Here is a 57,671-nt window from a genome sequence, read left to right as displayed (position 1 = left end):
GACTCGATGCGGGCGCAGGCGTCGTCGTGGGGCGCGTTGTTCATCACCATGGAGTTGAACAGCTGGCCCGCGTTGCCCGGTTCGGCGCCGGGCCAGGCCAGCGGGACCGTGCCGCGCGACTTGAGCTTGTCGCAGAGGTCGAGGTAGCCGTCCCAGTCCTGCGGCGGGTCGGCGTAGCCGGCCTTCTCCAGCAGGTCGCCGTTGGCCAGCGGCATGAGAAACACCAGCTGGTACGGGAGGCCGAACAGCCGCCCGGCGGCGTCCCGTCCGCCGCGGCTGTGCCGGGGCATGTAGTGGTCGGCGAACGTCTGCGCCGACAGCTCGGTGAACAGCCCGGCCTTCAGCATGTCGGCGAACTGCGCGCCGCGGAACGCCGTCAGCACATCGCCGACGGCGCCGCTCTTGAGCCGCTGCAACGCGTTGGCCTGGTAGTCCTGCGCCGGGGAGATGTCCTGCTGTACGCCGCTGCCGCGGTGGCGCGCGGTGAAGTCGCCGATGAGCTCGGCGAGTACCTTCTTGTCCTCCGCCCGCCAGTGCGCGAACGATATCCGTGCGTCCGCCCTGCCGCTGACCGGCTTCGGCACGTCGGACGGCGCACCCGCGCCCGACCGGCCGCCTCGGGTGGTGCCCGGACCGGCGCAGGCCGCGGCGGTGGCGACGGTCCCGCCCACGGCGGCCGCGCGGAGCAGTCCGCGGCGGCTGAGCCCGTACGGCCGTGAGTGTTCGGTCATGCTTCCTCATCCCTCCTCGTGCAGCTGACGGGAGTGCAGCTGATGGACGCCGTCACCACTCGGTGACGGGGATGCCGAGCAGGTCGGCGGCGGTGCGCAGGGCGGGCCGTACATCGGTCCAGGCGAGCACCGTGTGGTGCGGAAAGCCACCCGTGACCAGGGACTGGACAAGATCGTCGGCGGGCGGGCCGACGCGTACCTCGGCGGTGTTGCCCTGGAAGCGGTTCGGGGCGGGCAGCGACTCGCCCGCGGAGACCAGCAGCCGCAGCCGCCCGCGCCGCGCGGGGTCCTCGGTCAGCCGCGCGATCATCACGGGCCCGGTGCGCAGCGGGAAGTCCCCGGCGACGCCCAGCTTGCGGTTGCAGTGCACGGACTGGGTGGCCCGCGCCGGGTCGGCGGCGAGCGCCGTGGCGGCGGCGCCGCAGTGCCACAGCCGCAGCACGTTGCGGTCCCGGTCCACGTCGACGGTGTCCACGAGGTACGTGGGGCCCGCGCCGAGCGCCTCGAGCAGCAGCATGGTCACGGCCCCGTACACATCGCGCTCGCAGGCCGTCGGGGTGCCCTCGTCCGCGAGCCGGGACAGCGACGAGCAGGGGCAGGCGCCGAGCCGGGTCGGGAACTCCGGCCAGCAACGGACCGCCGCGGCGGCCAGCCCCCGGTCCTCGGTCCACGCACGCAGCGAGGTGGTGACGGCGGCGGCGAGCCCGGCCTGCTCCGGGTCCACGCCGGCCAGGCTGGGCTGGGCGGCGGTGGCGGACGCGTACTCCGCGTCCCGTACGGCGGGCTCGACCCGCCGGGCCGCGTCGATGGCGTCGTCCACGGTGAGGGTCTCGACGGAGATCCCGAACAGCTCACGCACGAGCTCCGCGTCGTACTCGCTGGGCGTGAATCCGGGCGGCGCGTCCCCTACCAGGCCGAGGCGGCGCCCGTGCAGCCGCTCCAGCCCGGCCCGTACGGGCTCGGGCGCGGCCCGTTCGCCGCGTACGGCGGGCAGCGCGGGCGGCGCGGGCAGCTCGCCGGCCAGCGCGCGGGCGAGGGCCTCGCGTACGGCGGGCTCGTCCGGGTCGCCGTGGATCAGGTGTACGGCGCCGCCGCCGCGCACGACGGCGTGGGCGAAGAGGTTGGCGCCGCAGAGGGAGTTGAGCCACAGCCGGTCGCCGGTCTCGCCCGGCTCGCGGAACGCCCACAGCAGCAGCGGCCGGTCCAGCCCGGCGTAGAGCCGCTGCGCGGGGGTGGCGTCGGAGAACGAGGCGCAGACGTTGACCACCAGGTCGGCGCCGTCCAGCGCGGGGGCCGCCGCCTCGACGTCCTCGGGCGTCATGACGAGTCCGGCGGGCCCGGCGACGTCCGCGCCGAGCTCGGCCAGCAGCGCGCGGGCGGCGTCGGCCCGCACCTGTGCCTGGTCGGTGGCGAAGGTGGGCCTGGCCGTGGGGATGAGTGCGACACGCGGCATTGCGGGCCTTCCTGACGTACGGAGCGGGTCCGGTGGCGGGACAACCGGAGAACCGGAGAACCGGAGACCGGAGACCGGAGAAACGGAGCCCAGGGGTGGGGAGTGGCTGTCTCACCGGCCGTCTGTTAGAAATGCAACATAAGATGTTGGGACTGTAACGCTGACTGTGGCGATGTCAAGAGCTTCATCAGGGAGAAACCACAGCGATACGGCGCGTGAGTAAGGTGGCGATGTACGTGTCGCGACAACGCGCCGTGGGCACCGAACCGAGGAGGGCGCATGAACGACGCCATGCCGCGCTACGACACCGCCGCGGGGCGCCGGGACGCGATTCTCAGCCGGCTCCAGGCCAGCGGCTTCCTGTCGATCAGCGATCTCGCGGCCGACCTGCAGGTATCCGACATGACCGTACGGCGCGACCTGCGGCTGCTGGAACGGGACGGGCTCGTACGGGTCGTACGCGGCGGGGTCAGCCTGCCGGTGGGCAGCCAGGTGCCGGCCTTCTCCGGCCGTGCCGACGCGCATCACGACGCCAAGGTACGCATCGGCGCCCGCGCGGCGGAGCTGGTGGGCTCCGCCGACGCGATCGCCATCGACGCCGGGACCACGCCGTGCGAGCTGGCGGCGGCGCTGCCGCAGCCGTTCACCGGGTCGGTGGTGACGCACTCGGTGCCCGTGCTCCAGCAGATGCTGGGCCGGCCGCCGACCCGCGTCGTCGGACTCGGCGGCGACCTCAACCCGGAGAGCCGGGCCTTCGTCGGGCCCATGACGGTGGAGGGCGTGGCCCGGCTGCGGGTGCGGCTGTTCTTCCTGGGCGCGGCGGCCGTGGACGAGCGCGGCATCTACGTCAGCACGGACCTGGAGCGGCCCACGAAGCAGGCGCTGATGGGCATAGCCGACGAGGTCGTGCTGATGGTGGACCACTCCAAGGTCGAGGCGTCCGCGCCGGTGCTGCTCTGCCCGCTGGACGCGGTGGGCACGGTGGTCACGGACCGGCAGCCGGCCGCCGGCCTGGCGGCGGCGCTGGCCGCGGCGGGCGTACGGGTGTGCGTGGCGGAGGGCGTGCCGGCACCCTCGGGCGCGAGCGACTGACGAGCGGGGCGTAAGGGAGGGCCGCGGACAGACGACCTGTCCGCGGCCCTTCGCGATGCCGATGATGGTTTCTCAACACTTGATGTTGACAATAGAACATCCCCTTGTGAGACTCCCTTCATGACTCTTGTGGATTCGGACAGGCGGTGACCATGACACGTGTCGTCTTCGTCGGTGTCGCCACCGCCGACGTCATCGCGGTGGTCGACCACCACCCCTCGGCCGACGAGCGGATCGTCGCCGACGACCTGGTGCACGCCGGCGGCGGCCCCGCCGCAACCGCCGCGGTGACCGCGGCACGGCTGGGCCTGCGGCCCGAACTGGTCTGCACCGTCGGGGACGACGCCCAGGGCCGTACCGTCGCGGCGGACCTCGCGGCCGAGGGCGTGGACCTGCGCCACCTCCACATCGACCCCGGCGTACGGACGCCCGCCAGCGTCGTGATCTCCAGCCGCCGCGAGACGGCACGCGCCATCTGCACCCTCCCCGTACCCGCGCTGGAGCTCGGGCCCGGGGCGCGCGACGCCGTACGGAACGCCGACTGGGTGCACGCCGACCACCTCGGCTGGCCCGCCGTCGCCGCGCTCCTCGCCGACGTGCCGCCGGAACGGCGCCCCCGGCTCTCCGTCGACGAGGGCAACCCCGTCGCCGGGCCGCTCTGCGACCCCGCCGACGTACAGCTCTACGTGCCGACCCTCGCCCGCCTCACCGCCCGCCACCCCGACGCCGCCGGATCGGAGCCCGCGCTGCTCGCCGCGCCCGGCGCCGAGCAGGTCGTCGCCACCGACGGGGCGCGCGGCGCCCTCGGCCGCGACGCCGGCGGCGCCGTCCACCGCGTCCCCGCCCCGCCCGTCGAGGTGGTCAGCACCCTCGGCGCCGGCGACGTGTTCCACGGCGCGCTGCTCACCGGCGTCGTACGCGGCCTGCCGCTGCCCGAGGCGATGGCGTACGCCGGTGAGGTCGCCGCCCTGTCCTGCCGCGCGGTCGACGGTCGCTCCGCGATCCCCGGCCGCCACGAGGTCACCGCACCGTCCGGTGACGTGAAGGAGTCCGAGTGAATCTCCCCGCCTACGACCTGTCGGCGCTCGCCCGCCCCTCCGGCGCGCTGGCCATGCTCGCCGTCGACCAGCGCGAGGCCATGCGGCTGATGTTCGCCGGCGACGCCGCCCCCGAGCCGGACGGCTCGGTGCCCGCGCGGGTGCTGGAGTCGGTGCCGGACGGGACGCTGACGGCGTTCAAGACGGCGGCGGCCCGCACCCTCACGCCGTACGCCTCCGGGGTGCTGGCCGACCGGCAGTTCTGCCTCGACGCGCTGGTACGGGAGGGGGCCGTGGCCCCCGGCTGCGGGCTGATCGCCGCGGCCGACCGCTTCGTACCGGGGCACGGCGAGGTCGTCACGGACGCGGTGATCGACGAGGACGTGGACCCGCACGCCGTACGCGCACAGGGCGCCGTCGCCATGAAGCTGCTGGTCATCTGGCGCCCGGACGGCTCCCCCGGGCAACGCACGGACATGGTGCGGCGCTTCGTGCGGCGCTGCCGTGACGCCGGGCTGGCGAGCATCATCGAGCCGGTGTCCCGCGCCCCGCGCTCCGGCGCCGCCTGGGACCACACCGCCGGAGTGCTCGCCGCCGCCCGTGAGCTCGGCGACCTGGGCGCCGACCTGTACAAGGGAGAGGTCCCGCTCGGCGGCCGCGGCAGCGACGCGGAGGTACGCGAGCGGTGCGCCGAACTCGGCGCCGCGCTCGCCTCCCCGTGGGTGGTGCTCTCCTCCGGGGTGCCCGCCGACGAGTTCCCGCGCGCCGTACGGCTGGCCTGCGAGGCCGGCGCGTCGGGCTTCCTCGCCGGGCGCGCCGTGTGGCGGGACTGCATAGGGGCACCGGACGCCGGGCGCGCGCTGCGCGACGACGCGGTGCCGCGGCTGCGGCGCCTGGTGGACGTGGTGGACGAGACGGTCGCCGCGAAGGCCGGCTGAACCGCCGTGACATCCGTGACGTCCGTGACCGCCGTGACGTCCGTGCGGACAGCCGTGACGACCGCGACGACCGCGACGACCGCGACGACCGCGACGACCGCGTGGGAACGAAGGAGAGATCGCCGATGAGCACGCCGAACAGCACACCGCACGGCACGCCGTACAGCGCGCCCACCGTCCTGATCGACGGGGCGTGGCACAGCAGGGACGAGCGGCTGGCCGTACACGCCCCGGGCACCGGGGCCCTGGTGGGCCACGTCGGCTTCCCGGACGCCGGCCAGGCCGTACGGGACGCCTCCGCCGCGTGCGACGCGGCCGCCCGCGCGTTCGCCGGCTGGTCGGAGACCACCGCCCGGTACCGGGCCGACATCCTGCTGGAGGCCGCCCGGCTGATCCGGCAGCGGTCCGGCGAACTCGCCCCGCTGCTCGCCGCCGAGGCGGGCAAGCGGCTGCCGGAGGCGCAGGGGGAGATCGCGTTCTCCGCCGAGTACCTGCGCTGGTTCGCCGAGGAGGCGCGGCGTACGGACGGCACCGTGCCGCCGCACGAGGCCGCGGGCCGCCGGCACGTGGTGCTGCGCCGCCCTGCGGGCGTCGTCGCGAGCCTCACCCCGTGGAACTTCCCCTGCTCCATCCAGGCCCGCAAGCTCGCGCCCGCGCTCGCCGCGGGCTGCACCGTGGTGGCGCGGGTCTCGGAGAAGGCGCCGCTGGCCGTGACCGAGCTCATCCGCTGCCTGACGGACGCGGGGCTGCCCGACGGCGTGCTCAACCTGGTGCACGGCCCCGCCGCGCCCGTCACCGAGACCGTCCTGGACCATCCCGCCGTACGCGTCGCCAGCTTCACCGGGTCCACCCCCGTAGGGAAGCTGATCATGGAGCAGTGCGCGCGCCGCGTCGTACGGCCGCTGCTCGAACTCGGCGGCGACGCCCCCTTCGTGGTGCTCGGCGACGCGGACGTCGGTGCCGCGGTGGAGGGCGCGCTGCTCGCCAAGTTCCGCAACACCGGGCAGTCCTGCATCGCCGCCAACCGCTTCCTCGTACACGCGGACGTCTACGACGAGTTCACGGAGGAGTTCGCGCGCCGGGCCGGTGAGCTGACCGTCGGCGACGGCCTCGCCGAACCCTGCCCCGACCTCGGGCCGCTGATGGACCCCGCGCGCGTGGCCGCCGTACGCGGCCTGGTCGACGCGGCGCGCGCCGAGGGCGCCACCCTGCTCACCGCCGAACGGCCGGTGCCCGACGACGGCTGCTTCCTGGCGCCCGCCCTGCTCGCCGACGTACCGCCCACCGCGGCGCTCGCGTCCGCCGAGGTGTTCGGCCCGGCCGCCGCCGTGTTCCGGGTGGCGGACGACGCCGAGGCGCTGCGGCTGGCCAACGCCACCGAGATGGGGCTCGCGGCGTACGTCTACGCACGCGACCTCGGCCGCGCCTGGACCTTCGCCGAACGGCTGGAGGCGGGCGTCGTCGGCGTCAACGAGGCGCTGCCCAGCGTGGCGTTCGCGCCGATGGGCGGCAACAAGCAGTCCGGGCTGGGGCGGGAGGGCGCGGCGGACGGGCTGGCCGAGTTCACCGAGCCGCGGTACCTCTCGCTGGGGCTCTAGCGGTGGGTTCCCTCGTACTGCCGGCACTGGCCGGCGTCGGAGTGCTGGCCGGGGCCGCCACGCAACGGGCCACGGGCCTGGGCTTCGCCCTGGTGGCCGCCCCGTTCCTGGTGCTGGTGCTGGGCGCGAAGACCGGCGTCGGGCTGGCCAACCTGCTGTCCGCCGTGCTGTGCGCGCTCGTACTTCTGCGCACCTGGCGCGCGCTGGACTGGCGGCGGCTGGCCTGGCTGTCCGTACCGGGCCTGGCTGCGGTGCCCGCCGGCGCCGCCGTGGTCGCCGCGCTGCCGGAACCGGTGCTGCTGGTGGGGGTCGGCTCGCTGGCGGTGGCCGCGATGGTGCTCGTGCGGTTCAGCACGCGGGCCACTGCGCTGCGCGGCCGCTCGGGTGCGGTGGCGGCCGGGGCGATGTCCGGCTTCATGAACGTCACCGCCGGGCTCGGCGGGCCGATGATCACCGTGCACGCGCTGGCGGAGGGCTGGGACATGCGCCGGTTCGTCGCGACCGCGCAGGGCTACCTGCTGCTCGTCAACGTCGTCTCCGTCGCCGCCAAGGGCCCGCCCGACATCGGCCCCGCCGGGCTGACGGCCGCGACCGTGCTGGTGCTGGCTGGCGCGGTCGCCGGCGAGTGGCTGGCCGCCCGCGTCGACCCGGCGCTCGTACGGCGGCTCATGATCGCCGTCGCCATCCTGGGCGGGCTGGCCGCCGTCCTGCGCGGCGCCCTGATGTGGTGACCGGCCCAACTCCGGCCCGCCCGGCACCTCCAGCCCGCCCGGCACCTCCAGCCCGTCCGGCGTTTGAGGACGGCCCGGAGCGGCCACGGCCCGGCGCCGGGCCGCACAGCGGCGTGGCCACCACGCAGGCCGGTCGTGGCCGGGGGCCGTCCTCGAACGCCGGACGGGCTTGGTGGGGGCGGAGGCCGTGCCACCATGAGCGCCATGGACGACGAACCCCGTAGCCTCCTCGCGGACAAGACGCCCTTCCCCGACGACCTCGACGCACGACTGCGCGCCCAGTTCACCTTCCTCGTGGAGGTGGACCGGCTGAAGACCGTCCTCCGCCAGTCGCCGCTCGCCGCGGCGGACCGCCGCGAGAACGACGCGGAGCACTCGTGGCACCTGGCGATGATGGTCGCGGTCCTCGCCGAGCACGCCGACGAGCCCGTCGACGTGGGCCACACCGTTCAACTGGTGCTGCTGCACGACCTCGTGGAGATCTACGCGGGCGACACCCCGCTGTACGACGGTGCCGCGGGCCTCGACCAGGAGGAGCGGGGGGCCGCCGCGGCCGACGAGCTGTTCGCGCTGCTCCCGGCGGACCAGACGCGGCGCATGCGGGCGCTCTGGGACGAGTTCGAGGAGCGCCGCACGCCGGAGGCCAGGTTCGCCAAGGCCATGGACCGGCTGCAGCCGCTGCTGCTCAACTGGATGGCGCGCGGCGGCACCTGGCGTACGCCGGGCGTCACCGCGGACGACGTCCGCGCCCGCAAGGCGCTCATCGGGGACGCGTCCGGCCCGCTGTGGGCGGCCGCGCGGCGCCTCATCGACGAGGGCGAGGCACGGGGCTGGTCGAGGAGCGCCGCGCCCGGAGACTGACGGGCCGCGGCGGACGTACGGACACGGACGACGGTGGTCTCCCGGCTGCGGGCCGGGAGACCACCGTCATGGGGGGCTGCGCCAGGGTCGGCGCGGTTACACGTGCAGGCTGACCTCCGGTGCGTCCGCCTCCTCCACCTGCGGCTTGGAGTTGCGTACGAGCAGCGCCAGCAGGCCCGCGACGACCGCCAGCCCGGCGGACACGGTGAACACCATGTGCATGCCGTCGACGAACGTCTGGTGCGCGACCCGGGTCACGGAGTCGACGAACTCGTTGGCCTGGTCGGCCCGCATGCCGCCCGCGGTCAGGTCCTCCGCGATGGCGTCCTGCGCCGAGGGCGGGAAGCCCAGGGCGACGCTCTCGTGGACGCCGTGGTTCTCGGCGACCACGTCGACCGCGGAGGCGGCCTGGCCGGCGGACTCCTCGCGCAGCTCGTCGGGGAACTTGGAGCTCACCGACGAGGCCAGCAGACTGCCGAAGACGGCGATGCCGAGCGTGCCGCCGAGCTGCTGCATGGACTGCTGCATGCCGGAGGCGACACCCGCCTTCTCCACCGGGGCGTTGCCGACGATGGCTTGGATGGCGGCCACCATCATGAAGCCCGCGCCGAAGCCCGAGAGCACCAGCGGCGGTGCGAGCTCCCAGCCGGAGGTGTCGACCTCCATCGGGCGGAACAGCATCAGGGCCGCGAAGAGCAGCGCCGCGCCGAGCACGAGGGTGCCCTTGACGCCGAGTTTCCCGGTCGCCCAGCCCGCCAGCGGCGAGGCGACGGTGAACACGGCGGTCAGCGGCAGCAGGGCGACCGAGGCCATCACGGCGCTCTTCCCCTGCACACCCTGGAGGTAGAACATCAGGTAGAAGACGATCGCGAAGAACGCCAGCATCGTCACGATCATCAGCAGCAGACCGACCGAGACCGAGCGGTCCTTGAACAGGCTGAGCTCGATCATGGGCTTCCGGCTCTTGGCCTCGATCAGGACGAACACGCCGAGCAGCACGACGCCGAGCGCGACGAAGCCGAGGGTCTTGCCGGAGGCCCAGCCGTCGTCCTGGGCGCCGGTGATGCCCCACACCGCGCTGACCATCGCCGCGGTGAGGGTGACCGCACCGGGGATGTCGAGCGGGTCGGACCCGCGCTGCGCGGACTCCTTGATGACGGTCAGGCCGACGAGCACGCCGATGATGCCGAACGGCAGGTTGATGTAGAAGACCCAGGGCCAGCTCGCGTACTCCACGAGCACGCCGCCGAGCATCGGCCCGCCGGCCATCGCGATGGCGGTGACCGCCCCGAAGATGCCGAGCGCGGCGGGGAGTTTGGCCGGCGGGAAGGACGCCTTCAGCACCGCGAGCCCGGCGGGCCCGAGCAGCGAGGCGAAGACCGCCTGCACGACGCGGGCGGCGATCAGCATCTCGATGTTGCCGGCCATCCCGCACAGCAGTGAGGCCAGCGAGAAGCCGCCGACCCCGATGAGGAACGCCTTCTTGCGGCCGATCTTGTCGGCGATCGTGCCGGCCGGAATGAGCAGACCCGACAGAACGAGCAGATATCCGGTGGTGACCCACTGGATCTGGCCGGGAGTGGCCTCGAGATCAGTCGCGATCATGGGGTTGGCGGCGGCCACGACGGTGCCGTCGATCTGGACCACCATGATTCCCAGTGCCACGGCCACCAGGCTGAGCCACGCGCCTACGGGAGCCTTCGCTTTCTCCGAATCCGCGGCGTTGGGTGGGGGGTCGGAATTTTCCAACGTCGAGTCACTCATCACAATCTCCTTGGATAACCTGCGGGGTCGAGTGGCCGGTGGCGTCAAGTGGCGAAGGTCCGGCACCGTGGGCCTGGTGTCGCAGCCCCGGACACCGTCCGTATGGGAGGTGTCCGGGGCTGCCACGCGGCCCGGCTCGTAGCCGAGCCGCGCGCGACCCTGCGGATGAACGACGGGGGGCGATCATCCGCTGGGCCGTGGCTCGACCCACGGCGCCATGATGGCACAACGATGGCTCCACCGGAAGTCGGATCCGGCCAAGCTCACCGCCAGATCCGGCGGCGCCGTTCGCGGAGCCGGAAACGCCGCAGGTCAAACGCGGCGCGCAGCTCTCACGGCAGTGCGGAGCGGCGGACGACGATGTCGCCGGAGACGGAGCGCGCCCGTACGCGTACGGCATCGGCGGCGGCTCCGGCGGTCGCCTGGAACGTGTCGAGGGAGCGGTAGACGGTGCCGCGCTCGGAGGTGGCGTCGAGATGGGACGGCGCGCCCTCCGCGATGCCGATGTCGACCTCGCCGGAGGCGGTGTCCACCAGGACGGGCCCGCGTACGGCCTCCTGGATGCGGATGTCGCCGCGGCCGGTTCGCGCCTCGACGGCGGCGTGCGCGCGGCCCACCGAGACCGGCCCGTCGGACGCCTGCACGCAGAGCTCCCCGGTGATCTCGCCGATCCAGGTGCTCCCCCTGGTCCGCCTGACCACGGCGTCGCCGTCGATCTCGCGTACGCACAGCTCGCCGGAGTGCGCGGCGATGTCGACCGGGCCCCGGGCGCGTTCCACCGTGACATCGCCGAAGTCCGCGGTGAGCCGGAGAGCGTCGGTGCTGTCGAGCCGTATGTGCCCGTAGTCGCTGGTGAGGCGGCAGTCGCCGAGCCGGCCCTCGCACCGGAAGTCGGCCGCCGCCGCGTGCCCGTGCAGGCTCGACCCGGCGGGCAGCTCGATGACCGCGGTCACCGCGCCGCCGGTGCCGATGGAGCCGCTGGGGCGGGGCGACATGACGAGCAGCCGGCCGTGCGCGTACTCGACGCGGGTGCGTTCGGCGGTGGTCACGTCCCGGGGGTCGCACGGGTCGCTGGGATGCACGCCGACGTGGGTGTGGTCGCGCTCGCCGGCGATGATCCAGGCGTCGCCGAGGCCGATCTCCAGCACGGCACGGATCGGGGCGGGCGTGTCGAAGATGTGCATGGCGCGGGTCTCCTGGGGTGTCCTGCCGACAGGGGCGTCATGGCGCGGCGGCGTACCGCCCGCCCGGGCGCCGGTCGGCGGATCGGAGCCAGGGCTCGGTCCGGCGGAGGCATGGATGTCGTGGAGACCGGTCGTGACGGCACAAGCGAGAGGCGGCATAACGCCACTGTGGCGCTACTGTGACGCCATAACAAGGTGACAACCGGCCTACGCTGGCGCACTGGAGGCTGATCCCAGCCCTTCCGGTCGCCCCCGCGCCCCCTTTCGCGCCGGTTCCCGCGCATGCGCCGTCGGTTTTCGGCCGCCGCCTCACGCGATTTCCCGGCGCGGCCCGAACTTCTCGCCCAGCGGTCCGGCCCCGGATACCATCGGAGAACCGCCGCCGACCCTGCACATCTCTTTTCGGGGCGACTTCTGCAGCTTTCCGACGGAGAATCTGGAGTTGCTTGTGAGTACAAATCCATTCGACGACGAGAACGGCCGCTTCTTCGTGCTCGTGAACGAGGAGGAGCAGCACTCGCTGTGGCCCGCCTTCGCCGATGTACCCGCCGGCTGGGACGTCGCCTTCGGCGAGGGCAGCCGGCAGGAGTGCCTGGACTACGTCGAGGCCCACTGGACCGACCTGCGGCCCAGGAGCCTGCGTGAGGCCATGGCCGCGGCGGCCGCGGGCTGACGCCCGCACGCGCAGACGAGCGGGGCCGGTACTGGTGGCAGTACCGGCCCCGTTCGTGTGTCTCCGGTGTGTCATCCGACCCCGACCGGGCGGCGCAGGACGATCGACTCGGCGATCTCACCGCTGCGTACGGCGATGTTCGACAGCAGCGACGAGGTCAGCCCGTGCGTGTGCTCGGTGCCGCCCTGGAGGTAGATGCCGCACCGCAGTTCGGGGGTGGTGGTGATGCGGTAGTCGCGCTCCATGCGGTAGCGGCCGGCGTCGTCCCGCAGGCAGTGCCGGTCGAGCTCTCCCAGCAGGCCCGTCGGCTCCATGCCGTCGTAGCCCGTGGCGCAGACCAGCGCGTCGACGTCGAGTTCGCTCGGCCGCCCGCCGACGTGCGAGTGCAGCGAGATACGAGTCTCGGCGCCCTCCCGCTTCACGCCGCTCACCCGCGTCAGGTTGAGGAACCGCAGCCGTGACGTGCCCCGCACCTGCTCGTCGTAGGAGCGGCGGTACAGCGCGCGGATCACGTCGTCGTCGACCACCGAGTAGTTGGTGTTCTGGTGGTAGCGCCAGAACGCCTCGCGGGTCTGGTCGGTGCCGAAGTAGTAGTCGTCGACGGCCTCGGAGTCGAAGACCTGGTTGGCGAACGGGGTGTCGTCGGCGATGGAGTAGCCGTACGAGGGGACGATCGCGTGCACGTCGGCGTGCGGCAGCTCGTCGTACAGGAACCGGGTGATCTCCGCGGCGCTCTGGCCGGCGCCGACCACCGCGACGCTGCGCAGCTCGCCGGGGTCCATGCGGCGGTACCGGTCGAGGAACTCCGAGCTGTGCCAGACCCGTTCGTCGCGCGCGACGCCGGACGGCATGTGCGGCACCAGGCCGGTGGAGATCACCACGTTGCGGGCGCGGAGCTGGGTCACGTCGCCGAGCGCGTCCCGTACGTCGAGCAGCAGGTGCTCGGTGGGGCCGGTGCCGTCGCCGGGCGCCTCGCGTACCGAGACGACCTCGGAGCCGTACGAGACGTCGTCCGCGAAGCGTGCCGCGGCCCACTCCAGGTACTGGTGGAACTCGTGCCTGGTCGGGAAGAAGTCCTGGTTGTTGACGAACTGCGGCAGCCGTCCCGAGGAGTGCAGAAACGAGACGAAGCTGAAGTCGGACGTCGGGTTCCGGAACGTCGCGAGGTCCTTGAGGAAGGACACCTGCATCGTCGTCGACGGCAGCAGCATGTTGCGATGCCATCCGAAGGCCGGTTGTCGTTCGAAGAATGCGGCGCTGACCCCCTCACCGGACGCGCCGCGCGCCGTTGTGCGGTCAGGGTGTTCTCGGAGCGCGATGGCGAGCGACAGGTTGGAGGGACCGAACCCTATACCGGCGACGTCATACGTCTCGGATCCACGAGTTACCATAGAGAATTCTCCCGCTGGCGTAGCTGTGATCTCACTTTGCTGTGACTCTGGGAATCGGCTCGGAGATTCGAGGGCGCGCCTTCCGGCGGTGCTGCTCTCGCACGGCGGCGGATAAAACTCCGTCCGGACAACGTAGACCGCCTTATCGATCGGTTCAAGAGCTGGCGGGCCCGCCGCCGAATTCCGGCGGGCCGCCGGAAAGAAGCCTTGCACCGAGGGCCGCGGGCGCCGAATCATGTCCCGGCGACAGGACATCAAGTCGCTACCCGTGGAAAGGACTTGAGCAGCCATGTTCGTCCCTGACCAGTACCGTGAACCGGACACCGCGTGGATGGTCGACATTATCCGGCGCTTTCCGCTGGCGACGTTCGTCACCAACGGAACTGCCGCGGCCGGCCCGTTCGCGACGCATTTGCCCGTCATCCCCGATCCGGCGATGACACACGATTGGACCGAGAACCTGGCGGGTGCCACGCTGCTCGGCCACATGAACAGAAAGAACCGGCACTGGAGCGCACTGGAATCCGGCAGTGTGATTCTCGCGACGTTTACGGGACCGCACGCCTACGTGTCCCCGACGGTGTACGCGAAATCGCCTGCGGCACCGACGTGGAATTTCACGTCGGTGCATGTGCACGGAGTGGCCGAGAAGATCGATTCACTGGAGGAGACGCTGGAGGTGGTACGCGCCACCGTGCGCGCCTACGAGCGGGACCACGGCACCGACTGGGACATGTCCGAATCGGTGGACTATTTCCGCTCGATGGTGCCCGGCGTCGGCGCGTTCCGCATCCGGGTCACCGGGGCCGAGGGCATGTTCAAGCTCAGCCAGGAGCAGGCGCCCGAGGTACGCGACCGGGTGCGGCGCTCGTTCGCGGAGCGGCCGTGCGGCAGGCACCGTGAGACCGCGCAGCTGATGGAGCGGCTGCCCTGACCGGCGGCGGGCCCGCCTTCGCGCGGGCCCGCCGGCCGGCCGCTACGGGCTCACCGGTGCGACCGCGGTGGCCAGTTCGGCGATGGTCTGCCGGCGGAAGACGTCCTTGGCCGAAATCGACAGGCCCGCCTTCCGCGCCCGCGCGACCACCTTGACGCCCAGGATGGAGTCGCCGCCGAGCTGGTAGAAGTTGTCGTTCACGCCGACCCGCTCGACCCCCAGCACCTCGGCCCAGATCGCGGCCAGCGCGCGCTCCGCGTCCGTACGCGGCTCCGCACCGGCGCCGTCCGTCGTGCCGCCGCTCTCCGGCACCGGCAGCGCGGCGCGGTCGACCTTGCCGCTCGGCGTCAGCGGGAACTCCGTGAGCACGACCACGGCGGCCGGCACCATGAAGTCCGGCAGCCGCTCCCCGACGAAGCCGCACAGCCCGTCCGGGTCCGGGCGGCGCCCGTCGTGCGGCCGTACGTAGCCGAGCAGCCGCTTGTGCCCGCCCTCCGCGGCCGACGCCACCACCATCGCGGCGTCGACGTCCGGGTGCTGCTGGAGGACCCGTTCGATCTCGCTGGGCTCGACGCGGTAGCCGCGGATCTTCACCTGATGGTCGGCCCGCCCCACGTACACCAGCGTGCCGTCGCCGGTCCAGCGCACGAGGTCGCCGGTGCGGTACATGCGGTCGTCCGGGCCGCCCCGGCCGTACGGGTTGCCCAGGAAGCGTTCGGCGGTCAGCTCCGGCCGGTCGATGTAGCCGCGTGCCACGCCGGGCCCGGCGACGAAGAGTTCGCCGGTCACGCCGGTCGGCACCGGGTTCAGCCGCTCGTCCAGCACGTGCACCGTGGTGTTGGCGACGGGCCGCCCGATGGGCACCGGACGGTGCTCATCGGCCTCCCGTACGAGGTGCCAGGTGGCGAACGTGGTGGTCTCGGACGGCCCGTACATGTGCACCAGCCGCTCCGGTGGCGCCGCGTCCAGCACCTGGGCGACCCGCAGGGAGTTGACGGCCTCGCCGCCGAACAGCATGGTGCGCAGCGAGCCGAAGGCGCGCGGGTTCTCGGCGACGACCTGGTTGAACAGCGCCGTGGTCAGGAAGAGCGTGGTGAAGCCCTGCTCGTCGAGCAGCGCGACGAGCGCCGCGGGGTCGAGCAGCGTGTGCTTGTCGATGACGACGAGCCGCGCACCGGCGGTCAGCGGCGCCCAGATCTCGAAGGCCGCCGCGTCGAAGGTCACGTCGGCGCCCTGCCCGGAGACGTCGTCCTCGCGCAGGGTGAGGTAGTCGGCGTCGCGCAGCAGCCGTACGAACGCGCGGTGCGTGACGACGGTGCCCTTCGGGGTGCCCGTGGAGCCGGAGGTGTAGATGACGTACGCGCCGGCGTCCGAGGTGACCTCGACGCCGGGCGGTCCGGCGGGCAGCGCCGCGACGTCCGTCTCCCGCTCGTCGAGGCACACCAGGGTGACGCCTTCCTCGGGGAGGCTGCCGAGCAGCCCGCTCTCGGTGAGGCAGAGCACCGCGCCGGTGTCGCGGATCATGAACTCCAGCCGGTCGGCCGGGTAGTCGGTGTCCAGCAGCAGGTACGCGCAGCCGGCGCGCAGCACGCCCAGCAGCGCGGCGAACAGGCCGGGCCCGCGCGGCAGGCACACCGCGACGAACGAGCCGGGCCGTACGCCCTCGGCCGCCAGCAGCCGGGCGAGCCGGTTGGCGTGCGCGTCGAGTTCGCCGTACGTCATGGCGGCGTCGCCGTGTACGACGGCCACGGCGCCGGGCCGCCGGCGCGCGTGCTCGGCGACGAGTTCGTGCATGCACGTGCCGTCGGGGTACGGGGACCGGTTGACGCCCCAGTCCGTCATCAGTACGCGGCGCTCCTCCTCGTCCAGCAGCGGCAGTTCGCCGACGGCGCGGCCGGGCCCGGCGACGGCGGCGCGCAGCAGCACGACCAGGTTGCGGCCGAGCCGCTCGATGCCGGCGGCGTCGAACAGGTCGCTGTCGTACGCGAGGGAGCACGCCACGTCGCCTGGCGCCGTCTCGGTGAACTCGGCGCACAGCTCCGCACCGCCCGGCACGTACGGGGGCGCGGCCGGGTGCCAGGCCAGCCCGCCGTCGCGGACGGGCGTCCCGTGCGCCTCGTACAGCACGACGGAGGTGGCGATCAGCGGGTCGCGGCCGTCCTCGCCGCGGCCGCCGAGGGCGTCGGCCAGTCGCCCGTACGGCACGTCCTGGTGCGCGAGGGCGTCCCGTACGGTGTCGCCGTTGCGCGCGAGCTGCTCGCGGAACGGGGTATCGCCGCCGACGGTGCCGCGCAGCACCACGGGGTTGGCGAACGGGCCGACCGGCGCGGCGGGTTCGGGGCCGCCGCGGGCGTCGGCGACGGTGCCCACGGTGAGGTCCTGCTGTCCGGTGTAGCGCGCGAACAGCACCTGGCACACCGTGAACAGGCCGGTGAAGAGGGTGCCGCCGTGCTCGCCTGCCAGCGCCGCGAGATCCCGTACGGCGTCACCGGGGAGCGCGAACTCGTGCCGCGCCCCCGCCCTGTCCCCCGTACCGTCGCCGCTGTCCGTGCCGCCCGCGAGGCGCGGCCGGTCGGTGGGCAGCCGCAGTGGGGACGCGCCGTCGAGCCGCTCCTGCCAGTGGTCGAGCTGGCGGGCCAGCTCCGCGTCGGTCAGCCGCTTGCGCTGCCGGGCGGCGAACTCGGCGTGGCGCAGCGGGAGTTCCGGCAGCCGGTACTGGCGTCCCTCCCGCGCCGCCGCGTACAGCTCGCCCAGCTCGCGGGTGAGCACGCCGTGCGAGCCCCGGTCCGCGACCAGCGCGGGCGTGATCAGGGCCAGTACGTGCTCGGTGGCGCTGAGCCGGAGCAGCCGTGCGCGCAGCACCGGGCCGGCCGCCAGGTCGAACGGTCTGCGCGCGGCCTCCCGCAGCAGCGTCTCCACCCGCTGGGCGCGGTCGGCGGCGGGCAGCGGCTCCAGGTCGGTGTACTCGGGCTCGACGGCGGCGGGCGGCGGCCCCGCCGTCTGCCGCGGCCGGCCCTCCACCGCGCCGAACGTGGTGCGCAGCGGCTCGTGCCGGCCCGTCAGCCAGGCGAGCGCCTGGGCCAGCGCGCGCTGCCGCAGCGTTCCGCGCAGCCGCCACACGAACACCGTGGTGCGGTCGGACGAGCCGGGGTCGAGCTGGTCCAGGAACCACATGCGCTCCTGCACCGGGGAGAGCGCGCCGGCGTCTCTCGTCCCGTCGGTCATCTGCCTGTTCCCTTCGCGTCCGTCGGCGTCACGGTGCGTCCGCGCGCTGGTCCTGCTGGTCCTGGGGGCCCCGCTGTTGCCGGGGTTCCTGCTGCTCCTGCTGCTCCATCAGGTCGAGCAGCTCCGGGGTGACGAACTCGTCGATCGGGCAGACCCCGGAGAGCGTCGAGAAGTACCGGTCGGTGAGTTCGGGGCTGGTCGCGACGGCCCGCAGCATCTCCCTCTCGTGCGGACGCGGGTCCAGCCGTGCGGTCTTGAGGGTGCTGCGGTAGTCGGGCAGCAGGACCTCGGACCGCTCGGCGGCGAACCGCTCCAGCGCCGCGTCCAGCCGCGCCGGATCGCGCAGGGCGTCGCCCAGTCCGCCGATACGGTCGGTGAGCAGCTGCGCCTGGATGAACGCGTCCGTGATGCCGCGCGCGGTGATCGAGTCCTTGTGGTGCCCGGCGTCACCGATCAGCGCCCAGCCGGGCCCGGCCGCCGTACGGAAGAAGTTGCGCTGGTCGCCGGTGCCGTAGAGGCGTTCGAGCTGGCGGCCGCCGGCCATCTCCTCACGGAGGTCGGGCGCCGTACGGGCGACGTTGTCGAGCAGCGCCGCCAGCGCGTCCCCGCGGATCGCGGCGAACCGCTCCTGCGGGAAGTAGCCGGCCACCAGCGTCGCCCCGTCGTTCGTGGGGACCGTGCCGACCCAGCCGCCGGGCCGCTCGTACAGCCGGAACTGGGGCGGCAGGTCGGACCAGTAGCTGTAGTACGCGCAGGACACCGTGGGGTCCTCGATCTCGGTCGCGGCCCCGGCCTCGGCGGCCACCGTCGAGCGCATGCCGTCGGCGCCGATGACGAGAGGCGCGTACTCGACGGCGGCGCCGCGCGCGGCGGAGCCGAGGCGTACGCCGATGACGCGGCCGTCGTCGTCGTGCACGAGGCCCTGCATCGAGCAGCTCTCGCGGAACTCGGCGCCGGCCGCCACGGCGGACTCCACCAGGATGGCGTCCAGCAGCCGGCGCCTCGGTCCGTACGCGGCACGCAGCCCGTCGCCGGCCGGCCACGAGCAGCCCTCCAGCCGGATGTCGCCGAGGGTGAACCGCGCCTTGTCGATGGGCGGACAGCCCGTGCCCACCACCTGGGGCAGCACGCCCCAGCGGTCGAGGAGGGCGACGCCGGGCTGGTGGATGTACAGCGTCGAGAGCGTGTCCTTGGGGAACCGGGCCCTGTCGACCAGCAGCACCCGGTAGCCGGCACGCGCGAGCAGCATCGCGGCCGGGGAGCCGGCGCAGCGGGCACCGACCACTATCACGTCGTACACGAGGACTCCTTGTCGTGCGCCGGCCGAGGCCGGACCGGACCACCGGACTGAGGGGGTGAGCGAGCCAAAGGGCGCGCCGGTGTCGAAAGCGATGAGACCAAGCGAGGAACGAGCGCAGAGTCGAGGAGCGTCGACACCGGGTACAAGCGCCCGGAGGCGAGCGAACATGAAAAGCGGCGTCAGTCCACTCGCAGCGGGAGCCTGGACGTGGCGATCACGTGCGGGAGCTCCCAGAACACCGGCGCGCTGTCGGGGTCCGTACGCAGCTTCGGGAAGCGCTCCAGCAGGATGTTCAGCCCCAGCCGGCCCTCCAGCCGTGCCAGCGGCGCGCCGAGGCAGAAGTGGATGCCGCGGCCGAACGCCAGGTGCGGGTTGGGGTCGCGGGTGGGGTCGAAGCGGTGCGGGTCGGGGAACTGGCCGGGGTCGCGGTTGGCCGCGCCCAGCCACAGCGCGACGAGCTGGTCCGCGCCCACCTCCACACCGCCGAGCTGCGTGGCGGCGGTCGTCACGCGGTACGAGGCGGCGATGGGGCTCATGAACCGCAGCGCTTCCTCCACCACCGCGGCGGCCGTCTCGGGGTGTTCGCGTACGCGGGCGAGCTCCTCGGGGTGGCTGTCGAGGCACAGCACGGTGTTGCCGAGCAGCGCGCTGGTGGTGGCGTGGCCGACGACGAGGAGTTCGTTGGCGAAGTTCACCACGGCGGCGTCGCTGAGGCGCTTGCCGTCGACCTCGGAGGCGATGAGCGCCGACAGCAGGTCCTCGCGGGGCTTGCGGCGCCGTTCGGCGACGTGCTCGTGCAGGTACTCGAGCATCTCGGGCACGTGCCGCATCGCGGCCTGCGAGTCGGGCTCCTCGGCGTCGGCGGACTGCTCGTCGGAGGCCAGCGCGGTGGCGCTGTCGGTCATGCGGTCGACCCAGCCGCGGAACAGTTCGCGGTCGCTGCTGGGCACGCCGAGCAGTTCGGCGATGACGATGACGGGCATCGGGTACGTCAGCTCGGCCACCAGGTCGAGCCCGCCCCGGCCGTCCACGTCGGCCGCGTCGAGGATCTCGCGGGTGATGGACTCGATCCGGGGTTCGAGGCCGGTGACCATCTTGGCGGTGAAGGAGCGGCTGATGAGCTTCCGCAGCTTGGTGTGCTCCGGCGGGTCGGCCTGGAGCAGGGTGCCTTCGTTGAAGGAGTCGTCGGTCTCGGTGTCTCCGAGGAAGAAGCGCGTCACGTCGGACGAGTACGTCTTCGGGTCGGCGAAGACGGCGAGGTTCTCGGCGTATCCGTAGACGTTGAGCACGCCGTTCTCGTCGGTCTCGACGGGCTTCTCGGGCTGGCGGTCGCGCATCCAGAAGTGTTCCGGACGCAGGTCCCAGCGTTCAGCGAGCGTCACCATGGCTGTGTCACTTTCCCTTGAGGTGGCGGTTGAGGACCGTGCAGATCTCGGCGGTGGCGGCGGGCTCGGTCATGCCCATGTGGGTGGCGTGGATGCCGTGTTCGCGGATGCCGCCGGTGATGAAGGGCGCCCACTCGCCCACGTACGTGTCGGACGGGTGCAGCGTCGCGGTGAAGAACAGCGCGTCGCCGTCGTATCGGGGCTGGCTGTAGTCCTTCATCATCGCCATGTGCTGCACGATGATCTCGGAGGCGTTCCGTACGAAGGACGCGCGGTCGTCGTCGTGCTGTCCGGCCGCGGACGGCAGGTAGCCCTCGAAGAACTCCTGCGCCTCGGCCAGCGCCAGCGACGCGTCGCTGGTGGCGAACCAGGGGCTGGGCACCGAGTCGAGCAGCGCCAGCAGCTTCACCTCGTGGCCGAGCCGCTGGAGTTCGGCGGCGAGCGCCTGCGCGAGGGTGCCGCCGAGTGAGTGGCCGAGCAGCTGGTACGGGCCCTGCGGCTGGACCGCGAGGATCTGCTCCAGATAGTCGGCGACCATCGCATCGACGGTCTCCGGCGGCCGGGTGCCGTCGAAGCCGCGGGCCTGGATGCCGTACAGCGGCCGGTCGTCGAGGTGCCGGGCGAAGCCGAGGTACGCCCAGCACAGCCCGACGCCGGGGTGGATGAACCACAGCGGGTCGCCGTCGCCGCCGGTGCGCAGCGGCAGGACGACCCCGAACGGGTCGGTCGGGCCGGCCGTGTCGTCGCCGGAGGTCAGGTACGCGGCGAGCGCGGCGACCGTCGGCGAGGAGAACACGACGCGGATGGGCACCTCGACGCCGAGGACCGTACGGATGCGGCCGACGAGCCGGTTGGCGAGCAGCGAGTGGCCGCCGGCGGCGAAGAAGTCGTCGTCGATGCCGATCCGTTCGAGGTTCAGCGTCTCCGCGAACAGCCCGCACAGCACCTCCTCCTGCGGGGTGCGCGGGGAGCGGCCGGCGGCCGCGCCCGCGTAGTCGGGCGCGGGGAGCGCGCGGCGGTCGAGCTTGCCGTTCCGTGTCAGGGGCAGCCGCGCGAGGGTGACGAGAGCGGCCGGGACCATGTAGTCGGGCAGCAGCCCGGCGAGGTGGTCGCGTACGGCGGCGGTGTCGAGCGGCGCCGCGCCGTCGGAGGCGGTCGCGCCGTCGGGCACGGGCACGTCGTCGCGTACGGGGGCGTCCTCCCGTACGGGCGTGTCCTCCCGTACCGGCGTGTCCTCCGGTACGAGGTAGCCGACGAGGCGCTTGTCGCCCGGCGTGTCCTCCCGGACGGTGACCGCCGCCTGCCCGACCGCCGGGTGCGCGGCCAGCGCGGCCTCGATCTCGCCCAGTTCGATGCGGAAGCCGCGGATCTTCACCTGGTCGTCGGCGCGCCCGAGGTAGCCGAGCATGCCGTCCCCGGTCCACCGCGCCAGGTCGCCGGTGCGGTACATGCGCTCGCCTGGCGCCCCGAACGGGCAGGCCACGAACCGTTCGGAGCTCAGCCCCGCCCGGTTGAGGTAGCCGCGTGCCAGCCCGGACCCGGCGACATACAGCTCCCCGGCCGCGCCCGGCGGCACCGGCCGCAGGGCGGCGTCGAGGACGTACGCACGCAGCCCCGGGACGGCGCCGCCGATGGCGTCCGCCCCGTGCCGCGCCGCGGAGTCGGCGCGCAGCGGGATGTGCGTGACATGCACGGTGGTCTCCGTGATGCCGTACATGTTGACGAGCTCCGGCGCGTCGTCCGCGTGCCGCTCGTACCAGCCGTCGAGCCGCCGCAGGTCCAGCGCCTCACCGCCGAACACGACGTAGCGCAGGGCCAGTTCGGTGCCTGGCTGCTCGGCGTCGGCCTGGACCAGCTGGTAGAACGCCGACGGGGTCTGGTTGAGCACCGTGACCCTCTCCCGCGCCAGCAGGCGGAGGAACTCCGCGGGCGCGCGGGACACGGTGTACGGCACCACGACCAGCCGGCCGCCGTACAGCAGCGGGCCCCACAGCTCCCACACCGAGAAGTCGAAGGCGTAGGAGTGGAACAGCGTCCACACGTCGTCCGGGCCGAACCGGAACGCGTCGTCGGTGCCCGCCAGCAGCCCGCTCACGTTGCGGTGCGGCACCACCACGCCCTTGGGGCGGCCGGTCGAGCCGGAGGTGTAGATGACGTACGCGGGGTGGGCGGGCCGCAGCGGCGCGGGCCGCTCGCCGTCGGTTACGTCGGCGGTGTCCAGCGCGTCGTACGCGTCGCGCGCGGAGATGTCCACGACGGGCACCGCCCCGGCGGCGTCCGCCGGGAAAGCCTCCGCACCGTCCGCGCCGCCGGTGACGAGCAGCACCGGCTGCGCGTCCTCGAGCATCCAACGGGCGCGGTCGGCGGGGTAGTCGGGGTCGATCGGCAGGTACGCGCCGCCCGCCTTGAGCACCGCCAGGATCGCGGTGACCAGGTCGGCCGAGCGGTCCAGCCGGATGCCCACCAGGCTCTCCGGGCCGACCCCGTGCGCGAGGAGCAGCCGGGCGAACCGGTTGGCGCGCGCGTTCAGCTCCCCGTACGTCAGCGACGTGTCGCCGCACACCACCGCGACCGCCTCCGGCGCCGCCGTGGCCTGGGCCTCGAACAGCGCGGGGATCGTCGTCTCCGGCATCCGTACGGCGGGCGCGTTGTTGCCGTCCAGCAGCGCCGTACGCTCCTCCGCGTCCAGCAGGTCGAGTGCGGCGATCCGGGTGTCCGGGTCGGCCGCGATCTGCCGGAGCACCTTCCCGAGCCGGGCGGCGAGCCGGCCGGCCTCCGCCTCGTCGAACAGGCTGTGCTGGTACTGGAGTCCCAGCCGCAGCTGCGGGTCGGACGCGCCGGCCAGCATCAGCGGGTAGTGGGTGCCGGCGGTGGGGCGGATGCCGGTGACGGCGAGCTCGGCCGTGGTGTGGGCGTCGCTCAGCCCGGCACGGTCGATGGGGTACGACTCGTAGACGACGAGGGTGTCGAACAGCGCGCCCAGCCCCGTGGTCTGCTGGATGTCGGTGAGCCCGACGTGGTGGTGGTCCATCAGCGCGGCCTGCCGCCGCTGGAGGCCGGTCAGCAGGTCCCGGAGGGTCTCGCGGGGCGTGTAACACAGCCGCACCGGCAGGGTGTTGATGAACAGCCCGACCATCGAGTCCACCCCGGGCACGGCGGGCGGCCGGCCGGACACGGTGGTGCCGAACACCACGTCGTCCCGCCCCGTCAGCTGCCCCAGCAGCAGCCCCCAGGCGCCCTGCACGAGGGTGTTGAGGGTGATGCCGAGTTCGCCGGCGCGTGCGGTCAGCGTGCGGGAGACCTCCGCGTCGAGCGGTACGTCGACCTGCCCGATGCCGTCCTGGGCGGCGTGCCCGTCGGGTGCCACCAGCGTCGGTTCCTCGACGCCCTCCAGTTCGCGCGCCCACGCCGTGTGCGCGGCGTCGTGGTCCTGGGCGGCGAGCCATGCCAGGAAGTCGCGGTAGCCGCGTACGCGGGGCAGCCCGGAGCCGTCACCGCCGGTGCCGTACAGCCGCAGCAGGTCCTGCATCAGCAGGGGCAGCGACCAGCCGTCGTACAGCACGTGGTGCGCGGTGAAGACGAGTTCGGCGCGGTCCGGGCCCAGCGTGACCAGGGTGAGCCGCAGCAGCGGCGGCGTCGCCGGGTCGAAGTGGTCGGCGTGGTCGTCGGCCAGCAGCCGTTCCAGCGCCTCGTCGCGGTCCGCCGGGGCGAGGGCGCTCAGGTCGACGTGGCGCCACGGCAGCCGTACGCCGTCCGCGATCAGCTGCCGCTGCTCGCCGTCGGCGTCGTCCACGAAGGCGGCACGCAGGTTCGGGTACCGGTCCAGCAGCGCCTGCCCCGCGGCGCGCATCCGCTCCGGGTCGGCCTGTCCGGACAGATGGAAGACGAGCTGCGTGTGGTACGCGTCGAACGACGAGGCCGTGAGCCTGCTGTGGAACAGCAGCCCGGACTGGGTGGCCGTCAGCGGCCACACGTCGGACAGGCCCGGGTAGTGCTGCTCCCAGCCCTCCAGCTCCCGCTGCGTCACGGCCGCCAACGGCAGGTCGGACGGCGTGAGTCCGCCCGCGTCCGGCGCGCTGACGTGCCGTGCGAGGCCGTCGAGCGCGGCGGTCCACAGCCGGGCCAGCTCCGCGACCTCGGCGCGGTCGAGTACGCCCGTGGGGAATCCGATACGGGCGCTCAGCCGCGGGCCCTCCGGGGAGTCCAGCACGTAGGCGGAGACGTCGACGGTGGACAGCGCGGGCATGTCCGCGTCCAGGTCGGCGAGCAGCCCGACCGCGTCGGGAGCCTCCGTCCAGCCGAGGCCGCGCAGATTCTCCGGCATGTCCTCGGCGGAGAACCGGCCCAGGTAGTTGAAGCCGATCTGCCCGGTGGGGCACGGCCGGAGGGCGGCTGCGGTCTCGGGGTTGAGGTAGCGCAGGAGGCCGTAGCCGATGCCCTTGTCGGGGATGGCGCGCAGCTGCTCCTTGACGGCCTTGAGTGCCCGCCCGGCGGACGGCCCGCCCGCGAACGCCTCGTCGGTGTCGCACGCCGCGACGTCCAGCCGTACGGGGAACATGCTGGTGAACCAGCCGACCGTACGGGACAGGTCCGCGCCCGGCGCCGCGCCCTCCTCACGGCCGTGGCCCTCCAGCCGTACGAGCGCCGAGGACTCGTCCACGCCGCGGTCGCGCCGCCAGCGGGCGACGGCCAGCGCCAGCCCGGCGAGCAGCCCGTCGTCCACACCGGCGCGGAATGCCGCCGGTGCCGCCGTCAGCAGCGCATCCGTGGTCGCGGCCGGCAGGGTGAGCGAGACGCTGTCCACCGTGGACATCACGTCCACCGCCGGGTCCGTCGGCCGGGAGCCGATCAGGGGGTCGGGGCCGTCCACCACGCGCTGCCAGAGGGGGAGTTCGGCGACCCGCCCGGGGCGCTCTGCCTCTTCGGCGAGGGCGTGGGCCCAGCGGCGTACGGAGGTGCCGACGGCGGGGAGTGCGGGCGTACGGCCCTCGCGCACCTGCTCCCAGGCGGCGGCGAGGTCGGGCAGCAGGATGCGCCAGGACACGCCGTCGACAGCGAGGTGGTGCAGGACGAGGAGGAGGCGGCCACCCCGTCCTGCGTCTTCGGGGTCTGCGGGGTCTGCGGGGTCGAACCACACGTACTGGGCCATGGTCCCGGCGGCCGGGTCGAGGCGGCCGGTGGCGGCGTCCAGTTCGGCCGCTGCCCGCTCCTGCCAGCGCTCGTTCCAGTCACCGTCGCAGGGGACACGGCGGACCAGCGCGCCCACGTCGACGGAGCCGGGCGGCTCGACGTGCAGCCCGCCGCCGTTCTCCCTGGTCAGCCGGGAGCGCAGGATGTCGTGCCGGTCCACCACCGCCGTGAGCGTGGCCAGCAGCCCGTCCCGGTCCACGCCTGCCGGCAGATCGACCACGGTCGACATGGAGAACCGGTCGTTGCCGCCGCCGAGTTCGCCCATCCAGCGGGCGATCGGCATGAGCGGCATCCAGCCGGTGCCGCCGCCCTCCAGCTCCTCGAGGACGGGTGCGCCGCCCGTACGGGCGCTGTCGACGGCGATCTCGGCGAGTTCGGCGACCGTACGGCAGTCGAAGATCTGCCGCGGGGTGACCTCGACGCCGTGCGCGCGGGCGCGGGAGACGACCTGGATGGAGCGGATGGAGTCGCCGCCGATGGCGAAGAAGTCGTCGTCGATGCCGACCTGATCGAGGCCCAGCACCTCTCCGTAGACGCCCGCGAGGACCCGTTCGGCCGCGCTGCGCGGTGCGCGGTACTCGCCGCCGGTCATGTCCGGGGCGGGCAGCGCGGCGCGGTCCAGCTTGCCGTTGGGTGCCAGCGGCAGCCGCTCCAGCAGCACGTACGACGCGGGCACCATGAACTCCGGCAGGCGCGCGGACACGAACCTGCGCAGTTCACCGGCCGAGAATCCGGCCGTGAGGTCGATGTCGTCGCTGCCCGCGAGGTCGGGTTCGTGTTCGGTGGGGACGACGTAGCCGACGAGTTGTGTGCCGCCGCCCTCCCGTGCCTTGTGCGTGGTCACGACGGCCTGCGCGACGCCCGGGTGCGCGCAGAGCGCGGCCTCGACCTCGCCGGGCTCGATACGGAAGCCGCCACAGCCCCCGCGCCCGCGCCCCAGGCCACGCAGCAGAGCGGGCCGCCGCCGGCCGCGTCCGGGCCGCCGCAGCGCGAGGGCGGCTACGACGCGCCCGAGCTGCCCGGCCAGCGCTCCGCGTACCAGGACTACTCGCAGCCGCCCGGCGGCCAGCAGGGCGGCCCGCCGCCTCCGCAGCACCACCACCAGCAGCAGCCGCCCCAGCACCAGCAGCAGCACCAGCCGGAGCCCTGGCAGCAGCAGCGCCACGAGCCGTACCCGTCGCAGCCGCAGCACCAGCACCAGCCGTACGAGCAGCAGCGGTACGACCCCCCGCACTACGACCAGCAGGCGCCCGGACAGCATCCGCAGCAGCGCCCCACGTACGAGCAGTACGAGCAGCAGCACTCGCCGCCGCCCCAGCAGCAACAGCAGCCCCAACAGCCGCAGCACCAGGTCCAGCTCCCGCGCCAGGGCCAGCCGCCCGCCCCCCGCTACGACGGCCCCAGCCAGCTGCCCGCGCCCTCCGGCGCCCCCGGCCCGCTGGCCGCCCAGCCCGCGCCCGCGACCGGGCCCGGCGAACCGACCGCGCGGCTCAACCCGAAGTACCTCTTCGACACCTTCGTGATCGGCGCCTCCAACCGCTTCGCGCACGCCGCCGCGGTCGCCGTCGCCGAAGCGCCCGCGAAGGCGTACAACCCCCTGTTCATCTACGGGGAGTCGGGGCTCGGCAAGACCCACCTGCTGCACGCCATCGGGCACTACGCCCGCAGCCTCTACCCGGGCACCCGGGTCCGCTACGTGAGCTCCGAGGAGTTCACGAACGAGTTCATCAACTCCATCCGCGACGGCAAGGCGGACGCGTTCCGCAAGCGGTACCGCGACATGGACATCCTGCTCGTCGACGACATCCAGTTCCTGGCCAGCAAGGAGTCGACGCAGGAGGAGTTCTTCCACACGTTCAACACGCTGCACAACGCCAACAAGCAGATCGTGCTGTCCTCCGACCGGCCGCCGAAGCAGCTGATGACCCTGGAGGACCGGCTCCGCAACCGCTTCGAGTGGGGCCTCATCACGGACGTTCAGCCGCCCGAGCTGGAGACCCGGATCGCGATCCTCCGGAAGAAGGCGGTGCAGGAGCAGCTCAACGCACCGCCCGAGGTACTGGAGTTCATCGCGTCCCGCATCTCCCGCAACATCCGGGAGCTGGAGGGCGCGCTCATCCGCGTCACCGCCTTCGCCAGCCTCAACCGGCAGCCGGTGGATCTCGGCCTCACCGAGATTGTCCTCAAGGACCTCATCCCGGGCGGCGAGGACGCGGCACCGGAGATCACCGCAACCGACATCATGGCCGCCACCGCCGACTACTTCGGCCTCTCCGTGGACGACCTGTGCGGCTCCTCGCGCAGCCGCGTGCTCGTCACCGCGCGGCAGATCGCGATGTACCTGTGCCGTGAGCTGACGGACCTGTCGCTGCCGAAGATCGGCGCCCAGTTCGGCGGCCGCGACCACACGACGGTGATGCACGCGGACCGCAAGATCCGCGCGCTGATGGCCGAACGACGGTCCATCTACAACCAGGTCACCGAGCTCACGAACCGCATCAAGAACGCCTGACGCGTACGCGGGACCGCGCCCGCCGCATGGCCGCCGCGCGCTCGCTTACGCGCCCGCCGCACCGCTCGTTCGCCCGAAGCGCCCCCGGAGTTCCTTCCGGGGGCGCTTCGCGTTGTTCGATTACGGTGCTCCCGCACCGCGTACTCCACAGGAAACGGCCCGAGTTGGCGTCCACACCCTGGGGACCGCCGAGTTGTCCCGAAAGCCTCCACAGCGGCGCCCACCGCGAGAAGATCTTGGGAGGTCAAGTGGCTGGGGAATTGTGGGCAAGTGATGTCCACAGGCTGTGGACGCTTCAGCGGCACACAAGCGGCACATGATGTTGTCCACCGGCCGCCCACAGCAAACGCCGTGTTGTCCCCAGCTTCTCCACACCCTTGTCCACTGTTCGGCAACGCGACGCGGGGTCTCACCGGTCCGAGTGAATCAGGTCACACCGACCCGACCCCATGCCCTGTTGAGAAGTCGGCGAAACCTGTGGGCGGGGCTGTGGGGAAGTCAACGAGGGCTGTGCACGGGGTGTGCAGAACTTTCCGGCGTCCACAGCGACGGCCGTCCGTCCACTGCCGCGCCCACAGCCCGCGGTGGACAAAATTCGGGGCCTGACCAGCGGAAACGGAGTTATCCCCGGTTTCCACAAGCCCTACTACTACGACCACCTTGAGTCAGCCCGGGAAATGCTTCGAAGTGGGTGCTGTGCACAACTCGGGATCGAGGGGTCCTACCCCGCCCGCAACGACTTGACCCGCTTGGGTCCCGACTGTCAGCGGCGTGCGTCAGACTGGACCCCGGCAAGAGGCCAGCAGCAAGAGCAGGAGGCGGCTGAAGGTGAAGATCCGGGTAGAGCGCGATGTACTCGCGGAGGCGGTGGCGTGGACCGCCAAGAGCCTCCCCGCCCGTCCACCGGTGCCGGTCCTCGCGGGACTGCTGCTGAAGGCGGAGGAAGGCGCACTGAGCCTGTCGGGCTTCGACTACGAGGTCTCCTCCCGCGTCTCGGTGGAGGCCGAGGTCGAGGAGGACGGCACCGTCCTCGTGTCCGGCCGGCTGCTCGCCGACATCTGCCGGTCGCTGCCGAACCGTCCCGTCGAGATCTCCACCGAGGGCGTCCGCGTCATGGTGGTCTGCGGATCCTCGCGGTTCACACTCCACACACTGCCTGTGGAGGAGTATCCGGCGCTGCCGGAGATGCCGTCCGCGACCGGCACCGTGCCGGGTGAGGTGTTCGCGGCGGCCGTCGCCCAGGTGGCCATCGCAGCCGGGCGGGACGACACGCTGCCGGTGCTGACCGGCGTACGGATCGAGATCGAGGGCGACACGGTCACGCTGGCCTCCACCGACCGTTACCGCTTCGCGGTCCGCGAGTTCCTGTGGAAGCCGGAGAGCCCGGACACCTCGGCGGTCGCGCTGGTGCCCGCCAAGACGCTGCTGGACACGGCGAAGTCGCTGAGCGGCGGCGACAGCGTGTCGCTGGCGCTGTCGGGCTCGGGTGCCGGCGAAGGGCTGATCGGCTTCGAGGGCGCCGGGCGGCGTACGACGACGCGGCTGCTCGAGGGCGACCTGCCGAAGTACCGCACGCTGTTCCCGACGGAGTTCAACTCGGTCGCGGTGATCGAGACGGCGCCGTTCGTCGAGGCGGTGAAGCGCGTGGCGCTGGTCGCCGAGCGGAACACTCCGGTCCGGCTGAGCTTCGAGCAGGGTGTGCTGACCCTGGAGGCGGGGTCGAGCGACGACGCACAGGCTGTGGAGCGTGTGGACGCGGACCTGGAGGGCGACGACGTCTCGATCGCGTTCAACCCGGGCTTCCTGCTGGAGGGGTTGAGCGCGATCGACTCTCCGGTGGCTCAGCTGTCGTTCACCACGTCGACCAAGCCGGCGCTGCTGAGCGGCAGGCCCGCGAAGGACGTCGAGGCGGACGACGCGTACAAGTACCTGATCATGCCCGTGCGCCTGAGCGGATAGGCGCCTCTGAGCGGTTGGGCCCACAGATGCGCGCGTACCTCCGGGCGTAGGCTCGTACCCAGGTACGGAACGCCAGCAACAGCACCGAAGGAAGGCGTCAAGATGGAGCTCGGTCTCGTCGGCCTGGGCAGGATGGGCGGCAACATGCGCGAGCGCATCCGCCGCGCGGGCCACACCGTCATCGGATACGACCGCGACCCGGGCCTCGCCGATGTCCACAGTCTCGGTGAGCTGGTGGAAAAGCTGAAGGGCCCACGGGTGGTCTGGGTGATGGTCCCGGCCGGTGCCGCGACGCAGTCGACCGTGGACGAGCTGGCGGAGCTGCTGTCGCCGGGTGACATCGTGGTGGACGGCGGCAACTCCCGCTGGACGGACGACGAGAAGCACGCCGGGGAGCTGGCGGCCAAGGGCATCGGCTTCGTCGACTGCGGTGTCTCGGGCGGTGTCTGGGGCCTGGAGAACGGTTACGCGCTGATGTACGGCGGTGACGCCGAGCACGTGGCCAAGGTGCAGCCGGTGTTCGACGCGCTGAAGCCCGAGGGGCAGTTCGGCTCCGTCCACGCGGGCAAGGTCGGTGCGGGGCACTTCGCGAAGATGGTCCACAACGGCATCGAGTACGCGATGATGCAGGCCTTCGCGGAGGGCTGGGAGCTGCTGGAGGCGGCGGACTCGGTCACGGACGTGCGGGAGATCTTCCGTTCGTGGCAGGAGGGGACGGTCATCCGCTCCTGGCTGCTGGACCTGGCGGTGAACGCGCTGGACGACGACGAGCACCTGTCGGAGCTGCGTGGTTACGCCGCGGATTCGGGTGAGGGCCGCTGGACGGTGGAGGCGGCGATCGACAACGCGGTGCCGCTGCCCGCGATCACGGCGTCGCTGTTCGCGCGCTTCTCGTCGCGGCAGGAGGACTCGCCGCAGATGAAGATGATCGCCGCGCTGCGGAACCAGTTTGGCGGGCACGCGGTGGAGAGTACGAAGAAGTAGGGCAGCGGGCGGCCGTGTGCCGCAGCCGGTCAGGGAGGTCAGCGCGCAACCGTGCACGTCACGCATCTGTCCCTTGCCGACTTCCGTTCGTACGCCCGGGTCGAGGTCGCTCTCGGGCCGGGCGTGACGACGTTCGTGGGCCCGAACGGCCAGGGCAAGACGAATCTGGTGGAGGCCGTGGGCTATCTGGCGACGCTGGGCAGCCACCGGGTGTCGTCGGACGCGCCGCTGGTGCGGATGGGTGCGGAGCGGGCGGTCGTACGGGCCGCGGTGCGGCAGGGCGACCGGCAGCAGTTGATCGAGCTGGAGCTGAATCCGGGGCGGGCGAACCGGGCGCGGGTGAACCGTTCCTCTCAGGTGCGGCCGCGGGATGTGCTGGGGATCGTGCGGACGGTGCTGTTCGCGCCGGAGGACTTGGCGCTGGTGAAGGGCGATCCGGGGGAGCGCCGCCGGTTTCTGGACGAGCTGGTGACGGCGCGTGCGCCGCGGATGGCGGGGGTGCGGTCGGACTACGACCGGGTGCTGAAGCAGCGGAACACGCTGCTCAAGTCGGCGTCGGTGGCGCGGCGGCAGTCGGGGCGCCGGGGCGGTGCCCAGTCAGGTTCGGACGGCGGCGCGGGGGGTGCCGAGCTGGCGACGCTGGATGTGTGGGATCAGCATCTGGCGCGTGCGGGCGCGGAGTTGCTGGCGCAGCGGCTGGCGCTGATCGATGCGCTGCGGCCGCTGGCGGACAAGGCGTACGAGCAACTGGCGCCGGGCGGCGGCCCGGTGGCGCTGGAGTACCGGTCTCCGGTGGAGGGCGGTTCGCGCGAGGAGTTGTACGGGCAGTTGCTGGCGGCGCTGGCGGAGGCGCGCAAGCAGGAGCTCGAGCGGGGGGTGACGCTGGTGGGGCCGCACCGGGACGATCTGGTGCTGAAGCTGGGGCAGTTGCCGGCGAAGGGGTACGCGAGCCACGGGGAGTCCTGGTCGTTGGCGCTGGCGCTGCGGCTGGCGTCGTACGACCTGTTGAAGAGCGAGGGCAACGAGCCGGTGCTGGTGCTGGACGACGTGTTCGCGGAGCTGGATGTGCAGCGGCGGGCGCGGCTGGCGGAGCTGGTGGCGGTGGGCGAGCAGGTGCTGGTGACGGCGGCGGTGGAGGCGGATGTGCCGGAGCTGCTGTCGGGTGCGCGGTTCGCGGTGGCGGGCGGCGAGGTGTCCCGCGATGAGTGAGGGGACTCCCGAACTGCCGGACGGTGCGGGCCGGTCGGGCAAGGCGGGTCAGCCGGACCAGTCGGAGCGGCCCGAGGTGCCCGCGGAGGGCGCGCGGCCGGAGCCGTCGGGGGTGGATCTGGCGCGTGTGGCGCTGCGGGCGGCGAAGGAGAAGGCGCGTGAGCGTGGTGCGGCGGCGCAGCAGCGCAAGCAGTCCCGCCGTACGGGGCTGCGGTCTGGTGCGGGGCGGGACGGGCGTGATCCGCTGCCGTTGGGCGCGGCGGTGAGCAGGCTGATCACGGAGCGCGGCTGGGAGGCGCCGGCGGCGGTCGGCGGGGTGATGGGGCGGTGGCCGGAGCTGGTGGGGCCGGAGGTGGCGCAGCACTGTGAGCCGCAGCGTTACGACGAGGAGGAGCGGAGCCTGCTGGTGCGCTGCGATTCGTCGGCGTGGGCGACGCAGTTGCGGCTGCTGGCGCCGCGGCTGGTGGCGCGGCTGAACGAGGAGCTGGGGCAGGGCACCGTAAAGGTGATCAAGGTGCGGGGCCCGGAGGCGCCGGTCCGGAGGTACGGGCCGTTGCGGGCGCCGGGGAGTACGGGTCCGGGGGACACGTACGGCTGAGGCGGCGGTGCGGACGCGCGCGTACGGCCGCCGGTGGCGGGGGCGTGAACCGGCCATCGTCCAGGCCTCCGGAACCGCCTCCGGTACGGCCCGCGAGGGGTGCCGGGCGCGTAAGGGTGAGGCAACACACACAGGTGCGGACCGTTGACAGGCGGAAGCGCTGAGTGGCGCTGTGAGCCTCTTGGGCCCCCGGTCCGCATATAGGGAGTCGGCTGAGGCCATCCAAGGACGGCACATGAGGACTCAGGTACCGGCAAAGCCCCATTCATGGCCGGGCCACCGGTACACTGGACGGAAGCCGCCCCGTTGCGGAACATGTCGAACGACGCAGCCGCTCCGCTATGCCCAGGAGACGGCCTGTGCTGTGCCAGAAAGGGCGCTTCGTGGCCGATTCCGGCAACCCAAACCAGAGCAATACGTCCGATAACGGCCCCGAGGGCGATGACGTGGCAGAAGGCACCGTTGTGCCCGAGTCCGCAGCCGCTCCGGGTGTGCCGTCGTACGACGCCAGTGATATCACCGTCCTCGAAGGCCTGGACGCGGTCCGTAAGCGCCCGGGCATGTACATCGGGTCGACGGGTGAGCGCGGTCTGCACCACTTGGTGCAGGAGGTGGTCGACAACTCGGTCGACGAGGCGCTCGCGGGCCATGCCGACACCATCGAGGTCACGCTGCTGAGCGACGGCGGCGTACGGGTGTCGGACAACGGGCGCGGTATCCCGGTGGGCATCGTCGCGTCGGAGAAGAAGCCGGCGCTCGAGGTCGTCATGACGGTGCTGCACGCCGGCGGCAAGTTCGGCGGTGGCGGTTACGCGGTCTCCGGCGGTCTGCACGGTGTGGGTGTGTCCGTGGTGAACGCGCTGTCGACGAAGGTCGCGGTGGAGGTACGGCGGGACGGCTTCCGCTGGACTCAGGACTACAAGCTGGGTGTGCCGACGGCGCCGCTGCAGAAGAACGAGGCGACGGACGAGGCAGGCACGACCACGACGTTCTGGGCGGACCCCGACGTCTTCGAGACGACGGACTACTCGTTCGAGACGCTCGCGCGCCGCTTCCAGGAGATGGCGTTCCTCAACAAGGGTCTGACGATCTCGCTGACGGACGAGCGCGCGGAGCACGTGGACGAGGAGGGCAACCAGAACTCGGTCCGCTACCACTACGAGGGCGGCATCCGGGACTTCGTCACGTATCTCAACTCCCGCAAGGGCGAGCTGATCCACCCCACGGTCATCGACATCGAGGCCGAGGACAAGGAGCGGATGCTCTCGGTCGAGATCGCGATGCAGTGGAACAACCAGTACAGCGAGGGTGTGTACTCCTTCGCGAACACGATCCACACGCACGAGGGCGGCACCCACGAAGAGGGCTTCCGCGCGGCGATGACGGGTCTGATCAATCGCTACGCCCGGGACCGCAAGCTGCTGCGGGAGAAGGACGACAACCTCACGGGTGAGGACATCCGGGAGGGGCTGACGGCGATCATCTCGGTGAAGCTGGGCGAGCCGCAGTTCGAGGGCCAGACGAAGACGAAGCTGGGCAACACCGAGGCGAAGACGTTCGTGCAGCGGATCGTGCACGAGCACCTGTCGGACTGGCTGGACAGCCACCCGAGCGAGGCCGCGGACATCATCCGCAAGGGCATCCAGGCCGCGACGGCGCGGGTGGCGGCGCGCAAGGCGCGCGACCTGACGCGCCGCAAGGGGCTGCTGGAGACGGCGTCGCTGCCGGGCAAGCTGTCGGACTGCCAGTCCAACGACCCGGTCAAGTGCGAGATCTTCATCGTCGAGGGTGACTCGGCGGGCGGCTCGGCGAAGTCCGGCCGCAACCCGAAGTACCAGGCGATCCTGCCGATCCGCGGCAAGATCCTGAACGTGGAGAAGGCGCGGATCGACCGCGTGCTGCAGAACGCCGAAGTGCAGGCGCTGATCTCGGCGTTCGGCACGGGCATCCACGAGGACTTCGACATCGAGACGCTCCGCTATCACAAGATCATTCTGATGGCGGACGCCGACGTCGACGGTCAGCACATCAACACGCTGCTGCTGACGCTGCTGTTCCGGTTCATGCGCCCGCTGGTCGAGGCGGGCCATGTGTTCCTGTCCCAGCCTCCGCTGTACAAGATCAAGTGGGGCCGTGACGAGCACCAGTACGCGTACTCCGACCGGGAGCGGGACAGCCTGATCCAGCTCGGCCGCGAGCAGGGAAAGCGGATCCGGGACGACGCGATCCAGCGCTTCAAGGGTCTGGGCGAGATGAACGCCGAGGAGCTCCGGATCACCACGATGGACAGCGACCACCGGGTGCTGCGCCAGGTGACGCTGGACGACGCGGCCGCCGCCGACGACCTGTTCTCGATCCTGATGGGCGAGGACGTGGAGGCGCGGCGCTCGTTCATCCAGCGCAACGCCAAGGACGTCCGGTTCCTGGACATCTGAGCCGGCTCCGACCTCCGGTCGGCGCCTCCCCCTCCCCGGCAGCCGCGCAGCAGCACAGACAAGGACTTTGACCAGCGATGGCCGACGAGAACCCCCCTGAGAACGTGCCCGAAGAGGGCAGCACCGTCGCCGAGGGCGCCGGGCTCCGTGTGGAGCCGGTGAGCCTGGAGACGGAGATGCAGCGCTCGTACCTCGACTACGCGATGAGCGTGATCGTGTCGCGTGCGCTGCCCGACATCCGCGACGGTCTGAAGCCGGTGCACCGGCGTGTGCTGTACGCGATGTACGACGGTGGCTACCGCCCGGAGAAGGGCTACTACAAGTGCGCCCGCGTCGTCGGTGACGTCATGGGCACGTACCACCCGCACGGCGACTCGTCGATCTACGACGCCCTGGTCCGGCTGGCTCAGCACTGGTCGATGCGGATGCCGCTGGTCGACTCGAACGGCAACTTCGGCTCCCCGGGCAACGACCCGGCCGCGGCCATGCGGTACACGGAGTGCCGGATGGCGCCGCTGGCGATGGAGATGCTGCGGGAGATCGACGAGGAGACCGTCGATCTGCAGGACAACTACGACGGCCGGAACAAGGAGCCGACGGTCCTGCCGGCGCGCTTCCCGAACCTGCTGATCAACGGCTCGGCCGGGATCGCCGTCGGCATGGCCACCAACATCCCGCCGCACAACCTGCGCGAGGTGGCGTCCGGTGCCCAGTGGTATCTGGACCACCCGGACGCGAGCAGCGAGGAGCTGCTGGACGCGCTGATCGAGCGCATCAAGGGCCCGGACTTCCCGACGGGCGCGCTGGTGGTGGGCCGGTCGGGCATCGAGGAGGCGTACCGCACGGGGCGCGGCTCGATCACGATGCGCGCGGTGGTGGAGGTCGAGGAGATCCAGGGCCGGCAGTGCCTGGTGATCACCGAACTGCCGTACCAGGTCAATCCGGACAATCTGGCGCTGAAGATCGCGGACCTCGTGAAGGAGGGCCGGGTCGGCGGCATCGCGGACGTACGGGACGAGACCTCGTCGCGTACGGGCCAGCGGCTGGTCGTCGTGCTGAAGCGGGACGCGGTCGCGAAGGTCGTCCTGAACAATCTCTACAAGCACACCGACCTGCAGACCAACTTCGGCGCGAACATGCTGGCGCTGGTCGAGGGCGTGCCGCGGACGCTGTCGCTGGACGCGTTTATCCGGCACTGGGTGGCGCACCAGATCGACGTGATCGTGCGCCGTACGCAGTACCGGCTGCGCAAGGCGGAGGAGCGCGCGCACATCCTGCGCGGCCTGCTGAAGGCGCTGGACGCGATCGACGAGGTCATCGCGCTGATCCGGCGCAGCCAGACCGTCGACGAGGCGCGCGAGGGCCTGATGGGCCTGCTGCGGATCGACGAGATCCAGGCGAACGCGATCCTCGAGATGCAGCTGCGGCGGTTGGCAGCGCTGGAGCGGCAGAAGATCACCGCCGAGCACGACGAGCTGCAGCAGAAGATCAACGAGTACAACGCGATCCTCGCCTCCCCGGCCCGGCAGCGGGAGATCATCGGGGAGGAGCTGGCCGCCATCGTCGACAAGTTCGGCGACGACCGGCGGACGAAGCTGGTGCCGTTCGAGGGCGACATGTCCATCGAGGACCTGATCGCCGAGGAGGACATCGTCGTCACGATCACCCGTGGCGGCTATGTGAAGCGCACCAAGACGGTCGACTACCGCGCCCAGAAGCGCGGCGGCAAGGGCGTACGCGGGGCGAAGCTGAAGGAAGACGACATCGTCGACCACTTCTTCGTCTCGACCACGCACCACTGGCTGCTGTTCTTCACCAACAAGGGCCGGGTGTACCGCGCGAAGGCGTACGAGCTCCCCGACGCCGGACGGGACGCGCGCGGCCAGCACGTGGCGAACCTGCTGGCGTTCCAGCCGGATGAGCGGATCGCCGAGATCCTCGCCATCCGGGACTACGAGGCGGTGCCGTATCTGGTGCTGGCCACGAAGTCCGGGCTGGTGAAGAAGACGCCGCTGAAGGACTACGACTCGCCCCGCTCGGGCGGTGTCATCGCCATCAACCTGCGGGAGATGGACGACGGGCGCGACGACGAACTGATCGGCGCCGAGCCGGTGTTCCCCCACGACGACCTGCTGCTCGTCAGCAAGAAGGCGCAGTCGATCCGCTTCACCGCGACCGACGACGCGCTGCGGCCGATGGGGCGGGCGACGTCGGGTGTGAAGGGAATGAGTTTCCGGGAAGGCGACGAGCTGCTCTCGATGAATGTCGTCCGGGAGGGTACGTTCGTCTTCACCGCCACCGATGGCGGTTACGCGAAGCGGACGGCGGTCGACGACTACCGCGTCCAGGGTCGCGGCGGCCTCGGTATCAAGGCGGCCAAGATCGTGGAGGACCGTGGTGAGCTGGTCGGCGCCCTGGTGGTGGAGGAAACGGACGAGATCCTCGCCATCACGCTGAGCGGCGGTGTGATCCGGACACGGGTCAATGGGGTCAGGGAGACGGGCCGTGACACGATGGGCGTCCAACTGATCAACCTGGGCAAGCGGGATGCCGTGGTCGGCGTCGCCCGCAATGCCGAGGCCGGTCGTGAAGCCGAGGAAGTCGAGGCCGTCGTGGACGAGGCCGGAGCCGCCGAGTCAGAGGACGGTTCCGAGTCCGAGGCGGGCCAGCCGGGTTCCGAGTCCGAACCTCCGGCCACGTCGAGCGACGAGGAGTAAGGCGTGAGTGGTGCCCAGCCCCGGCAGCAGGCACAGCCACAGCCGCCGCAGGCTCAGCCGCAGGCGGGGCCGCAGCCACCGGCTCAGCCGCCGGGGCCGCAGCCGCCGCCGGCGGGCCCACCTCAGCCGCACCATCCGCCCCGTGCCTACCCGTCGCCGCAGTCGGACGACGTGCAGTCCGGCGGCCACGCTGGTACGGGCGGGGTTGCGGCCGCGGGCGTCGGCACGGGCGCGACGCTGGGCTCGGGCGCGGGCGCCGCTGACGCACGCCGTCTGGCGCGCACCGGGGCGCGTACGGTCCCGCGCACGCGCAAGGCGCGGCTGCGGGTGTCCAAGGCCGACCCGTGGTCGGTGATGAAGGTCAGCTTCCTGCTGTCGATAGCGCTGGGCGTCTGCACGGTCGTGGCCGTCGCGGTGCTGTGGATGGTGATGGACGCGATGGGCGTCTTCGCCGCCCTCGGCGACACCATCAGCGAAGCGACGTCCTCGGACGACGGCGGCGGCTTCGACCTGCAGCAGTTCCTGTCGCTGCCGCGGGTGCTGCTGTTCACTTCGATCGTGGCGCTGATCGACGTGGTGCTGGCGACGGCCCTGGCGACGCTGGGCGCGTTCATCTACAACCTGTCGGCCGGCTTCGTGGGCGGCGTGGAGGTCACGCTCGCCGAGGACGAGTGAGGCCGGGGACACGGTCCGGGAGCGGCTGCGCGGGAGCCCGTACGGAGGGCCCGTAACCGATTTTGGGGCGGGGCCTGAAGTGCGCTAATCTTTCGGTGCAGCGCGGGGCTATAGCTCAGATGGTTAGAGCGCATCCCTGATAAGGATGAGGCCACAGGTTCAAGTCCTGTTAGCCCCACAGCTCCGGACGGCCCGGGTGGAGACAATCGCCACCCGGGCCGTCCGCTTTGTCAGAGGGTGCCGTTGGGTATCATCGGGCGCCAAAGGTCCCAACGTCTAAGAATGACGAGGTAGCGCGGTGAAGAAGCTTCTCCTGGTCGCACTGGCCGCCATCGGCGGGCTCCTCGTGTACCGCCAGATCCAGGCGGATCGCGCCGAGCAGGATCTGTGGACGGAGGCGACCGACTCCGTGCCCGCAGGCTCGGGTGTGTGAGCTGCTGGAAAGTTCGGCCACGAGGCCCTGACCGCCGAGCGCGGTCGGGGCCTCGTCGCGTGTGCGGTGCCCGGCTGTGAGGCACCGCGGCCGGGCGCTGTTGCGGTACCGTGACGCCCTCCCCCTTGAAATGTGCTCTTGCAAAGAAATACGGTGCCTGAGCAAAGCTTCCGGAACGGCCGGGGTGCGAGGGGGCGGACATGGCACAACACCGTATGGCAAGGGTGGTTACGGCGCTCGGTGGGGCGCTGCTCGCCGTGACGGGCGGCGGAACAGCGGCAGTTGCGGCACCGGAGGGGCCCGCGGCGGTTGCGGATGACAACGGTTCGGGCAGCGGGCCCGAGAGCGGTTCGGACAGCGGCCGTACCCGCAGCGGCAGTTCCCCCGCGGCCGCGGCCGCGTCCGACGGCCGTACGGGCAGCGGGAGTTCCACCGTCATGGTGCTCGACTCGTCCGGCTCCATGGCCGACGGCGACGGCGCCGGCAGCACCCGTATCGCCGCCGCGCGCAAGGCAGTCGGCACCGTCGTCGACGGGCTCCCCGACGGCCACCCCACCGGGCTCCGCGTCTACGGCGCCGACAAGCCGCGCGGCTGCGAGGACACCCGCCTCGTCACGCCCGTACGGCCACTGGACCGGGCCGGCATCAAGGCGTCCGTCGCCGCCGTCGAGCCCAAGGGCGACACCCCCATCGGGCTGTCCCTGCGCAAGGCCGCCCAGGACCTGCCCGCGGCCCCCGAAGGCGCCATCGGCCGCCGCAGCATCCTGCTGATCTCCGACGGCGAGGACAACTGCGGCGCACCCGAGCCCTGCAAGGTCGCCGCGCAACTCGGCGCGAAGGGAGTCGATCTGCGCATCGACACCATCGGCTTCCAGGTACGCGGCAAGGCACGCGAGCAGCTGGAGTGCGTCGCGGAGGCCGGGCACGGCTCGTACTACGACGCGCCCGACGCCAAGGCCCTCGCCCGGCAGCTGGAACGGGCCGCGCGGCTGTCCTCCGACGGCTACCGCTTCAAGGGCACCCGCATCACCGGCGGCGGCAGCGCGGCACGGGCCGAACCGGTGGGCGCCGGGCAGTACCTGGACACCATCGGGCCGGGCGAGACCCGCTGGTACGAGGCCGAGCTGGACGCAGCGTCCACCGCCGAGTTCGCCGCCACGGCGGTGCCCCAGCCGGGCGTGCCCGTCGCGTTCGGCGACGGGCTGGAGGTGACGCTCGCCGGCACCGGCGAGTACGCGCCGACCTGCGAGCGGAACACCGTCTCGTTCGGCCAGGACGAGGGCGCCCACCCGCTCACCGGCGCCGCCGCGCGCATCCCGTCCGCGGACGGCGGCGGCAGCTGCGACAAGGCCGGCACGTACCACTTCGCCGTGACCCGGAAGAGCGAGGCGTCCTCCGACCGCGCCCGCTGGCCGCTGGAGATCCGCCACACCACCGAGGAGCCGCTGCGCAAGGGCGTCACGCCCGCCCAGTCCGCACCGGAGTACGGGGCCGGCGGCAAGGACGCGCGGCTGCCCACCGGCGCCCCCGAGACGACGCACGGCGGCACCGGCTTCAACGACGCCGCGAAGCTCGGCAAGGGCGTCTGGAAGGACACCCTGCTGCCCGCACAGACCCGCTGGTACCGGGTGCCGGTCGGCTGGGGCCAGCAGGTGCGCTACGACGTGGAGTTCGCCAACGAGCCCACACTGGACGAGGACACCTCCGCGCTGTCCTTCGTACGCACCGACGTCTACTCCCCCGGCCGCCACCCGGTGGCCGACGGCGCCGAGTTCACACCGCGTACCACGTACACGGGCGAGCCGACCGCCGTGTCGCACGGCACCGTCCCCGTGTCCTGGACCAACCGCTACGAGACGAGCGGCGGCGTCACCCCCGTACACCGGAACGGCGACTACTACATCGCCGTCACGCTCGGCGCCGAGGCCGCCCGTATCGCCGAGAACGCGGCGGTCGGCGTGATCCTCCGCGTCGACGTGAAGGGGCGGCAGAAGACCGGCCCGCAGCACAACGCGCCGCCCGTACGGGACGCGGCCGGCGGCGGCGACCGCGAGGAGAACGGCACCGGGGCGGGCGACGGCGGCGGCGACGGTGCAGGATGGTCCGGTCCGGTCGTCGCCGCGGTCGCCGGCGGTACGGGTGTCGCGCTGCTCGGCGGACTGGCGGCGGCGTACGTACGGGCCCGGCGCGGGCGCGGCGCACCGGCAGCCGCGGGCGCGTGGGCAGGCGCAGGCGTGCACGCCGGAACGGACAGCGGAACAGGCAGCGGAACAGGCACAGGTACGGGGACAGGCCCGGAGGACTCGACAAGGGGAGGCGCGTGGTGATGCGGCGCACGACGAGAGGCGGCGTGGCCGCGGCGGCCGCGCTGTGCGCGGTGGCGGCACTGCCGGGCACGGCGACGGCGGACCCGGGCGACCTGCCCGCCTACCGCACGGCCGACGACACGGAGCCCCGCAAGGGCACCGCCAGCAGCGCCGACGGACCGCGGCTCGCGAAGGGCGGCACGTACTCCGACGAGATCGGGCCGAGTGAGAAGAAGTACTACAGCGTCGAGCTCGACGCGAAGTCCACTCCCTGGCTGTCCGCGGTCGCGCAGCCCAAGCCCGGCAGCAAGGTCGCGTTCGCCGAAGGGCTCACGCTCACCCTCGAGGCCACCGACGGCACCGAATGCGCCAGCAACGACGTCGACTTCGGCGCCGACGGCGCGGCACGCCCGCTCGCCGTCAACGTCGCCCGCGTCACCGAGCCGGACGGCGACTGCCAGGAGCCCGGCGTCTACAACCTCTCCGTCGAACGCGCCGCCGAAAGCACCTCCGACCCCTCCAAGTGGCCGCTGGAACTCCGCTTCATGCAGGAACCCGGCCTGAAGAACGTCACCTCCACCAGCCCGCCCGAAGAGGGCGACCTGCCGACCGGCGCGCCTGACCTGCCCACCGGCGAAGCCCGGGACATCAAGGGCGGCACCGGCTTCAACGACGCCGCCGGCATGGACGCGGGCGTGTGGAAGGACCGGCTGCGGCCCGGCGAGACCCGCTGGTACCGGGTGCCGGTCGACTGGGGCCAGCAGCTGGTGATGAGCGCCGAGTTCGGCACCACCCAGACCACCGACGACACCGCCTACGCCGGCGACGGCGTACGCGTCGACCTCTACAGCCCCGCACGCGGCCACATCGGCGGCGAAGGCGCCATGTACAGCGCCGACGAACCGGAGCAGGTGCCCGCGGCCGCGCACCCGGTCACGTACCTCAGCCGGTACTCGTACGGCGACGCCGCCGCGAACGCGTCCGTCGCGGGCTGGTACTACGTGTCCGTGCATGCGCACGCCGAGGTCGGCAAGTTCGCCAAGGGGGCCGTGCCGGTCACCCTGCGCACCACCCTGAAGGGCAAGCCGAAGGCGGCGCCCGCCTACGACGGCGACGCGACCGAGGCCGGCTTCGGCGTCACCGGCGACGACAAGGAGCAGGCCGAGAAGGGCCAGACCGCGGCCCAGGCGGACGAGGGCGACAACCTGAAGCTCGTCGCGTACGCCGGGATCGGCGCGGGCACCGTGCTCATCGCGGGGCTGGCCGTGTGGACGCTCACCGCGAGGCGGCGGGCGGCGGCTGCGGGCGGTGCGCCGGGCGCGCCGGTACCGGGGGCCGGGACGGGGCCGCAGGGGCCGGGCGGGGGCTGGGGCCAGCAGCCGCCGCAGGGCTGGGGCTAGGGGCGTACGGGGTCCGCGTACGGGACCGGGCCGCGCGTACGGGTCCGGGCCGCGTACGGGTCCGGACCGCGGGTCCCGTGTTCCGCGTTACGAGGCGGTGAGCGCCCAGACGCCCACCGCGAGGCAGATCACCGCCACGATCAGCACCGGGATCGCCACCTTCGGGGGCGGTCCCGGTCGCCGTACGGGCGCGGGGGCACCGGCACCTCCGGGGTAGGCGGCCGCGGCCTGTGTGGCCGGGCCGGTGGGCGTGGCCGGACCGGTGGCGGCGACGGGCGCAGCGGGCGCCTGCCGCGCCCCGTACGGGTCGTACGGGCGGGTCGGCGTCGCCGGTGTGTCCGGCGCGCCGGAGGCGGGCGGCGGCGTCACGGGAGGCGCGGCAGGCGGTGCGGAGGGCGGCGTCGCGGGCTGCTCAGGCGGCGGCCCGCCGAACGCGCCCTGCGGAGGCGGCAGATGGAAGCTGTCCGTCCCCTGCCCCGTCCCCTGCACCTGCCCCTGCCCGTACGGCGGTGTGCCCGCGGGCGCACCGGCGGGCGCGGCCGCAGCCGGCGGCGCCGACCCGCCCACGGGCCCGTCCGGCCCGAACCCCTGCGGCAGCGGCCCGAGATGGTCGAAGACCTCCACGACCTCCTGCTCCAGCGTCCCGTCCCCGCCCAGCATCTCCGCCGCCCCCGCGAGCGCCTTGCGCGCACCCGTGGCCGTACGGAACCGGTTCTGCGGATCGGGCTGCAGCAGCGTCCCGAGCACCTGCCACAACGGCTCCGGCACCCGCTCCGGCGGGCTCTGTACGCCGCCCCGCTTGAAGCGCTCCATCAGCTCCATCGAGTCGGGCTTCTGCCCGGACAGCATGAACAGCCCCACCAGACCGACCGCGAACAGGTCCGCGGTGAAGTCCGGTTCGGCGCCCATCATCTGCTCCGGCGCGAAGTAACCCGGAGTGCCCACCACGTAGTTCGTCTCGGTCAGCCGCGGCTCGCCCTTGCGCATGGAGATGCCGAAATCTGACAGGCGCACATGCGGGCGGCCTGTGCCCGTCGGCTCCAGCAGGATGTTGGCGGGCTTGATGTCCCGGTGCACCACGTCCTCCGCGTGCACCGCCGTCAGCCCCGCCAGCAACTGGTCCAGCAGCACGCACACGAACGACGGCGGCAACGGCCCGTAGTCCCCGATGAGATGCGCCAGCGAACCCCCGCTGACCAGATCCATGGTGAACAGGACCTTGTCGTCGTCCGCCGCCCAGCTGGCCGGCGCCAGCACATGCGGGTGATCGATACGCAGCGCCTGCTCCCGTACGAAGCGCAGCAGCGTGTGCGCGTCGCTCTGCTGAAGCACCTTGGCGGCCACGTACCGCTTACGCCGGTGGTCCCAGGACCGCCAGACCTCGCCGGCACCGCCGCGCCCGATCGGATCCACCAGCTCGTAGCGTCCCGCGAAGATCTCGCCCATTCAGCTCTGGTGCTCCTCGTAGTGCTTCACCGCGTCCGACGTGCGGCCCGCCCCGTACACCCGCAGAAACTCTGCCAGTTCGGGATGAGACGGCGCCAGCGCCGCGGACGCCTCGATGATGTCCGCCGCGTCCGACACCGACCGCAGCAGCGACTGGATCTCCCGCACCACCCGCTTCACCGGCGTCTGCGTGGCGCCCGACGACGCCGTCTGTGACGTGTTGTTGAGCACACTCCCCCCGGCCGTACGCCGGATCTCGTCCATACGCTGCGTAGCGTCTCCGGCACTCACATCGCCCCGTGCCACATCCGCCGAGAGGTCCTGCAACGCCTGCACCCGCTGCACGACCGCCGGATTGCCGATCTTCGCCCGCTGCCCGCTCATCAACTGGGAGAGCATCGGCGCGGACAACCCCAGCACGGTGGCGAGTCGGGCCTGGTTCAACCCCAGGTCGTCGATCAGCCGGCGGAAGAGCGTCCCGAGGGGCTCCCCGTACCACTGGCTCTGCAGCTCCTGCGCCTTGGCAGCTGCTTCCTGCTGTGCTGCGTCCATCACGTCTCTCCCCTGGACTCCCCGGTGGTGTCGCTTCGCTGGCGCGAACTTGCCGTGCATCCTACGGAGGGTGATGGCCATGGGGCGATACCCGGTCGGAATTCGTCCGCGGGACCCGGTACTCTGGTGGCCAGCGGGGCCTTAGCTCAGTTGGTAGAGCGCCGTCTTTGCATGGCGGATGTCAGGAGTTCGACTCTCCTAGGCTCCACACGCGCGACCTGCGCGGGGGTTGCTTCGGCGGCTCCCGCGCCTCGTCGTGGCCATGGCCCTGGCCATGAATAGGTTCCTCAGCCATGACGAAGGCTGCAAAGCACCGCCGAGAGCGCGGCAGCATCCGCCCCCACGGGAACGGCTTCCAGACCCGTGTCTACGCCGGCCTCGACCCGCTCACCAAGAAGCCCATCTACCTCTACGAGCAGGCCGACGACTGGGGCGAAGCCGAGAAGGCCCGCACCCGCCTCCTCTCCCAGGTCGACGAACAGCGCCACCCGAAAAGCAAGATCACCGTAGGGCAGGCCATCGACCAGTGGCTGGCCGTCGCACGCCTCGAAGAGGTCACCCGCGAACGCTACGAGTGCGCGATCCGCCTCTACATCAAGCCAGCCCTCGGCGATACCGCCGCGGCGAAGCTCCATCCACAGACTGTGGAACTCCTCTACGCCCGCCTGGGGCGCTGCCGCGACCAGTGCGAGGGCAGACTGAACGGCCGCACCGACCCCGACACCGGCACGCGCCACATGTGCGCACCGCTGTCCAACGGTTACCTCCGCAAGCTGCACTACATCCTCCGGCCCGCCCTCGAACGCGCCTTCCGATGGGGCTACCTCACCCGCAACCCCATGGACCTCGTGGACTCCCCACCCGAGGACGACCCTGAGCCCGATCCGCCTTCCAACGCCGAGGTCGCCACCCTCCTGAACCACGCCTGGCACCGTGACCCGGACTGGGCGACTCTGCTCTTCCTGGTCGCCGTCACCGGCTTCCGCCGCGGCGAGCTGTGCGCGCTCCGCTGGATGAACGTCGACTTCGACGCCGGCGTGCTCTCCGTGCGCCGCGCCACGAACAAGCGCAACCGGCTCAAGAAGACCAAGACCAAACGCATCCGCCGCGTGGCCATCGACCCCATCACCGCCGACCTGCTCCGCGCTCACCTGGAACGCCAACGCAGGCGCGCCGCAGCTTTCGGCGCCGAGATCAGCCAGGCGTGCTTTGTCTTCTCGCTCGAGCCAACAGCCGCCGAGCCGATGAAGAAGAACACCGTGACCCAGCGGTACGGCCGTGACGCTCACCGCCAGGGCCTCCGCAGCAGTCGCATGCAATCGCTGCGCGACTACTCCGTCACCGAGCTCATCGTCGCCGGAGTCGACCTCCGCACGGTCTCGGACCGACACGGCCACAGCGCCGGCGCCACGACTCTCCGGCACTACGCAGCCTGGGTCGAGGAAGCCGACCGCCGCGCCTCCGAAATCCTCCCCGGCCGGCTTCCCGGGCCCAACGACACCCCACCCCCGCAACGCGAGCTTGCGACGTGGGAGAAGGTCGCTGCCGAGCTGCGCGAAGCCATCCAGGACGGCGTCATGCTGCCAGGCTCCCGCTTCCCCACCCTCGACGACCTGGCGGGCACCTACGAGATCTCCCACGGCACCGCGCCCTTGCCCAGCTCAAGAAGGAGGGCCTCGTCGACGCTGGCCGCGGGCGCGGAGCGACGGTCCGCTCGCCGCATGACAGTCGAGAACCCGCCACGTCGTGACGCTACTCAACGTGACAGAGATACCCTCCGGTGCCCTCTTCGGAGGGCGTCGGCCTCAACTCGTTCAGTTCATTCAGGGGAAATCGCTGACCTGCGGAAACGCGCTCAGGGGAGACGACAGGGCTGAGTCAGGGCATTCAGGGGAATTGCCGTTTCCCCTGAACGCCTCCACGGGAGCAAAACACCAGGTCAGCCAATTCCCCTGAATGAACTGAACGACCTCTGGGCCTGGGGCCGGGGAAGTAGGTAGCCGCCCACGCTCAGTAACGGCGAGATGTGGCTGGTCTGTGACCGACCATGACGTTCCTCTCCTGCCCTAGTCAGGCCAGCCAGGGCTCCCCACGCCGCATCACGCCGCCCGCCGGGATGCCCGCATCTCGGTGATCTGATCAAGGGGGTAGGGCGCCCGACTACGCTGCCCGAGGGGTGGAACCGTGCCAGCGTCCGCTGCGGCCTAAGTCCCGCAGCGTAGAGAAGCTGAGATCCGTGGGCTCGGTTGCCCGCTCCCTGTGTCGCGAGGGCCGCCCTTGGATATCTGGCCAGGGCGGCCCATTCGTTCTGCGTGAAGGGCTACTGCACGTGCGCGGCGTCCACGCTGTCGTCAATGCGGAACTTGACGCCGGTGGTCTGGCCGGCCACGGCGTCTGGATCGATCAGGTCCACGAACTCAGCGAGCTTGTTGTAGAGCCTGCCGCAGCGGGCGGAGTCCGCGACGTTATCCTCGTCCGCCTCGTCGTGTAGCGCGCCCAGGAGTTGGGTGAGGTTGTGCCCGGAAAGGATCACCTCCTGCATCCCGTGCCGGACTTTCCCGTCGGAGATCTTTTTGATTCGCCCGTCTGGCAAGTTCGGGTCCACAGCGAAGGCCCGTACTTCGGCGCTGTTCGGAGCGTATCGAACATAGAGGGGCCCGCCGTAGGTGCTCTGGGTCCAGGCTGGCTGCCACTGGCCGAAGGCCCGGGTGGCCATGAAGGTCCATGTGTCCTCGTGGCAGACCAGGGTCAAGTAAGAGACACCGGCCGCTGCCTTGAGGTTCTCGTTGTGCGTGGCCAGGGCGGTGGTGTTCTCCATGATCGCTTTCTGTCTCGCGGTCCGGTCCTCCTCCCGCCAGCGCTTCTCCTGCTCCCATTCATCCAGCTTGATCTGCCGCTTCATGGCCTGGTTGGCTCGATACTCCTCACGCCACGCCTTGAACACTCGCCCTCCCGATCGTCACTGAAAGTGAGTCGAGTATGCCGGTGTGTGTCCGCAGTCCGGTAGTGGCAGTCCGGCCGCCGACCGCGACGGGTGGGAGTACGGGATGGGATCAGGCTCAGGAGTCGAACTCGCCTTGAGGGGGTGGGGACGACGCCACCGTCACCATGCTGCACACTGCATAACCAGTGTCCACCACCCCGCCGGAGCGTACGCCGCTTGTCATTAAGGGTGAGCACAGTGATCGCGTGCTGGTTGTGGCCGATCATAGGGACGGCGAGGCATGTTCGATGATGGCATCGCCTTGTCGTTGTGGTCGTAAACCTGGGCGGCGCCAAGAGGATCGCGGCACTCCGGCGAAGGCGCGGGTGAGCGCCAACTCCGCCGACCTCCAAGAGCAGCGCATGGTGAACGGCTTGGGCGCGGTGTTGTACCACCGTGCAGCCGCGGTCAGGAGCAGCCGGTGAACGGCCCGTAGGTTCGGTCCCATGGGCCGTTCGACTGGTTGTCTGGTTTCTACTCCGGGGGCGGGGTCACTAGCTTGGCGACGGCGGGGTCGACGTTCGGAGCGCAGTTGAGGGTCGGCAGGTCGTGTCCGCTCAGGCCGTTCATCTCCATCGCGGCTTGGCTGAACAGGTGGGCTGCTTGCACGGACTGTCCTTCGGCCACGGTGGCGTAGAACCGTGCGGCGTAGTTGACGGCGTCGCCGTCGTCGATGGTGTCGGACATGCCGATGGCGAACGGGACCGTATCGATGAGCTTCATGGCCTGCGCGGCGGAGTCGCAGGAGTTGAGCAGGACCAGCAGCGGCTTGTCGTCTACAGCCGCGATGGCCCGGGCGAAGGCGTCGGCGTTGACGATGGCGCTTTCGTGGAAGTCGTCTTCGTCCTTCTCGAATGCGATCAAGTTCTCGGCGCTGTGCCCGGAAAAGTGCACTACGTGCGGACGGAACCGGGGCAACGCGTCGAGGAAGACCGCCGTCGTCGCGGCCGGATGAACTTCCAGCTCGACCAGGTCACGGTGTGTGGCGGCCTGCACGGCGGCGCGGATCCGCTGCTGCTCCCTCCCAACCCGCAAGTCGCCTTCGGACGAGGCACCCAGCAGCAGGATCCGTAGCTTCTCAGGTCTCGGCGCTCGAATTTCCTCCAGCATCGTGGACACTTGCCCCTCTGTCGTCGACAAACGGCCTTCGATCTCCTGCTGCGCTAAGGCTGCGCGACGTTCCGCCTGCTCCTGTTCCCGCTGGCGGACCTTGTCTGCCGCAGCACGCTCGGCTGCCTCTGCCTTGGCGAGTTTGGCTTCCAGCCCGCCGATCTCCTTTAGGAAGCGGGCGACCTTGCCGTCCCAGGTGCTGGCAGATTTGCTGGCAGCTGTAGCAGCGGCCTCGTGACGACTCGCCTCTCGCTGCTTACTCGCCGCCATGCTGCCGCTCTTCTTCCCCGCAGCCTCCCGGGCCTTGTTGGCGGCCGTCCGTTTGTCCGACTCCTTCTTCCGGAACTCCCCCGCCTTCTTCTGTGCTCCCGCGAGGTCCTTCCGTCTCTGCTCCAGTTGGCGCCGGTATATAGCCGTGCTCATGGCAAGACACCCCTTTTTCCTCAAAAGGTAACACCAGTCCTCTGACGGTCATACAGTGCAACACAACCAGAATTGGGGTGAGTTGGCCGTCGCCACCGACTACCCGTCGGGTGGTGAGGCAGTCATGCGGCACTCCGGAGAAGCTCGCCGAACAACTCGCCCGGCACGGCCAGCTCGCCGCCCTCTCGCCCGAAGGCGAGCTCATCGACCACATCGCGGGCCGCTACAGTGCCCTCGCCAACACCGCCCCCGCTCTCCAGCTGCTCCAGGCGCACGGCTACCTTCGGGCAACCCAGCCTCAGCGCCGGGGCACGCGTGGCCAACAGCCCGCCGTCACGTATCGCGTCCATCCCACCGTCCACGACGAGGCCGCACGCCAGCCGTGATGCTCGACAGCAAGCCGCAAGGTGTCGTGGTGAGCCCTCCACACATGTAGCACCGTCGTACGGAAGAGCCGAGCACCTCGAACGGCCGTCCCGCAGCGGGCTCAGACAGCTAACCAACAGCATGGCCAACGGAGTTGGACTAACGCTTGCCCATTCGGCAGAATGTGCTGCGGCACCGCGTGGTGCTGCGGCGTCCGAGTGCTGACCATGACCAAGTCGGTGCGCGACTCAGGGTTCGGAGTGAAAGGCGTCGCGACGAACTCCGTACGGGGGGCTGGCCCTGGTGCCGGTCGGAGGGCGCGCCCAACAGCGAACTTTGTTGAGGGGAAACGACGCACGACGAACCCTTCGATGCGTCGTGGCGCCCGTGTTCGACATTCTGAGTTCTGCTCTGCCCGAGTTCCTTGGTTCACTCGGTGCCGCCCTCACATTGGCTGTGGCTGACCGAGCCGCGCGTGCTCGGCGTCGGCGTCGGATCCGAGCCCGTAGGGAGGACCCTGAGTAGAGGAAACGCGGGCTTCGGCTTCGCGGGTGAATTGCCCGGCCGCTGCTGCCACCGTGGTTCTGTAAGGCCAACCCTGAGCCCGCGGCAACGCAAGCCGTGTCTCTGGGGTCATTCTTGCGTCCGTCGCCATTCCCAGGCGCTCAGTCGCGGCCATGGTTTTGGCCGTGAAACTCCGGCGAAACGGGGCCCCACAGGTGTCTTCGGGGCCATACTCGCTGCCGAAGTTGCAGGTAGAAGCCGTGAGCTACGGCGGCGGGCGCGTTTGCATGGCGGATGTCAGGAGTTCGACTCTCCTAGGCTCCACAACGGCTCCCGGAGAGGGGCTCCCCAACAGGGGAGCCCCTCTCCCGTCCACCCCGGCGACGACCCGCACTCCGTTCGAGTAAGCAGCGCGCCACACAGGGTGCGCGAAGCGCTTTCTTACGTCATCCGGTCCGCATCGATGGCGGCCAGGTCCTCCGCGAGCCACGGCGGGGCGAACGGGGAGCGGGCCCGTGCGCGGGCGCACGGCAGGCAGCCATGGACGAGATGGCCGGGACCTGAGCCGACCTCGACCACCGCGACCAGCACCCGTTCGTCCACCTGTTCCTTGCACACGGCGCACTCCCCGCCCGGAGACAGCAGCTCATCCGCCGCGGTCACCGCTCACACTCCACGTACTCCAGGAGCGCGGCGCAGTCGCGGGCGAGGTGCCGCAGCTGCACGTGCGCGGACAGCGGGGTGCCGCCGAGACCCTGACCGGCGTGGCGGCGGATGCGGTCGAGGTGCTCATGGTGCCGGCACCAGTCCACCGATCCGCGCCGCAGTGCGCTCATGACCGCTTCGGCGGCAGGCAGCAGCAACTCGACGTACTCCCGGAGCCGTTGCTCAAGGTCGGCCATCTCAGGCCGGGCGGGCAGCGCCAGCGGTCGCAGCGCGCGGTCGACCGTCGCGCGGATCTGTGCAACGTCCTCGGGAGTCGGCGCCGGAGGCGCGAGGGGCTCGCTCATGGTCAGGTCCCATCTGTTCTCTCTGTGTGGCCAGATGGTCGCCGGACGTACCGGGCACAACTGCCACAGCCTGTGGCAGTCCCGCCGCGCATTCAGATGACGCGACACCAGTCGGCGAAATGCGACAGCTCCTCGCGGGCCGCTCGCTTCAACCGCCGCAGCGTGGCGATGTCCTCCCGGACCCACTGGTGGTCACGGGCATGCTGCGGGGCGATGCGGCGAGCCGTCTTCAGCGACTCGAACGCCTCGTCACGCAGTCCGGACCAGAGCTGGGCGCGCCCGACCTCCACGTGGAACGACGAACGCCGCTCAGCCGGGAGATCCTGCGGCGGCACCCACTCGCGGGCGATGGCCAGTGCTCGCCGCAGATGATCGTTCCCGAGACCGACCGACACCGACACCTCGTGAATCCGCACCGAGGACGGCCCGAACGCCGTTCCCGCGTACACGTCCTCGGGAACGGTGTCCCCCAGCCGACGGGCCTCGCCCAGGTGCCGTTCTGCGCCGTCCGCGTCACCAGCCCGTCCCGCAAGCACGGCGGCCCGCATGTGCAATGCGCCCCGGGCCGCCCTGGCCTCCGGCGAGTCCGCCGCGGGAGTACGGTCGATCGCCGCCTCGAGCACTTGCAGTCCGGCGGCGTGCGCGCCAGCCGCGAAGAACGTCTCTCCCCGTACGTAGGCAGCGGCGGAATCCAGCAGGGGGTCCCCGGACTGCGTGGCCGCCCAGCGCATCAACTCGACGAGCCGGGCGGAGAGATCATGCGCGCCCGCCTTGTACGCGACGGCATCAGCAGCCCGGTACGCGGCGGTGAGCAGCTCCGCCAGCTCAGCACGCTCCCCGCCGTCCCGCGCCTTGTGCAGCGCCCGCTGCAGCTCCCCCAGCAACTCCGGGGCTCGCTGGGCGAGACGGAGGTACTGAGACCCCAGTCGCCACGACACCGCCTCGGCAACCGCAGTGCGCAGCGCGTCCAGCGGGCGCACCGGCCCGTCCTCCGGCACGTCGTACGTGGCGACCACAGCCGACAGCCCGGGGAGCGCCGCCTGCATGCGGGAGTCGCCGGTGACCCGTTCTCCCCGCAGCCGCGACGGGTCGACGCCGAGCGCCGCCGCGAGCGCGTCCAGCACCTCGTCGCCCGGCGTCCGGGCACCGCGCTCCACAGCGCGGACCATTCCGTACGACACGTCCGACGCTGCGGAGAGATCGCGCTGAGTCATGCGGGCGAGGCGCCGGGCGGTGGCGATGCGGTGCCCCACCTCCACGGCTCGGGGTGCGGCCATTCCGGCCTCCGTTCCGAGCGGCTACCCCGGACGTTACCCATCGCCGTACGTCGTCCACACCGGTTCCCGGCGTGTCAGGCGGCGGGCTACCGGCCTGTGAGCGCGGCGAGTTCGTGCAGTGAGTCGATGCGCCAGTCCGCCGCTGCCGCCTCCGCCGTGTCCGCCCACAGGTTGCCCCAGGGGCCGCGGCGCAGGTGTGCGGTGTGGAGGCCGGCGGCCGAGGCCGGGGCCACGTCGTTCGCCGGGTGGTCGCCGACGTACAGGATCCGGCGCGGCTCGGTCCCGGCGGCTTCCGCCACGCGTGCGAAGAACTCGGGGGACGGCTTGGCGACGCCCCACTCGCCCGATGTCGTCACGGTGTCGGCGGGCAGGTCCATGCCGCGCAGCAGCTCCGCGACGCGGGCCGTCTGGTTGCCCGCGACGACCACCCGCAGCCCCGCCTCGCGGAGCCCCGCCAGCGCGGGGCGTGCGTCCGGGTAGAGGTCGCTGTCGTCCAACCGCTCTCCCCGGCCTGCCGCCTCGCGGGCGGCGTACTCGGCCTGGAGGTCGATGCCCGGCCGGAGCATGCGGATCGCGTCGGCGTTGTCGCGGCCCTGCGCGACGACCGCGCCCACCAGCGCGGACAGCGTGTGCCGGGGGAGGCCGAGCCAGTCGGCCCAGTCGGCCCAGTAGCGGTCGTCGCGCGTGAGGGTCTCGCCGATGTCGACGGCGACGGTCGTAATCATCGCGGCCACCCTACGGGCGTACTCGTGCCAGGTGAGGCGTCACAAGGTCACCGGGCAGCCCGGTCTCACTCCGCCCGCACCCGTACGAAGCGCACCGGTCTGTGCGGGCCGCCCGCGGTGATTTCCACCTCCGCCGGCAACGCCGGTTCCACCGGGCGGAGTTCGCCGTGTTCCGGGTCCGAGCGGGCGGGGCCCACGCGGTCCGTGATCGCGTCGCCGACCTGGTGGCGCTGGACCGGGGTGAGCTGCGGGGAGCACAGTACGCGGCGGCCGTCCGTCAGTTGCAGGAGTGCCGCGCGAGGGCGGTCCGCCGGGCCGGTGACAGCGACCAGCAGCGCGTCGTACGACTCGGAGCGGCGGATCTTCAGCCAGCGCGACTGCGGGTCGCCCGGCCGGTAACGGGTCGCCAGGCCGCGGCACACCAGCCCCTCCACCCCCAGCGGTGCCAGCGTCGGCTCCCACTGCTCCGCCTCGCGTCTGACCGTCGTCGCCATCACCTGCTGCAGCGGCGGCCCCGCGTCCCGCAGCACCCCGGTGAGCAGCTCCCACCGCTCCCCCAGCGGCTCCTCGCGTACGTCGCGACCCGGCACCGCCAGCACGTCGAACGCGATGTACGACAGGGCCACCCCGTCCCGTTCCCGCGCGGCGCGGGAGCGCAGCAGCTCCGTGAACGCGAACGCGCCGTCCTTCCACGCGCACAGCTCGCCGTCCAGCACCACACCCGTGGGCAGCGCGGCCACGCCCGCGGCGATCGCCGGGAAGTCCGCCGCCCGGTCCCGGCCGGAACGCGACTGCAGCACCGCGCGTCCGCCGCCGCGCGCGAACGCCACGATGCGCAGCCCGTCCAGCTTGACCGAGTACTGCACGCCGCCGGGCAGCCCGTTGGAGGCCGGTACGGAACGGGCCGCGCGGGGCCGCATCACCTCCACCGGAGGAGACACCACCACCGCGCCGTCGTCGTCGCCCATGCCCGTCCGTGCCGTCCGTGCCGTCGGTTCGTGCGGGTCGTACGGTCCGGTCAGTGAGGCCGTACGGTCAGCCCGTACGCGCCCTCAGCGCGTCTCGTCCCCGCGCCCCGCCTCCGATTCCGCCTGCTTCGCCTCCACCTCGGGGTCCAGCACCGAGGCGTCCGCGGGGTCCGTGCCGGCCGCGCTCTCGCCCGCGCCGAGGCCGCCGCGGTCGCGTACCTCCGTGGCGGGCGGGGGCTCCACCAGCCAGTCCGGGTTCGCCTGCTTGTCCCACCAGCGCCAGGCGGCGTACGCGCCGCCCGCCAGCAGCCCGAGCAGCGCCAGCCGCTTCGCCAGCCGGCCCGTACGGGCACGCCGCGCCCGCTGCCGCGCCAGCCGTTCGATCTCGTCCGGGCTCACCTCGCCGCGCAGCGCCGCCAGGGCGGCCGCACTGCGCTGCCGCGCCTCGTCGCGCGCGGGCCCGGCCGCGGAACGCGCCTCCGCCAGCGCCGACTCCACACGCGGCACGGTGTACTCGGTGGCCTGCCGGGCCGCCCGCCGCGTCTTGCGGGCCGCACGCGTCGCGGTCCGGTCGACCTCGGGCGGCAGCGCACCGCGGGCCTTGCTCAGCCGCGGCCCGACGTGGCTCTCGTAACCGTCCCGCGCGGTGCAGCGCGCCTGCCGCGCCGTGGCCGACACCTTCGGGCCCAGCCGTGCGCCGGCCTCGTGCGCGTACTGCGAGGCGGTCTCCCTGGCCGTCTCCGCGTAGGGGGCCGCTGCCTCCGCGGCATGCCGCACGCTCGCCCTGGCGTTGTCGGCCGCGGCACGTGCGCTGTCGATGCGGGTCACGGGTTCCTCCTCCTCGGTGGTGTGCCTGGCGGTTTCGGAGGGATTCCTCCGAGAAGACACAGTGTCTCGCGTTCCACCCGTTCCGTAGATCATGCCTGGCCGTCGCATTCCCGGCATGCGTGCGGGGGCATCCGGGTCACGGGGGATCCTGGCCGCGCGCGGTCCGTGGGAGGATCGGACGAGTCACTGCAGACAGATGGAAGGTAGATCGTGGCCGAGCAGCTTTACGCCACCCTGAAGACCAACCAAGGCACCATCGAGGTACAGCTCTTCCCGAACCACGCACCGAAGACGGTCAAGAACTTCGTCGAGCTCGCCGAGGGCTCCCGCGAGTGGACCCACCCCGAGACCGGTCAGAAGTCGACCGACAAGCTGTACGACGGCACCGTCTTCCACCGTGTGATCAGTGGATTCATGCTCCAGGGCGGCGACCCGCTGGGCAACGGGACCGGTGGCCCGGGATACGAGTTCGGCGACGAGATCCACCCCGACCTCGCCTTCGACCGGCCGTACCTGCTGGCCATGGCCAACGCCGGGCCCGGCACCAACGGCTCGCAGTTCTTCATCACCGTGGCGCCCACCGCCTGGCTGACCGGCAAGCACACCATCTTCGGTGAGGTCACCGACGAGGCCGGCAAGAAGGTCGTCGACGCCATCGGCAGCACGGCGACAAACCCGCGCACCGACCGTCCGCTCCAGGACGTCGTGATCGAGAACGTCACCATCGAACGCCGCTGACCTCGCGAGAGCGGGCGCCGGCACCGGACGCGGCGCCGGTCCCGGCCGCGCGTCGGGGAATCGGGAACTGATCCGCCCTGCCCGTCCGTAGAACGGGCAGGGCGGATCAGGCTGAAGGGGAGCACCCATGGACCAGCACCAGTCGGTGGTCTGCTACCGGCATCCGGACCGGGAGACCGGCATACGCTGCACGCGCTGCGAGCGGGCCATCTGCCCCGAGTGCATGATTACGGCCTCCGTCGGATTCCAGTGCCCGGAGTGCGTCAAGGGCGGTTCCGGTACGGGACACCCGCCGCACGCGAACCAGCCCCGTACGCTCGCCGGCGCCTCCATCGTGGCGGACCCGCGGCTGGTCACGAAGGTGCTGCTGGCGCTCAACGTCGCGCTGTTCATCGCCGTGCAGACGGCGGGCGACCGGCTCACCGCGGACCTGGTGATGATCGGGCAGTGGCCGCACGACCCCTTCTACCAGCCGACTGAAGGCGTCGCCGAAGGCCAGTGGTACCGCCTGCTGAGCTCGGTCTTCCTGCACCAGGAGATCTGGCACATCGCGATGAACATGCTGGGGCTGTGGTTCCTCGGCCCGCCCCTGGAGGCCGCCCTCGGCCGCCTCCGCTTCCTGGCGCTGTTCCTGCTGTCCGGCCTCGGCGGCAGCACCCTCACGTACCTCATCTCCGACCCGGGCGCTCCCTCGCTCGGCGCGTCCGGCGCGATCTTCGGCCTGTTCGGCGCGACAGCCGTGCTGATGCGGCGGCTGCAGTACGACATGCGGCCGATCCTCATCCTCCTCGCGATCAACCTCGTCTTCACCTTCACCTGGGAGGACATCGCGTGGGAGGCGCACATCGGCGGCCTGGTCGTCGGCGCGCTGATCGCGTACGCCATGGTGCACGCGCCGCGGGAGAAGCGGACGCTCGTGCAGTACGGCACCTGCGGGGCCGTGTTCGCCGTGCTGCTGGCGGTCTGCGTGCTCCGCACACTCGCACTGACGGGCTGACCCGCGGCCGGATCCAGAGGCCGGTCCGCGGCCGGATCCAGCCCGGTCCGCAGCCGGTTTGCCGCCGGCCCGCAGCCGGTTCTCGGCCGCCGGGAGGCCGTACGTCACCCACGCCCCCGAGTTGTCCACAGCTCGCGGCAGATCTTGTGTACGGAGCAGCGAACGCCCGTTCGATCACGTACGGAAGTGCGTTTACCCTGCAAGGCCGGGGTGACCAGGCATGTCGCCGCCCTCAGCGCACGAGGGTGGAGGCGTGGGGCTCAGTTGAGTTATCCACAGATCTTCTGAGTTTTCCAAGGCTGTGGATCAACCTGTGGATAACTCAGGGGGCGGTGGGGCGCCCCGTGAGCTGCTACTTCCACTGCGTGGAGACGACGAACCCGCCCGCGATGAAGCCGAAGCCGACCACGATGTTCCAGTTTCCGAACGCCTCGACCGGAAGCGCGCTGTTCGTCACGTAGAACACGACGATCCACGCCAGGCCGAGCCCGAACAGTGTCAGCATCAGCGGCGCGACCCATCGCCGCCCTCCGCCGCCGCCCAGATCGATCTGGGTCGCCTTCCTCTCCGGCGGCGGCTTGAACTCGTCCTTCTTGCGGATCCGTGACTTCGGCACGAGGGACTCTCCTGTCGATGCGCTTCGTGACCGCGCTGGGTGAATCGTGGGGTCGGTGGTCCGTTAGCGTAGTGCGTCGTAGGGGCGAAGGGAGACAGGGGTACGGTGTCCAATTTTCGCATCAGGCCGGCCCGGCTGGCCACAGCCGGGATCTTCGCCCTCGCCGGACTGATCTTCTGGGTCAGCTGGGACACCGCGGCCGGCACCAACATCCGTACCGACGACTCCATGCTCCGCCTCTCCGACCTCATCCGGGAGCGCAGCCGCAAGAACGGCGACCTCGAGACCTCCGCCGCCGCGCTCCGCTCCCGCGTCGACGCCCTCGCCGAGCGCGACGGCGGCGCCACCGCGGAGGAGGAGCGCGAACTCGCGGCGCTCAAGCGGGCGGCGGGCACCACGAAGGTCTCCGGGGA

General features: G+C 71.7%; 44 protein-coding genes and 2 tRNA genes (2 of these 46 cut by a window edge). 26 read left to right on the top strand and 20 right to left on the bottom strand.

Features of this window, described 5'->3' with window-relative positions; translation table 11 throughout:
• Together DVA86_RS13375 and DVA86_RS13370 are read right to left on the bottom strand one after the other, a co-directional pair.
• Window positions 1-731: the 5' portion of an ABC transporter substrate-binding protein gene (locus DVA86_RS13375; protein WP_208878397.1), read on the bottom strand. 601 nt of this gene lie to the left of the window's left edge; the window shows 731 of its 1,332 coding nt (coding positions 1-731); the start codon lies at window positions 729-731; its stop codon lies beyond the left edge, outside the window.
• A gap of 52 nt (window positions 732-783) precedes the next feature.
• Window positions 784-2,184, bottom strand: a complete 1,401-nt coding sequence (locus DVA86_RS13370; RefSeq protein ID WP_208878395.1) for a hypothetical protein — start codon at window positions 2,182-2,184, stop codon at window positions 784-786.
• 279 nt (window positions 2,185-2,463) lie between these two features.
• Here DVA86_RS13370 and DVA86_RS13365 point away from each other — a divergent pair, with 279 nt between their 5' ends.
• The 6 genes from DVA86_RS13365 (at window position 2,464) to DVA86_RS13340 (ending at window position 8,441) form a co-directional block, all read left to right on the top strand.
• Complete coding sequence (locus DVA86_RS13365) at window positions 2,464-3,276, top strand: DeoR/GlpR family DNA-binding transcription regulator (protein ID WP_208878394.1); 813 nt, start codon at window positions 2,464-2,466, stop codon at window positions 3,274-3,276.
• A 152-nt stretch (window positions 3,277-3,428) separates the two neighbouring features.
• Window positions 3,429-4,334: a PfkB family carbohydrate kinase gene (locus DVA86_RS13360; protein WP_208878392.1), complete on the top strand. Its 906-nt coding sequence runs from the start codon at window positions 3,429-3,431 to the stop codon at window positions 4,332-4,334.
• Window positions 4,331-5,251, top strand: coding sequence for a hypothetical protein (locus DVA86_RS13355; protein WP_281279285.1), 921 nt, complete (start codon window positions 4,331-4,333; stop codon window positions 5,249-5,251). The genes DVA86_RS13360 and DVA86_RS13355 overlap by 4 nt, the downstream gene beginning before the upstream one ends.
• Window positions 5,252-5,376: 125 nt before the next feature.
• Complete coding sequence (locus DVA86_RS13350) at window positions 5,377-6,849, top strand: NAD-dependent succinate-semialdehyde dehydrogenase (protein ID WP_208878391.1); 1,473 nt, start codon at window positions 5,377-5,379, stop codon at window positions 6,847-6,849.
• A 2-nt stretch (window positions 6,850-6,851) separates the two neighbouring features.
• Window positions 6,852-7,580, top strand: coding sequence for a sulfite exporter TauE/SafE family protein (locus DVA86_RS13345; protein WP_208878390.1), 729 nt, complete (start codon window positions 6,852-6,854; stop codon window positions 7,578-7,580).
• Window positions 7,581-7,784: 204 nt separating this feature from the next.
• Window positions 7,785-8,441, top strand: a complete 657-nt coding sequence (locus tag DVA86_RS13340; RefSeq protein WP_208878388.1) for an HD domain-containing protein — start codon at window positions 7,785-7,787, stop codon at window positions 8,439-8,441.
• A gap of 96 nt (window positions 8,442-8,537) precedes the next feature.
• Here the strand turns inward: DVA86_RS13340 and DVA86_RS13335 are convergent, their stop codons facing one another.
• Window positions 8,538-10,106 (bottom strand): MFS transporter, encoded by a 1,569-nt coding sequence (locus DVA86_RS13335; protein WP_222623317.1) that lies wholly within the window; start codon window positions 10,104-10,106, stop codon window positions 8,538-8,540.
• Window positions 10,107-10,537: 431 nt separating this feature from the next.
• Window positions 10,538-11,389: a DUF4097 family beta strand repeat-containing protein gene (locus DVA86_RS13330; RefSeq protein WP_208878385.1), complete on the bottom strand. Its 852-nt coding sequence runs from the start codon at window positions 11,387-11,389 to the stop codon at window positions 10,538-10,540.
• 448 nt (window positions 11,390-11,837) lie between these two features.
• Here DVA86_RS13330 and DVA86_RS13325 point away from each other — a divergent pair, with 448 nt between their 5' ends.
• The gene (locus DVA86_RS13325) at window positions 11,838-12,062 is read left to right on the top strand and encodes an MbtH family protein (protein ID WP_208878384.1); all 225 of its coding nucleotides are present in this window, start codon (window positions 11,838-11,840) and stop codon (window positions 12,060-12,062) included.
• Between the two features lie 71 nt (window positions 12,063-12,133).
• On the opposite strand, the gene DVA86_RS13320 is transcribed toward DVA86_RS13325, so the two are convergent.
• Window positions 12,134-13,453 carry a lysine N(6)-hydroxylase/L-ornithine N(5)-oxygenase family protein gene (locus DVA86_RS13320; RefSeq protein ID WP_208878383.1) on the bottom strand — a complete coding sequence of 440 codons (1,320 nt, stop codon included), beginning with the start codon at window positions 13,451-13,453 and terminating at the stop codon, window positions 12,134-12,136.
• Between the two features lie 289 nt (window positions 13,454-13,742).
• Between DVA86_RS13320 and DVA86_RS13315 the strand changes: the two genes are divergently transcribed.
• Window positions 13,743-14,387, top strand: coding sequence for an FMN-binding negative transcriptional regulator (locus DVA86_RS13315; RefSeq protein WP_208878382.1), 645 nt, complete (start codon window positions 13,743-13,745; stop codon window positions 14,385-14,387).
• Window positions 14,388-14,429: 42 nt separating this feature from the next.
• Here the strand turns inward: DVA86_RS13315 and DVA86_RS13310 are convergent, their stop codons facing one another.
• The 4 genes from DVA86_RS13310 to DVA86_RS13295 form a co-directional block, all read right to left on the bottom strand.
• A complete protein-coding gene (locus DVA86_RS13310) occupies window positions 14,430-17,612 on the bottom strand; it encodes a non-ribosomal peptide synthetase (RefSeq protein WP_208878380.1) in 3,183 nt (1,060 codons plus the stop codon).
• A 28-nt stretch (window positions 17,613-17,640) separates the two neighbouring features.
• The gene (locus tag DVA86_RS13305) at window positions 17,641-18,912 is read right to left on the bottom strand and encodes an NAD(P)/FAD-dependent oxidoreductase (protein WP_208878379.1); all 1,272 of its coding nucleotides are present in this window, start codon (window positions 18,910-18,912) and stop codon (window positions 17,641-17,643) included.
• A gap of 179 nt (window positions 18,913-19,091) precedes the next feature.
• A complete protein-coding gene (locus DVA86_RS13300) occupies window positions 19,092-20,297 on the bottom strand; it encodes a cytochrome P450 (protein ID WP_208878378.1) in 1,206 nt (401 codons plus the stop codon).
• 7 nt (window positions 20,298-20,304) lie between these two features.
• A complete protein-coding gene (locus DVA86_RS13295) occupies window positions 20,305-26,331 on the bottom strand; it encodes an amino acid adenylation domain-containing protein (RefSeq protein WP_245996539.1) in 6,027 nt (2,008 codons plus the stop codon).
• A gap of 21 nt (window positions 26,332-26,352) precedes the next feature.
• On the opposite strand from DVA86_RS13295, the gene dnaA reads away from it, so the two are divergent.
• The 12 genes from dnaA to DVA86_RS13240 all read left to right on the top strand — a co-directional run bounded on the left by dnaA (window position 26,353) and on the right by DVA86_RS13240 (window position 42,715).
• The gene (gene dnaA / locus DVA86_RS13290) at window positions 26,353-27,999 is read left to right on the top strand and encodes a chromosomal replication initiator protein DnaA (protein ID WP_425470979.1); all 1,647 of its coding nucleotides are present in this window, start codon (window positions 26,353-26,355) and stop codon (window positions 27,997-27,999) included.
• Window positions 28,000-28,827: 828 nt separating this feature from the next.
• Window positions 28,828-29,958, top strand: coding sequence for a DNA polymerase III subunit beta (dnaN, locus tag DVA86_RS13285; RefSeq protein WP_208878375.1), 1,131 nt, complete (start codon window positions 28,828-28,830; stop codon window positions 29,956-29,958).
• 102 nt (window positions 29,959-30,060) lie between these two features.
• Complete coding sequence (gene gnd, locus DVA86_RS13280; RefSeq protein WP_208878373.1) at window positions 30,061-30,942, top strand: phosphogluconate dehydrogenase (NAD(+)-dependent, decarboxylating); 882 nt, start codon at window positions 30,061-30,063, stop codon at window positions 30,940-30,942.
• A gap of 51 nt (window positions 30,943-30,993) precedes the next feature.
• The gene (recF, locus tag DVA86_RS13275; RefSeq protein WP_208878372.1) at window positions 30,994-32,151 is read left to right on the top strand and encodes a DNA replication/repair protein RecF; all 1,158 of its coding nucleotides are present in this window, start codon (window positions 30,994-30,996) and stop codon (window positions 32,149-32,151) included.
• Complete coding sequence (locus tag DVA86_RS13270) at window positions 32,144-32,749, top strand: DciA family protein (RefSeq protein WP_208878371.1); 606 nt, start codon at window positions 32,144-32,146, stop codon at window positions 32,747-32,749. The genes recF and DVA86_RS13270 overlap by 8 nt, the downstream gene beginning before the upstream one ends.
• 359 nt (window positions 32,750-33,108) lie before the next feature.
• Window positions 33,109-35,184, top strand: a complete 2,076-nt coding sequence (gyrB, locus tag DVA86_RS13265) for a DNA topoisomerase (ATP-hydrolyzing) subunit B (protein ID WP_208878369.1) — start codon at window positions 33,109-33,111, stop codon at window positions 35,182-35,184.
• Between the two features lie 77 nt (window positions 35,185-35,261).
• On the top strand, window positions 35,262-37,901 hold the full coding sequence (gene gyrA, locus DVA86_RS13260) for a DNA gyrase subunit A (RefSeq protein WP_208878367.1): 2,640 nt from the start codon (window positions 35,262-35,264) through the stop codon (window positions 37,899-37,901).
• A gap of 3 nt (window positions 37,902-37,904) precedes the next feature.
• Entirely contained in the window at window positions 37,905-38,576 is a 672-nt protein-coding gene (locus DVA86_RS13255; protein ID WP_208878365.1) for a DUF3566 domain-containing protein, read from the top strand.
• Window positions 38,577-38,680: 104 nt separating this feature from the next.
• Window positions 38,681-38,754 (top strand) — tRNA-Ile (locus tag DVA86_RS13250).
• A gap of 120 nt (window positions 38,755-38,874) precedes the next feature.
• On the top strand, window positions 38,875-39,009 hold the full coding sequence (locus DVA86_RS34965) for a DLW-39 family protein (RefSeq protein ID WP_003958712.1): 135 nt from the start codon (window positions 38,875-38,877) through the stop codon (window positions 39,007-39,009).
• Between the two features lie 215 nt (window positions 39,010-39,224).
• Window positions 39,225-41,336, top strand: a complete 2,112-nt coding sequence (locus DVA86_RS13245; RefSeq protein WP_208878364.1) for a vWA domain-containing protein — start codon at window positions 39,225-39,227, stop codon at window positions 41,334-41,336.
• Window positions 41,336-42,715 carry a hypothetical protein gene (locus DVA86_RS13240; RefSeq protein WP_208878362.1) on the top strand — a complete coding sequence of 460 codons (1,380 nt, stop codon included), beginning with the start codon at window positions 41,336-41,338 and terminating at the stop codon, window positions 42,713-42,715. The genes DVA86_RS13245 and DVA86_RS13240 overlap by 1 nt, the downstream gene beginning before the upstream one ends.
• 87 nt (window positions 42,716-42,802) lie before the next feature.
• Here DVA86_RS13240 and DVA86_RS13235 read toward each other — a convergent pair whose 3' ends face one another.
• A complete protein-coding gene (locus DVA86_RS13235) occupies window positions 42,803-44,161 on the bottom strand; it encodes a serine/threonine protein kinase (RefSeq protein ID WP_208878361.1) in 1,359 nt (452 codons plus the stop codon).
• Window positions 44,162-44,713 (bottom strand): DNA-binding protein, encoded by a 552-nt coding sequence (locus DVA86_RS13230; RefSeq protein WP_208884662.1) that lies wholly within the window; start codon window positions 44,711-44,713, stop codon window positions 44,162-44,164.
• 135 nt (window positions 44,714-44,848) lie between these two features.
• Between DVA86_RS13230 and DVA86_RS13225 the strand changes: the two genes are divergently transcribed.
• Together DVA86_RS13225 and DVA86_RS13220 are read left to right on the top strand one after the other, a co-directional pair.
• Window positions 44,849-44,921, top strand: a tRNA-Ala gene (locus DVA86_RS13225).
• 85 nt (window positions 44,922-45,006) lie between these two features.
• Window positions 45,007-46,590 (top strand): tyrosine-type recombinase/integrase, encoded by a 1,584-nt coding sequence (locus DVA86_RS13220; RefSeq protein WP_208878360.1) that lies wholly within the window; start codon window positions 45,007-45,009, stop codon window positions 46,588-46,590.
• 443 nt (window positions 46,591-47,033) lie between these two features.
• On the opposite strand, the gene DVA86_RS13215 is transcribed toward DVA86_RS13220, so the two are convergent.
• Together DVA86_RS13215 and DVA86_RS13210 are read right to left on the bottom strand one after the other, a co-directional pair.
• Entirely contained in the window at window positions 47,034-47,657 is a 624-nt protein-coding gene (locus tag DVA86_RS13215; RefSeq protein ID WP_208878358.1) for a hypothetical protein, read from the bottom strand.
• A gap of 513 nt (window positions 47,658-48,170) precedes the next feature.
• Window positions 48,171-49,229, bottom strand: coding sequence for a hypothetical protein (locus tag DVA86_RS13210; RefSeq protein WP_208878357.1), 1,059 nt, complete (start codon window positions 49,227-49,229; stop codon window positions 48,171-48,173).
• 113 nt (window positions 49,230-49,342) lie between these two features.
• On the opposite strand from DVA86_RS13210, the gene DVA86_RS13205 reads away from it, so the two are divergent.
• The gene (locus DVA86_RS13205) at window positions 49,343-49,615 is read left to right on the top strand and encodes a hypothetical protein (RefSeq protein ID WP_208878356.1); all 273 of its coding nucleotides are present in this window, start codon (window positions 49,343-49,345) and stop codon (window positions 49,613-49,615) included.
• Between the two features lie 925 nt (window positions 49,616-50,540).
• On the opposite strand, the gene DVA86_RS13200 is transcribed toward DVA86_RS13205, so the two are convergent.
• The 6 genes from DVA86_RS13200 to DVA86_RS13175 all read right to left on the bottom strand — a co-directional run bounded on the left by DVA86_RS13200 (window position 50,541) and on the right by DVA86_RS13175 (window position 54,907).
• The gene (locus DVA86_RS13200; RefSeq protein ID WP_208878355.1) at window positions 50,541-50,762 is read right to left on the bottom strand and encodes a hypothetical protein; all 222 of its coding nucleotides are present in this window, start codon (window positions 50,760-50,762) and stop codon (window positions 50,541-50,543) included.
• Window positions 50,759-51,109, bottom strand: a complete 351-nt coding sequence (locus DVA86_RS13195) for a DUF6415 family natural product biosynthesis protein (protein ID WP_208878353.1) — start codon at window positions 51,107-51,109, stop codon at window positions 50,759-50,761. Before DVA86_RS13195 ends, DVA86_RS13200 begins: the two co-directional genes overlap by 4 nt.
• 92 nt (window positions 51,110-51,201) lie before the next feature.
• Complete coding sequence (locus DVA86_RS13190; protein ID WP_208878352.1) at window positions 51,202-52,386, bottom strand: helix-turn-helix domain-containing protein; 1,185 nt, start codon at window positions 52,384-52,386, stop codon at window positions 51,202-51,204.
• An 86-nt stretch (window positions 52,387-52,472) separates the two neighbouring features.
• Window positions 52,473-53,111, bottom strand: coding sequence for an HAD family hydrolase (locus tag DVA86_RS13185; RefSeq protein ID WP_208878350.1), 639 nt, complete (start codon window positions 53,109-53,111; stop codon window positions 52,473-52,475).
• 65 nt (window positions 53,112-53,176) lie between these two features.
• Entirely contained in the window at window positions 53,177-54,079 is a 903-nt protein-coding gene (locus DVA86_RS13180) for an ATP-dependent DNA ligase (protein ID WP_208878349.1), read from the bottom strand.
• A gap of 84 nt (window positions 54,080-54,163) precedes the next feature.
• Window positions 54,164-54,907: a DUF5324 family protein gene (locus tag DVA86_RS13175; RefSeq protein ID WP_208878347.1), complete on the bottom strand. Its 744-nt coding sequence runs from the start codon at window positions 54,905-54,907 to the stop codon at window positions 54,164-54,166.
• 210 nt (window positions 54,908-55,117) lie between these two features.
• On the opposite strand from DVA86_RS13175, the gene DVA86_RS13170 reads away from it, so the two are divergent.
• Window positions 55,118-55,645: a peptidylprolyl isomerase gene (locus DVA86_RS13170; RefSeq protein ID WP_208878345.1), complete on the top strand. Its 528-nt coding sequence runs from the start codon at window positions 55,118-55,120 to the stop codon at window positions 55,643-55,645.
• A gap of 127 nt (window positions 55,646-55,772) precedes the next feature.
• A complete protein-coding gene (locus DVA86_RS13165; protein ID WP_208878343.1) occupies window positions 55,773-56,642 on the top strand; it encodes a rhomboid family intramembrane serine protease in 870 nt (289 codons plus the stop codon).
• Between the two features lie 352 nt (window positions 56,643-56,994).
• Here the strand turns inward: DVA86_RS13165 and crgA are convergent, their stop codons facing one another.
• On the bottom strand, window positions 56,995-57,258 hold the full coding sequence (gene crgA, locus DVA86_RS13160) for a cell division protein CrgA (RefSeq protein WP_208878341.1): 264 nt from the start codon (window positions 57,256-57,258) through the stop codon (window positions 56,995-56,997).
• Window positions 57,259-57,363: 105 nt separating this feature from the next.
• Between crgA and DVA86_RS13155 the strand changes: the two genes are divergently transcribed.
• On the top strand, window positions 57,364-57,671 hold the 5' end (the start) of the coding sequence (locus DVA86_RS13155) for a DUF881 domain-containing protein (protein WP_208878340.1). 430 nt of this gene lie beyond the right edge of the window; the window shows 308 of its 738 coding nt (coding positions 1-308); its start codon is at window positions 57,364-57,366; its stop codon lies off the right edge, out of view.

This window comes from Streptomyces armeniacus, assembly GCF_003355155.1.
Classification (GTDB): Bacteria; Actinomycetota; Actinomycetes; order Streptomycetales; family Streptomycetaceae; genus Streptomyces; species Streptomyces armeniacus.
Note: the sequence above shows the minus strand (reverse complement) of the source record. Positions and strands in the feature narration are given on the sequence as shown.

Excerpts from the sequence above, each read along its gene's own strand:
- DVA86_RS13370 (WP_208878395.1), bottom strand. The coding sequence starts at position 2,184 with ATGCCGCGTGTCGCACTCATCCCCACGGCCAGGCCCACCTTCGCCACC.
- DVA86_RS13365 (WP_208878394.1), top strand. The coding sequence starts at position 2,464 with ATGAACGACGCCATGCCGCGCTACGACACCGCCGCGGGGCGCCGGGAC.
- DVA86_RS13360 (WP_208878392.1), top strand. The coding sequence starts at position 3,429 with ATGACACGTGTCGTCTTCGTCGGTGTCGCCACCGCCGACGTCATCGCG.
- DVA86_RS13350 (WP_208878391.1), top strand. The coding sequence starts at position 5,377 with ATGAGCACGCCGAACAGCACACCGCACGGCACGCCGTACAGCGCGCCC.
- DVA86_RS13340 (WP_208878388.1), top strand. The coding sequence starts at position 7,785 with ATGGACGACGAACCCCGTAGCCTCCTCGCGGACAAGACGCCCTTCCCC.
- DVA86_RS13330 (WP_208878385.1), bottom strand. The coding sequence starts at position 11,389 with ATGCACATCTTCGACACGCCCGCCCCGATCCGTGCCGTGCTGGAGATC.
- DVA86_RS13320 (WP_208878383.1), bottom strand. The coding sequence starts at position 13,453 with ATGGTAACTCGTGGATCCGAGACGTATGACGTCGCCGGTATAGGGTTC.
- DVA86_RS13315 (WP_208878382.1), top strand. The coding sequence starts at position 13,743 with ATGTTCGTCCCTGACCAGTACCGTGAACCGGACACCGCGTGGATGGTC.
- DVA86_RS13310 (WP_208878380.1), bottom strand. The coding sequence starts at position 17,612 with ATGACCGACGGGACGAGAGACGCCGGCGCGCTCTCCCCGGTGCAGGAG.
- DVA86_RS13300 (WP_208878378.1), bottom strand. The coding sequence starts at position 20,297 with ATGGTGACGCTCGCTGAACGCTGGGACCTGCGTCCGGAACACTTCTGG.
- gnd (WP_208878373.1), top strand. The coding sequence starts at position 30,061 with ATGGAGCTCGGTCTCGTCGGCCTGGGCAGGATGGGCGGCAACATGCGC.
- DVA86_RS13270 (WP_208878371.1), top strand. The coding sequence starts at position 32,144 with ATGAGTGAGGGGACTCCCGAACTGCCGGACGGTGCGGGCCGGTCGGGC.
- gyrA (WP_208878367.1), top strand. The coding sequence starts at position 35,262 with ATGGCCGACGAGAACCCCCCTGAGAACGTGCCCGAAGAGGGCAGCACC.
- DVA86_RS13245 (WP_208878364.1), top strand. The coding sequence starts at position 39,225 with ATGGCAAGGGTGGTTACGGCGCTCGGTGGGGCGCTGCTCGCCGTGACG.
- DVA86_RS13240 (WP_208878362.1), top strand. The coding sequence starts at position 41,336 with ATGCGGCGCACGACGAGAGGCGGCGTGGCCGCGGCGGCCGCGCTGTGC.
- DVA86_RS13235 (WP_208878361.1), bottom strand. The coding sequence starts at position 44,161 with ATGGGCGAGATCTTCGCGGGACGCTACGAGCTGGTGGATCCGATCGGG.
- DVA86_RS13230 (WP_208884662.1), bottom strand. The coding sequence starts at position 44,713 with ATGGACGCAGCACAGCAGGAAGCAGCTGCCAAGGCGCAGGAGCTGCAG.
- DVA86_RS13220 (WP_208878360.1), top strand. The coding sequence starts at position 45,007 with ATGACGAAGGCTGCAAAGCACCGCCGAGAGCGCGGCAGCATCCGCCCC.
- DVA86_RS13210 (WP_208878357.1), bottom strand. The coding sequence starts at position 49,229 with ATGAGCACGGCTATATACCGGCGCCAACTGGAGCAGAGACGGAAGGAC.
- DVA86_RS13195 (WP_208878353.1), bottom strand. The coding sequence starts at position 51,109 with ATGAGCGAGCCCCTCGCGCCTCCGGCGCCGACTCCCGAGGACGTTGCA.
- DVA86_RS13190 (WP_208878352.1), bottom strand. The coding sequence starts at position 52,386 with ATGGCCGCACCCCGAGCCGTGGAGGTGGGGCACCGCATCGCCACCGCC.
- DVA86_RS13185 (WP_208878350.1), bottom strand. The coding sequence starts at position 53,111 with ATGATTACGACCGTCGCCGTCGACATCGGCGAGACCCTCACGCGCGAC.
- DVA86_RS13180 (WP_208878349.1), bottom strand. The coding sequence starts at position 54,079 with ATGGGCGACGACGACGGCGCGGTGGTGGTGTCTCCTCCGGTGGAGGTG.
- DVA86_RS13165 (WP_208878343.1), top strand. The coding sequence starts at position 55,773 with ATGGACCAGCACCAGTCGGTGGTCTGCTACCGGCATCCGGACCGGGAG.